A 57,671-nucleotide genomic window follows, 5' to 3' on the forward strand; every position below is an offset into this window, starting at 1 on the left:
CGGCGAGTTGACTCACCCCGACACCGCTATCGCTTGTCGACCCTCCTATGTTTGCTGTTAGAATATAAGCAAATAGATTTGTATTCGAAAGTGAGGAGGGATGAGAGCAGATGACGACCCAAACAACCTGTTGGTATGTTGACAGAGAGAAGCTGCCTCATTCCTTTTTACCCATTGGCGCTTGAACAGAATGTAAGGAATATTGCATAGCGGTATATCCAGGATATCCAGCAGGAGAAAAGGCGAAGTTGGGTTTTCACTTTTAATAATTTATTAAAAGGAAACGATGGCAAACATTTTAAAACAGGTTGTAGGGATAGACGTAGCACAAAACGAACTAGTAGTTTCCCTTGGCAGGATGGATGAAACTGCGGAGAAAGAAGTTTATGCATTCAGGCAGTTCGCAAATAAGCCCTCCGGCTTTAAAGCGCTGGAGTCATGGGTAAAGCAAAGGGCAAACAAAGAAGTCCCGGTACGTTATGTTATGGAAGCGACAGGCGTTTACCACGAGAAACTGGCTTACCATCTATCAGGGCAAGGGCATGAGGTAAGCATATTGCTGCCGAACAAGGTGAGCAACTATATGAAGAGCCTTGACCTGAAGACCGTTACTGATAAAACGGCATCGCAGGCTATCTGCCAGTTCGGGCTGGAGAGGAAGTACGAACTATGGCAACAGCCAAAAAAGGTATACCGCGACTTAAAGCAGTTGACGCGCGAACGGGACCAAATAGTAGCAGAGCGTACAGTAAGCAAGAACCAACTGCATGCAGAGCAAGCCGAAGCTTTCCCGAATGAGAATAGCATTGCCAGGCTTGAACAGCGAATCGGGCTATGCAACATTCAGGAAAAAGAGATAAAGGTAGAGATAGCAGGATTGATAAAACAAGATAAGGAACTGGCAGCAAGGATAAAGAACGTTGCTACAGCGCCGGGAATAGGCTGGCTTACCGTGGTAATAGCAGTAGCCGAAACGAATGGGTTCGACCTGGTACGGAACAAAAAGCAATTGATAGGCTACAGTGGGTTGGATGTGGAAGAAAAGGAGTCGGGGACATCTGTAAAGAAGAAGCCTAAGATATCAAAAAAGGGGAACCGTCATTTGCGTAAAGCAATGCATATGCCTGCTTTAACAGCCATTCGTGTAGATGAACGCTTTAAAGCTATCTATGTAAGGCTGGTATCGAAACATGGGATAAAAATGAAAGCAGCAGTAGCGGTCCAAAGACGGCTATTGGAACTCGTTTATACGCTATGGGTTACCAACAAGCCTTATGATAAAAAACACGTACACCGGTCTGTTGAAAATATCAAAACCCTATAAATGGGTTAGGGCAGCCATCAATGACGGACTGCCCTAAACAGGCTGGCATAAAGCCGCCTTAATGAAACAAAATTAAAAAGAATACTTGACAGTTAACACAGAATCTCTCTGCTTCGCAAAGAGGGTGAGCTGCACGTTCTAAATCCTTCATAAAAAAATTTCTCCCACCCTCTTTTTCGCAGAAAGAGAGGGTCGGGCAGCGATAGCGACCCGGGGTGAGTTGAATTAGCCACGCGACATAGCGCACGCTTACGATTTCCAACATTCCCAGTTGTAAGCTACCTCCCAATAAGCTATTTTTAATGCGTAAACCTTATCGTTCTGCCTCGATGCAGGACCGGGTAACCCGTGTATGATAGCTAAGCATAAAGGCGAAATTCCTGTAGTGATTTTGTTGCTGCCTTTTTTGGCAGGGATAAGCATTGGGCTCTGCTACCCTACTGCTAAAGCCATTACTTTGGGCGTTTCCGCCCTAATACTTATCGCTTTATTTGTCGTATTCAATATAGCTTACCGAAGGCTCCAGCTATACAAAAATAGTTGGACAGGTAGTTTACTCATTTACGCTATCCTTTTCCTGGCGGGATGGCTGATTACCGTACAGCATAACCAACTAAACAGCAATATTCATTTCTCTAAACAATCTGCCAAATACCTGTTGGTGCATATCAATTCGGAACCGAAGGTTAAAGGCGATGTAGTACGCTTCAGTGCCGATGTGGTACAAAGCATCGATAAAGGTAAAGGCAGCCCGAGCAACGGAGCCCTACTGCTCTCTATTAAAGATGAATTAGCCGCCAACCTGTTCTACGGCGCGGAAGTGTTGATACCCGCTAAGTATGCCGAAGTTGAGCCGCCCTATAACCCCGGCGAGTTTAATTACAAGCAATATCTGGCCAATAAAAACATTTACCACCAAGCTTATTTATACACCAAACAATACCGTGTTACAAAAGGCGGATGCGGCAACCCTATAATTGCCTATGCTTTAAAAACCCGTCAAAACCTGGTTGCCAAATTGCGGGCCAATATGAGCGATACCACTGCTATTGCAGTAGCATCCACCCTGATATTGGGTTATAAGGCCGATTTGAGCAACGATGTGCTGCAAGCTTACTCTAAAACGGGAACTATCCACATCCTATCTGTATCAGGCGGGCACGTGGCCATTATTTACGGCTTGCTGGCATGGGCGCTGGGTTTGCGCAAAGGGGCATCGCGCAGCAACATTATTAAAGCAATCACCATTATTGTATTGATATGGGTTTACGCCCTGCTTACGGGCTTTTCGCCGGCCGTTAACCGTGCGGCACTTATGATTAGCATGGTTATTTGCGGGCGGACCTTTGCGAGGTATATCAACAGCCTCAATATATTAGCCTGCTCGGCATTCATCCTACTGCTTTACGATCCTTATTTACTTACCGACGTAGGCTTTCAGCTGTCATACTTTGCGGTTGTAGGACTGATAGTGTTTCAGCCGATTGTATACAACTGGCTCTATTTTAAAAATACATGGGCCGATAAAATATGGATGGCCTGCTCGGTATCTATAGCAGCGCAGGTGATCACCTTCCCGTTGAGTGCTTATTATTTCCACCAGGCGCCAGTGTACTTTTTATTGAGTAACCTGCTGATTGTTTTACCCGTTGCGGTTATTATGTATGCGGGAACGGCGCTGCTGATATTACCACAGGTGCCTTACCTTTCTAAAGCGCTGGGCTTTTTATTAGAGCATACCATTTTGTTAATGAACAAAGCGCTCGCTTTTATTGAACACGTCCCCTTTGCAAGCATTGGTAAAATATGGCTTACCCGGTGCGAGCATCTGTTGCTATATGTAATCATTATCGCTGCTTTCTACTTTATGTATAATATGCAGCGGAGGTGGTTTCTATTTGTATCGTTAAGCACTTCCCTGTTGTTTTGTATGAGTATCAGCCTGAAAAAGTTCCGGGCGGATGGCGCGCGATCTATAACGTTTTTAAACCTGCGCAAAAACACTGGCATCGTTTTCAGAAACGGCACCGAAGGTGTAGTAATTACTAATTTGGCTGATACCGATAAGGCCTTTCAATACGCTGTGCAACCCGGGTTGGATAGTATGCGGATAACCCGGTATAGCATCATCGGGCTTAATGATACGTTGCATCGTCCGTGGTTTATTAAACAACAAAACCTCGTTCAGTTTATTGATATACGGATACTGCTGTTAAACCAAATGTGGCCGCTAAAGTCTATCCCCCAGCAAATGGGTGTTAGCTATTTGTATGTTAGCAATAACGTAAGGATTGATACCCGGCAATTGAGCAAACTGGTTTTAATTGCCGACGGCAGTAATAGCGATGCCTATATTGATAAATTGAAAAACATTCCCGTAAATTGTAGGATATTGAAGCGTAACAAATCATTCAGCATCGCATCTAAACAGTAATAATTTTATTTATTATAAATATTTTGCATCTTAGTTAACCCACACACTTTAACTTAATTAAACTAAAAACATCATGAAGATGAAATTATTTACCGTTGCCATGGGCCTTGCCTTTACCGCAACTGCTTTTACCGCCAGCGCCCAAAAAGCTTATAAGCAAGGCCTTGCCATAGTGTCTATGAACGTTATGGGCCAGGCTATCGACGCAAAAAGCTACTTCACGGTAGATTCGGCTGCTTTGGAATTTGCCACCGGACCTGCTTCTATTAAGGTAATCACCGATTCAAAATCTACTTTTATGGCTTTTTTGGTTGATATACCGGTAGCATCAAGAAAAATTGCTGCGGTTGCCACCCCTGCCGAAATTGAAGAAGAGACAGGAAAATTCCCGAAACTAACTTTTGCCCCAACTACCGAAACAAAAGTTATCAACGGCTTCAACTGCAAAAAAGTAGTTGCTACCAACCCGCAGGACAACAAAACCTATGATATTTGGGTAACTAACGACATCAGCCTACCATTGGGCGCCAACAGCAAATTTTACGAAAAAGCCGGCGGCGTACCTGTACAATACTATTCGTTCCAGAACGGGCAGGCAGCACAGGTTACCTTGAAAAGCGTTACAGAGCAAGCTGTACCTAAAGGTTACTTTCGTATACCCGCCGATTTCGACCGTATTACCATGGAAGAATTTAACGCTATGCGCGGCGGCGGCGGTAACTAAACCCGGCCTGCTTTAAAGTATAAAACCCCGACGATTTAAAAATTGCCGGGGTTTTGTTTTTTGGCCAGCATTGCTGCTCATCTATTCGGTAAGTTTTTTTTCAATGCTTTTAAGTGCTTTATCCATTTCCTGCGCCGACTCATTAAAGTAGGCATAATACTTTTTTAACTCCTCGCCGCTTGGGTTTACCTCATCAACTAACACGCACAGCCCCAATATATTTGCCAAATGCCGGCGCACCTCGTGCGAGTGTATAAAGGCAAGCTCCTGTGTTTTGGTTTGGTATAATAATTTTTCGTACCTGCGCTTTTGCCTTATGCTGTAATAAAAAAGCCCGCCGGCCACCAGCCCCAGGCAAGCGGTAATAATTGCAAATATTAAAATGGTGCGTTGCTTTGAATAAATTTCGTCGCGGGCGGCGTTTATTTCCTCTACTCTGTCTATCCGTATTTGCGAAACTACATCAACTATTTGCCCCATTTTTTTGCGCGAGGCCTCAGATTCTTCGGCCGCCATTCTGTTGTATTTGTTAGCCGCAGCATAATCGTCTCCGTCTTCCAATATTTGCGATAACAGTTTATAGGAATTTATCCTGAGCTCTGATGTTTCCAGTTTGGGGTTTGCCACCATTGCGCCTAACAAATTCGTAGCCGAATCGAGCTTGCCTAACCTATAATAACATTGCGCCAGGTAAAATTTATCGTTGTTTTTATAATATTCGCCCCGGGTTGCCAACAGGCCTTTTATGATCGGCACGGCCTGCTGCGGGCGGTTATGGAGTATCAGGCTAAAGTATTTAAGCCGCGTCAAAGCGTTTTGTTCGTCAAAATTACGCTTGTATAAGGTGTTAAATTTGCCCAGGTAAATATCCAACGAATCTTTATTGCCGAGCTTAAAAAATATTTCGGCTTTGTTTACCGCTACAAATGCCGGCGACCGGGTGTCAGCCTTATTACTTTTGCTGTAGGCATCCACCTCGTCGAGGTATTTCAGCGCCTGTTCATACAATTGTAGGTGCATGTAAATATCCGAAAGGCCAATATCGGTAATTACCTGTAGCTGCGGTTTATTCATCATGCCCGCTAAACGGCGGGTTTCCCGATAATGCAGTATGGCATCGAGGCTGTTACCCGTATCTGTTTCAACATAGGCCAGGTTGAGGTGGAAATAATACAGAAAAAACAGGTTATCGGCCTTTGTGGCGTGCTCAATTCCTTTTAACAGCAACTGCCGGGCTTCGTTGTAATGCGACTCGCGCCGGTTAACCAAGGCTCCGGCCAACGAAACATACATTTCACCATGCTCTATCTGATACTTGGCAAGCGTATCAGTTAAGGCGGGTAGCTTTCCGTCAAAAGCGTTGCTGCCTAAGTACCGCGCATAAATTAGCGATACAGCACGGCTCTCCATGTCGCTAGCTTTATCGTGCAATATGGCAGATAAGGTATCCGAGCTCGCTCCCCCGGTTGAAGCCATCGCAATAGCCGACAAACGCGGTAGCAACAAAAGCGGCAAGGCAAAAAGCAACAGCAAAAAAAGTAACTTAACTATCCTGGGCATTATACATTGCTAAAGCCAAACCATTACGGGCATAGAGGCTGTTGTTCATTAATGGGCAGACTACACCCATAAATATAACATTAGTTTTCAGAAAATTAAGAAAATGTGGCTTTTAGAATAAAAATAGCAGTTATGCCCGACGGCAATTTACAAGTACTCAGAGCGGGAATTGAACTTGTTAGTACTTCTCGCCAGCTGGTTCTAAATTGCACCAAAGAAAAGCAGCTTTATCTGCATATCTGAGATCCGCACACCTGCACATCCGCAACCTACCCCACTTCCACAGCCAAATTATCTACCCATTTGGCAAACAATGCGCTTTCCATTTCTACTGCTTTTTGGGCGTGTACCTCCCAATCGGGCGAGAACTGTTTTAGCTGGTTCATCATTTCTTCCAGATGGCCTTCTTCTTCCAGGATGATAGACTTTACATTCACTTTGCTTTGCACATCATCCAATGCATTTTGGTAGATGGGGTAAAGCTCGTCGGCGCGTACTTCAATGGCATAGGTAACCAGCAGGTAGGCGGCAAAGCGTAATTCGCGCCCGGTGAGGTTCATGCCGTATTTAAGGTAGCGGCACACATCAATATCCAACTGGTTAAGATAGTATTTGCTTTCGGCAGGGGCCAGCAAAAATTCGGGTGCGTAAGTTGGGCACTCTATACCGGTTTTTTCTATCTGGCGTTTCAGGTAGAAAGCGTGGCGATGCTCTTCTGCAGCGTGCTTTATTACAATGTAAGTTACGTTAACCGGGTCTTCGCCGGCAGATATTTTGCGCGCGCCGGTGTTTTCCATCAGCGATAGCGTGTTAAGCCAGCGGGCGTGTAAGCGGTTTTTGGCTATAATTTTAGGTAGAATGGTAGTAAGTTCCATAGTTAAATTTCATCGAGCGCCTGGCCGATGCTTTGGTAAATGTAATCGAGCTCCGCATTGGTAATACAATACGGCGGTAAAATGTAAATAATGTTGCCAAGGGGGCGCATAATTATCCCCTTGTTTAAAAAATAATGGTAAAGCGTATCGCGCAGGCCGCTTAAATACGATGTGCTGCTGCCTGTTTCCCACTCCATTGCCAATATGGTACCCGTTTGGCGTGTGCTTTTTATTTTAGGGTGGGCTTTAATGCTTTCGGCAAAGGCGGTGTGCTTTTCGGCTATCCTATCAATGTTTTGTTGGGTATCGGGGTGTACAAAAAGATCCATACTCGCTAATGCCGCGGCACAAGCTACGGGATTGGCCGTGTACGAATGCCCGTGGAAAAGCGTCTTCATTTTATCGGCAGAGAGGAAGGCATCGTATATCTGCTGTGTGCAGGTAGTAAGCCCGAGCGCCATAGTACCGCCTGTAATGCCTTTAGAAAAGCACATAATATCGGGCTGCACATCTACATATTCGCAGGCAAAGTTTTTGCCCGTGCGGCCAAAGCCTGTAAAAACCTCATCGTCTATCAGCAAAATGCCTTCCGCGCGGCAATGCGCCATCAACTCGTTCAGGTACTTCGCATCATACATAATCATCCCCGCAGATCCCTGAACTAAAGGCTCGAAGATAAAGCAGGACAACTCAGACTTCAAACTCGAGACTTTCGACTTAAGGCTTTCCATATTCTCCGCATTCGGCAGGTCTATAAACTCCACCTCGAACAACAGGCTATCAAACGCAGCCGTAAATACGCTCCGCCCGCTTACCGACATGGCACCAAAGGTATCGCCGTGGTAAGCATTATTAAATGCCAGTATTTTGGTGCGTTGTTCGCCTTTGTTGTGCCAGTATTGCAGGCACATTTTTATCGCTGCTTCTACTGCTGTAGACCCATCATCGGTATAAAAGGCTTTTTTTTGGTTAGATGGTAGTATGGCCAGCAGGCGTTCGGCCAATTGAACCGCCCTTTCGTGGGTGAAGCCCGCAAAAATAGCGTGCTCCAGTTGGTACAATTGCTCGCTTACCTTTTGGGCGATATACGGATGCGCGTGCCCATGGATATTTACCCACCAGCTCGATACCGCATCAATATATTTTGTGCCATCTTCCGAGTACAGGCAAGCGCCTTCACCACGAACGATGGGCACGGGTGGCTGCGCGGTTTGCATTTGGGTATAGGGGTGCCATATAACGGCAAGGTCGCGTTCTACTAAGCTCATAGGCTTTGCATTAAAAGTTTAGTAACGTGTTGGTCGATGGGGAAAGTACAGGTATCGGCCGTTAAATCTGCTATTTTTACCCAGCGGAACGATTGCAGCAGTTCGCCCTCGCCATCAAAATCAAAAACTTCGGTTTTAAATACGAGGTTTAGCGGGGTTACGTTTTTCACGATGTAGTAAACACTGATGATCTGCGAATCGTTAAAAGCCGATTTCACAAAAAAATCGGTAGTGTAAAAATGGCTCAGCACTTCTACCTCCACATTGCATTCTTCTACAAATTCACGCTTCAGCCCCTCTATCAATCCTTCGCCGTACTCTAATCCGCCGCCGGGGTATTTGGTAAATTGCATACCGTACTCCTGCTCGTCGCTTATCAGTACTTCGTTATTATCGTTTATCAGCAGCCCGTAAACGCGTACGTTAAAAAATTGCTTACTGTTCATAGTGTTTCTTATTTCGCATCACCATCTCCATGGTCCATTCAATTTCCTCGGTTTTCGCTTCCGATCTGATGGGACAATTGGGCATGCCGCAGTAGTGGCAGCAGTTGGGCAGGCATGGGTCGGTATGTATAAATAGTTCGGTTTTGATGCCGGCCTCGCGGTTTATCAGGCGTTCTACCAGTTTCACTTCCTCGTGCACCTTATTCAGGTCGAAGTAATTGGGCAGGGTAAGGTGGCAATCGATGTGCAGTTCGTTACCGTATTTCTGCGCGCGCAGGTTGTGTATATCTATCCACTCGTAGCGGCGTTTTTCGCCCAGCAGCTTCACCACATCGCTTACAATATTAAAATCGGTTTCGTCCATTAGCCCGGCTACCGACCGGCGTATGAGTTTGTAAGCCGTATATATGATATAAAGCCCTACCATAATAGATAGCGCACTATCCAGCCAGAGTATATTGGTAAAATGTATAAGCAGCAAGCCAATCACCAGCCCGCTACTGGTAACGGTATCGGTAAGCAGGTGATGCCCGTCGGCCTCGATAGTCATGGAAGGGAGCGATTTGCCCTTGCGTATCATGTAATAGCCCAGCCCTCCGTTTATAGCCCCGGTTATACCTATAATAACTGCACCGGTTAACAAATCGCGGATAACTTCGGGATTGAAGAAGCTGTAAACAGATTTCAGGATAATGATAACGCCGGCAATACCGATAAGTGCGCCTTCTAAAAATACCGAGAAAAACTCCACCTTGCCGTGCCCGTAGGGGTGGTTCTCGTCGCGCGGGAGCGATGCCAGGTAAATGCTGTAAAAAGCAAAGCTGCTGGCCACCACGTTTACAATGCTTTCGGCAGCATCGGTAAGTACAAAGTTGGAGTTTGTTAAAAAGTAAGCGGCAAATTTCATTACCATGAGTACCACCCCGGTAACAAGCGACAATAAGATGATCTGTTTTTGCTGCTTCAAAACCCTTTACTTTTTGAGGGGGCAAACTTAAACAAAATTTCGCCTTCCGTTTTTCAGAATTGTAACGATTGGGCGAGGATATGGTTCTGGTTAGATTTGTCAACTTTTTGAAAGTTGACAAATCTGAAGCTTCGATCTAAAAAAGGCAGAGAGACAGGGCTTTGAAACGATAGAAGGGAGTTAAACCTGTTTATTTCAACACCTCTGCCGACGCAAAAAAGAGATCGCTATTTTTTGTTACCAGGTTAGCGGGCACCCGGCACGATAGGGAATACATTTTACTGCCTATCAATATCATTCGTATGCTTATAGTGCCCTTGGTAGTATTTTCGGTGCCCGTCATACTATAGGTTGTATAGCTTTTCCATTCGCCTATGGTTACATTGCCAAAGGTGTAGTTTTTGGTTGCCGAAGCCAAACCAGCGCCCAGTTGGTCTGCAAATTCCTGCTTATCTTTCATTGGCGCTAAGCCGGCGGAATCTAAATTGGCTACCTGCTTAAAATCTAAAAAATTAACGATGTAGCCAACGCTATCTTTAGCTTTCAGAGTGTAGCCTTCCACACCATTCTTAGTGATTTTCTCCGGTGCCGATGGGAATTTTACTGAAAGTTTATCATCCAGTTTTTGGGTTACCCAACCCGTTTGGGCTCTGGCGGATACGGATAATGTAAGTACAAACAATAATAGGTAACAGATCTTTTTCATCTAATGAGTTATAGGTGTTTGGTCAAAAGTAACTGATTGATATGGCATATTACAGTTATTTCACCATTAGGTATCAACTATATTTAGGGTGGATTTAGTTTTGTACCTTTCTCGGCGATACCTTATGGCTAAACTATCTTTAAAATACACCGCGAATACCAAAGGTATTGTAATTTATTATGCATGGCTGATGTTCAACATCATGCTGATATCTATAAAAAAGCTATCAATTATCCAGCAACATTTCCACCAGGTTTTCACCCATACCTCCAACTTTATTATTACGGCTATTTTAATGAGCGCCGTTTCGCTGATATGGTTATTACAGGGTGCGCCTTATAAATTTGTTTTATGGCTGGGGATGGTCGCTATAGTATTAAACTTTGTGGTTGAGTTATTCATACCGGTTTTAAATACACCCGATATAATTGACGCGGTTTACGGCACAGTTGGCGTTTTGATAACATTATTAGTGATGCTACATTTCAAAACGGTGGGACTGCAGAATCGGGAACAATAATTACAAGCCCGCTACCAATAAATTAGTTGCCACTTTTACACTACATTTTTGATATTTGGCATAAGCTGCAGCCGCCCGCCCCCTCACCTGCTGTTGGCTTTCGTTGTTCAGGTAACCGGTAATGGCATCATGCAGCGTGTAAGCTTCGGGGCACATTAAGCCGGTAGTCCAAACCAAAGGGTTGGCTTTGGCGGTAGATATATAAGGTTTAAAATAACTTTTGCTGATGCAGGTCAATATAATAGCGTCGCGGGTTTTACCATCTGCGTTATGGAACTTATCCGCCAGCCGAAAATTCATCAATCCGTCGTGCCCTATGTAAGCCAACAGCTGTGCATTGCCGCCTATGCCTATCACCTTACCATCGGCATGCACAGTATCTTTTAGCTGACCCGAACAACCGAACAAAAAGTCTTCGGTAGTTTTTTCTATAGCGCGGCCATCCCAGGCATCGGCTATCAGGTATGCATTTTTGCTGCGGTGCTTAAAAACCAGCCGCTCCATTATCAAACCTTTTGTTTTGCGTTTGCTAAGCAATTGCCAATCCTTACTCTTTTTAAAATAAGTGCGCACGCCGTTATCACAACCCCAATACAAGTTGGTTTCCGGGTCCTGCCCGTTAAAAATGGCCTTGGGTACGGGTACTATGCCCTGGTATTTATTATCGCAAAGGGCAACAAATACGTGAATAACTTTGGCGGTATTGGTATAGGTGATGTTTTTGAGTTGGGATTGGGATGGTTTTGCAAGTGGGTTTTGGGCTTTTTCTTTTGGATGTTGTGAACATGTCAATAAACCAACGGAAGCAATAATGATAACAAAGGCGTTTGCAAGGCGGCGCATGAAGGTTATAATTTATAGCAATATACTCATTTTTATGTAACCCAAAACCGCGTTAGGGATAGAAGCGGAAAACCCACAGCCGCGCGGTTGCCCCGTGCGGAAATGCAAGGGCGAGGATTTGCAGCGGATAGCCCGGCCCGCAGGGAACGCCATTATTATCTTTCTTTAAAAAACTCCTTTAACTAAGCACCATTCTATTCGCAAGTTACCTCCACCTTGACAGGATCGTCAATATCTAATCTCCAAACACAACCTAACGTGCTATGTGCAATCACTTGATTTTGCTCTAAGCTGACTTTACTAAACGGATTTGAAGAGGTAAAATAAGCGATCCACACGGTATGCCAAGTGGCCAAATTTATTACGGCGATAAAGCCATCGCTGCCATAACTAACTTCGCCACAAACTACTTTTAGTGCCCTTTCACGATTTGTATAGTTACCCAAAATACCACAACCCGCCCAAAAAAGCTCGCCTTTTGCTTCAAGTTCGCTAATTGAAGTTGTAGCTGCCTTTTGCACCTCAAATTTATATAGAGGTGCCCAAGTATTACTTACTTCAAATAGCTGTATGGTAGAATCAGAAAAAATAATCCCGTCAACAACCGGACAACTTTGATGCTCTAAAAAATGCGTTATTTTTTTCACTCCGATTGTTTATCACAAAATAGAATTTCATTCAGATAAAAATAATACAATTTCACAATCCGCCAACTTTCTAAAAGTTATCAAATCTATTCCACCTACCCCGCCCCATCCCCCAATCATTTTTCTATATTTGCCGCGCAATAACACAAATAATATGAGCGCATTAAGTAACAGGATAAACAACCTGTCGGAATCCCAGACCATTAAAATGGCAAAAATGGGCCGCGAACTGGCGGCTAAAGGTGTGGATGTGATCAGCCTTAGCTTCGGCGAACCTGATTTTCATACGCCCGAGCATATTAAGGAAGCTGCTAAAACAGCTATGGATAAGAACTTTACCTACTACACCCCTGTAGCCGGTTATCCCGACCTGCGCAAGGCCGTAGTTGGCAAGCTGAAGAACGAAAACAACCTCGATTATACCGATACCCAAATTGTAGTTTCAACCGGTGCCAAACAAGCGCTTGCTAATGCTGTGCTTTCGTTAGTAAACCCGGGCGAAGAGGTTATTATCCCTACTCCTTACTGGGTATCTTACTCGGAAATTGTGAAACTGGCCGAAGGCGTTAGCGTATTTATTGATACTACCGTTGAAACCAGCTTTAAAATAACTGCCGAGCAATTGGAAGCGGCCATTACGCCAAAAACCAAATTATTCATGTTCTCGTCGCCTTGTAACCCTACCGGCAGCGTTTACAGCAAAGCTGAGTTGGAAAGCCTGGCTAAAGTATTTGAAAAACACCCCGAAATATACATCCTGAGCGATGAGATATACGAGCACATCAACTTTATAGGCGGCCACGAGTCTATAGCCCAATTCGACTACATTAAAGACCGTGTAGTGATCGTAAACGGCTGGAGCAAGGCTTTCGCCATGACCGGCTGGAGGATTGGTTACACTGCCTCTAACAGCGAAATTGCTGCTGCCTGCGATAAACTGCAAGGTCAGATCACCTCGGGTACCTGCTCTATCACCCAAAAAGCGGGGGTTGCTGCTTACACCGGTGGTTTGGAGAGCGTGCACGCCATGCGCGAGCAGTTTCAAAAACGCCGTGATATTGTTTATGCTTTGCTAAAAGAGATACCGGGCGTTGAAGTTAACCTGCCCGAAGGCGCGTTCTACTTCTTCCCTGATGTTACTTCGTTTTTCGGCAAAAGCTACAATGGCAAAACCATTACCGACTCGGACGCCCTGAGCATTTACCTGCTGGAAGAAGCTCACGTAGCCACCGTAGGCGGCGATTCGTTCGGCGATAAAAAATCTATCCGTATATCTTACGCTGCTGCTGAGGATAAACTAATAGAGGCTGTTAGAAGGATAAAAGAAGCGCTGGCGAAGTTGGCGTAAATAATAAAAAATGTCATTTCGAGCGAGCGAAGCGACGAGAAATCCTGAACGGAAAAGCATTACCGACAAGTATTACCGCTATGCTCAGCGGATAATGTAGTCGCATAAGATTTCTCCTCCCCCTTCCACACCAGCCTCCCCGCTGTTCGTCGAAATTACATGGTGGTTAAAAGAAAAACCCCGCTTTGCGAATGCAAGCGGGGTTTTTCTTTTGTTATTTGGTTCAATTACAAACCGAAGCCGTAAGCGATACGTAAACCTACAGTACCGAAGCTATTGCTTTGGCCCGAGAAGTTTTCATAACGGGCGCCTATATCCCAGCTTTGGTTAGCCCAACCTATACCCGGCGATGCCAATAATTTGGTGTTTTTACCATAAAATTCTTTGGTTTCGAAACCGGCACCAACTTCACCACTCAAATAAACGTTTTGAGATATGAAGGCTTTAATACCTGCTTTAACCGGTATCATTTGGTAGGCTGGGTAGTTAGCACCTGTGTTGCCTACCTCTTTACCAAAGAAGTTATAGAAACCTGAAGTCAGGGTTAAAGCAACGGCATCATCAACGCCATATTGTAAACGCGGGGTTATACCAATACCAATGCTCGATACATCTTTTAAAGCTCCGCCAACAGGTGCAATACCTTCTACACCGAAACCGAAACGAAGAGCGTTTTTGGGGGTTGATTGTGCGTTTGCGTTAGTTCCTAAAAATATAGCTGCTGCTGTAAAGGCTGCGGCTACTAAAGTTGTCATTTTTTTCATCGTTGTGTTTTTCTTAGTAAACAATTTTCAAATTGTGATACCTCCCCAATTACAAATACTTTGCCATTGTGCCAATTTTTAACATTGGCGTAACCTTAGCGGATGGGATTTTGGACATAAAAAAGGCTTATTAAGAAATTATTTTTTCGCCCTCAATATTGATTATCAGCTTATTTTATACACAAAATATACTTTGGCACACCCTAAAATAGCACGCACATACAGCGTATGATATTTATTAATTTTTGTGGTTGATACCATACAAAACTGTATGCTGTGGTATATACCCGGGCTGCCTGGCCATGCTTATTTTCATTTGATTTTCATGCCATGGGCGCGTTTCAGTAGCAACATTTAACAAAAAAGCCCTTCGGCTATTAACCGAAGGGCTTATGTTTATGCTAAAAACCGTTAGTGGTCCGAGTCCTCATTAGGGTCCGGCACATAGTTTTTCTCTAACTCGGCCAGTTTCTCTTTACCGTAGGCAAACTTGGTGATGATGTAAAACAGCACCGGCACTATAAATATAGCCAATGTAGTTGCGGTAAGCATACCGCCGAATACGGTGTAGCCAATAGTTTTACGCGACTCGGCACCTGCACCCGATGCAAACAGCAGCGGTAGTACGCCTAATATAAATGCCAGCGAGGTCATGATGATCGGGCGTAAACGCAGCCTTACAGCCTCGAGCGTTGCTTTTTCAAGTTCTACGCCCCTATCAACACGCTCTTTGGCAAACTCTACTATCAGGATGGCGTTCTTGGCCGCCAAACCTATCAGCGTTATTAAACCAATCTGCGCGTATACGTTATTGGTGAGCGTATCTTTAAACGACAGGAACAATATTGCCCCGAATGCACCCAGCGGCACCGCCAGCAGTACGGAGAACGGCACCGACCAGCTCTCATACAAGGCAGCCAGGAATAGGAATACGAACCCTATCGAAAGCGCGAAGATGTAAATGGTTTTTGAGCCCGATAGCAACTCCTCGCGGCTTAGGCCCGAAAACTCATAGCCGTAACCTTGCGGCAATGTTTGTGCAGCAACTTCTTGCAGAGCCTTAATTGCATCCCCGCTACTAAAGCCCGGCTTGGTAGCACCATTTATCTCCGCCGAGCGGAAAAGGTTGTAGTGCGATATCAGCGGTGCATTCTCTATCATCTTATAAGATGTAAGCGTGCTCAACGGCACCATACCGCCCGATGAATTGCGCACAAAGTACTGCCCGATATTCTGGATGTTAGTGCGGTAATTGGTATCGGCCTGGCTTACCACCCTAAAGTTTCGCCCATAGATGGTGAAGTCGTTAATGTAGGCACTACCCATGTACGTTTGCAGGGCATTGTTTACATCAGATATAGCTACACCCAGCTTTTTGGCCTTCTCCCTATCAATAGTTAACTGGTAAGCCGGCGTGTGCGCACCAAAGAACGAGAATGCACGTGCAATTTCGGGGCGTTTGTTAACAGCACCCAGGAAGTTGTTCAACACTTTCTCGAAGTTTTTGATATCGCCGCCCGCTTCGCGCTCCTGTAGTATGAACGAGAAACCGCCCGTATTACCCAAACCCGGTATGGCCGGTGGCGATATAACCACCACGTTGGCTTCTTTAAACCTCGACAGTTTTTTAGTGATGGTAGCAATAACACCCTGCAACTGGTCTTGTTTATCTTTACGGTGCTCCCATGGCTTCAACTGCACAAATATGGTAGCACTGTTAGATTTGGTAGCGAAGTTAACCGCGTTCAAACCGCCCAATGCCGCATAGTGGTTTATAGCAGGTACAGTTTTCAGCTCATCCATCATCTCGTGCAATACGGCAACTGTACGCTCGGTTGATGAGCCTTCGGGCAAATCGTAAGTAACATATATACGCCCTTCATCCTCCAGCGGAATAAAGCCTGCAGGCTTACCCCTGAACAGGAACACCGTACCTATAATAACGCATACCAATATAATGATAACGAATTTGGAATTTTTAATACCCTTATCAACCGTGTTGCGGTAGCGGCCGGTCACCCTATCGAACCATTGGTTGAATTTGAAGAAGAACTTGTTCAGCCCTGTCGACTTCTCATCTATTTTATGCGGGCGTAATAATATAGTACACAATGCCGGCGTAAGCGATAGCGCCACAAATGCCGATATCAGTACCGATATAGCAATGGTAATAGCGAACTGCTGGTAAAGGCGGCCTACTATACCCGGCACAAAACCTACCGGAACGAATACCGCTGCCAATATCAAGGCAATGGCAATTACCGGTGCCGATATATCCTTCATGGCCTGGTGCGTGGCATCCTTAGGGCTCATGCCTTTTTCGTCCATATAATGCTGCACGGCCTCAACCACCACAATGGCATCATCCACCACAATACCGATCGCCAGTACAAAACCGAATAACGTTAAGGTATTAATGGTAAAGCCCAGCGGAATAAAGAAGATGAACGTACCCACAATAGATACCGGGATAGCCAGTACCGGGATAAGGGTGGTACGCCAGTTTTGCAGGAACAAGAACACTACGATGATTACCAGCGCAAGCGCGATAACCAAAGTTTCTATCACCTCATCCAGCGATACCTTTACTACGGTAACCGATTCGAACGGCACCACAAAGTCGATATCCTGCGGGAAGGTTTTCTTCAGCTCCGTCATGGTTTTCACCACGTTATCGGCAGTCTCAATAGCGTTACTGCCGGGTGCCTGGTATATCAGCAGGTACGATGCACGCTTACCATCAACAAAGGAGTTACCGGCGTAATTAAACTTACCCAGTTCAACGCGCGCAACATCTTTAAGGTGCACCACCGAGCCTGTAACCGGCTGCGTTTTAACTACGATGTTTTCAAACTCGCTTATGGCAGTTAAACGGCCTTTTACCAGCACGCTGTACTCAAAGGTTTGGCCCTTCATTTGCGGGGTGGCACCCACTGTACCTGCGGCAACCTGCGCGTTTTGTTCCTGCAAAGCTGCAGTAACGTCGGCGGCAGTCATGTTCAGGGCGGCCAGCTTATCGGGCTTCAGCCAAACACGCATACTAAAGTCATCGGCACGGGTAAATACGTCGCCCACGCCTTTGGTACGCAAAAGCGCATCCTTTATAAATACGTTGGTATAGTTATCGGTAAAAGTAACATCGTGCGTACCTTTTGGCGAATACATGGCCACCAGCATCAGGATGCTTGGGTTACGTTTACGCACCACCAAACCAAGGCGTTGCACCTCTTGCGGCAGGGTTGGTTGGGCAATACCCACGCGGTTCTGCACATCAAGCGCAGCAATATTAATATCGGTACCTACTTCAAAGTTAACGGTCATGCTCATGGCGCCGTTACCAGTGCTGTTACTTTGCAGGTAGGTCATGCCCGGGGTACCGTTCACCTGCACCTCAACCGGCGTAGCTACAGTTTGCTCAACGGTAAGCGCATCGGCACCGGTATAGGTACCGGTTACCTGTACCGTAGGCGGGGTAATTTCGGGGTACTGCCCTATCGGCAGGCTCATTATCGATAGCACGCCCACAACTAATATCACCAATGATATTACAATGGCGGTTACGGGTCGTTTTATAAAAACATCTGCGATCATGCTGTATTTCTTTAGCTTTAGCGGGATGTAACTCCCTTATTTGCTTTAAGTATTTCTATTTTTTAGGTGCTGCACCGGCCGCAGGGGCTGCTGCACCCTGTGTTACCTTGCCACCATCGCGCAAGCGTTGGAAACCTTCGCTTATCACTTTATCGCCTTCTTTCAGGCCTTCCATTACTACGATATTGCTTTGTACACGTGGGCCCAGTTTCACTTTCACCTGGTGGCCAAGGGTGTCGCGGCGGTCTTTCACGCTCTTGTCTTCAGCGGTATCTTTCACGGTAGTATCGCGGGCCACAAATACGAAGAACTCGCCCATTTGCTCTGTAACGGCTTTATAAGGTATTTGCACGCGCTCGCCCGAGTTATCGTTAAGTACCTGTAATACGGCGCTCATGCCATCTTTCAGTACATCTTTCTCGTTGGGGAACTGTATCCTTACTTTAATACTACCTGTTTGGTTGTTCACCCCGCGGTCAATAGCGAATACCTTTCCGGTTTTATCATAAGTGGTACCGTCAGACAGGGTAAGCCTGAAGGTGGTATCGGCACTGTGCTGCTGCAGTTTGTAAAAACGCTCAATGTCCTGCTCGTTTATTACTACATCTACGCCTATCGGGTTACCCGTTGATATCGTATTTAATAAGGTAGTACCCGGCGACACTTGCGCACCCAATTTAACCTGCGATATACCAATGCGGCCGGTAAACGGCGCACGTATAGTAGCGAAGGAAAGGTCGGTAGCGGCCGAAGCTAAACCTGCTTTGGCAACAGCCAACTGTGCGTTAGCGGTTTCAAAGGTAGCAGCGGCCTGGTCTACAGTTTGGCGGGCCACAGCATCGTTCTTCAGCAGCATATTATAACGGTCGATATCTTTTTGGGCTTTTACCAGGTTTGCTTTGGCGCTAAGCACATTAGCGTTTGCCTGATCGTAAGCGGCCTGGTATTTACGGCGGTCTATCTCGTAAAGCGGTGCGCCTTTTGTAACTACATCACCTTCCTTAAAAAATATACCGGTTACATAGCCCGCCACCTGGCTGCGCAATTCCACTGCGTTAAGTGCGGTTACTATACCCTGGTATTTATCGTAATAAAGAGCTTCGGCTTTTTTAGCCTCCACAATATTAACGGGAGTGGGCGGCATGGCCGGGGCACCTCCTTTGTTGCTACCACCGCAAGCAGCAAGGCTTAAAACACCTACCGCTGCCAAAAAAGATATATATCTGTTCTTCATATGCTGTTATTGTTCGGCCGTTAAAGTGCCCAAAGCACGTTGCAGGTCTATTTTGCTTGATAAAAGTTGGAAAAGCGCGTTATAATAATTCAGTTCGGCCGTGCGCAGGTCCGACTGTGCTACAATTACATCAAGGTATACCTTAATACCTTCGCGGTATTGCAGGTCAACCACCTTATATACATCGCGCGCAAGCTGCACGTTCTCGGTAAGGGCCTGCCAGTTGGCATAGTTACTTTTGTAGGCGGCCAATGCCTGGGTGTATTCGGTACTGATGCTGTTGCGGGTGTTCTCCAGGTCCAGGTCGGTACGTTTTACCTGCAGGCGCGATTTGCTCAGGTTGGCCAACCGCTTGCCACCCGTAAAAATAGGAATGGTTAAGTTTAGCCCTACGTATGACGTTGGGAAAGATTTACTATAAAGATCGCTATAGTTATTGGCGAAATAGCCAAGGCTGTAAGAGCCTACTGCCGATAGCGACGGCAAAAAGCCCCATTTATAATAAGATACATTCAGGCTCTGCAGATTGCGGGAGGTTTCTAACAGGCGGTACTCGATACGGTTGCTGTAGTTAACCATCTCGTTAGTATCGGCCATGGCCTGCGTTTGCAGGGCAGCCGAGTCGTAAGCAAGTATAATGCGCCTCTCGGGGTTAAAGCCAATTACCTGTTTAAGGTATGATGTTTTGCTTTTGATAGCCTCAAGCGTAGCTTTTTGAGAAGCTAAGCCATTATTAAGGGCGATGGTTGCCTGCTTGTAGTCGGTTTTATCAACCACGCCCGCATCATAGCGCGATTTGGCATCCTTTAAACTACGGCGCAAACGGGCAATATCCTGGCCTAAAATATCCAGCTGGCGTTGGGATAATAATACATCGTAAAAAGCCTTGCTTACGTCGCTTGTAAGATCGATCTTGCTGCTCTCGGTATTCTGCTTATAATAAAGGCGCGAATATTTTGACGCCTTTGAAGCCAGCAATACATCATTATTTACCAATACCTGGCTGGCCGATACGCCTAATGTAGATGTGTTTTTAGCCACGGCCAGGCTTTGTGTTGACGAACCTGTGCCTGTGCCGGTACCTGTACCAGTTCCCGTACCAGTACCGGTAGTTGCACCTCCAAATAAGTTAGCGCGCTGAAAATAGTGTTGTATACTATTAGAACTGTTTACCTGCGGCAACCACGACGAAAGGCTGATGCGGATATCATCTTCATTAATGCTTTCATCAATATAGGCTTGTTTCAGTTTGGGCTGATTTTTGATAGCGTAATCAATGCTCTGTTTTAAAGTTAGCGTTGCCACCGTAGTATCGGCCGGAGTTTGCGCGAGTAGCAGGACAGGAAAAAAAAGTATTACAGTAATAATGTATAAACCGCGGAGTTTTTTCATAAAATTGTTGTGCGATACTGGAACAAACCCGATGTAGAAAGGTTCGTTTTACGTTGCGATAAATTTAGTAGGGGTTCACGAAGATGACATATTTATAAAGAATTTTAAAATTCACAACAAAAAATTTACTTAAATAAGATAATACTTATCGTTGTGGCAGTTTTTCAGGTTTTCTTTTACATTTTACAAAATTTTGGCTTTGTTTCAATAAAAATTTAATTAATTTGCCTTATGATTGTAAATTGTGCTTTATTAAGAGAATGTGAAAAAATTTACACTTTCGAAGCACGAGGTAAGATTATTCATGGTATTTTTACAGAAAATTAAAGAAGTGTTAATAAATGGTTAAAAAGTTACACGATAAGATCGCCCAGTTCCAGGATGCAAATATGATCCGGGCACAGGGACTGTATCCTTTTTTCAGGCCTATCGAAAGCGGTCAGGATACTGAAGTGATTATAAATAACAAGCGTGTTTTAATGTTTGGTTCTAACTCTTACCTGGGGCTTACTAACCATCCTAAAATTAAGGAAGCTACTAAGATAGCTATTGATAAATACGGTTCGGGTTGTGCCGGTTCGCGTTTTTTGAACGGTACGCTTGATATCCACATTGAGCTGGAACGCCGCCTTGCTAACTACGTAGGTAAAGAGGCCGCTGTATTATTCAGCACCGGTTTCCAGGTAAACCTGGGTGTATTATCGTGTATTACCGGCCGTAACGATTATTTAATATTAGATGAATACGACCACGCCTCTATCATTGATGGTAGCCGCCTGTCGTTCTCTAAAGTAATTAAATATGCGCACAACGATATGGCAGACCTCGAGCGTAAGCTGAGCATACTGCCCGAAGAAGCCGTTAAAGTTATTGTGGTTGATGGTATCTTCAGCATGGAAGGCGATATTGTTAAACTACCCGAAATTGTACAGCTTGCCGACAAATACGGCGTAAATATAATGGTTGATGATGCCCATAGCCTTGGCGTTATCGGCGTAAACGGTGCAGGTACTGCATCTCACTTTGGCTTAACTAACGAGGTGGATCTTATCATGAGCACCTTTAGCAAATCGCTTGCTTCGTTAGGCGGTTTCATTGCCAGCGATCACGAAACTATCGATTATATAAAACACCGCGCACGTTCATTAATGTTCAGCGCGAGCATGACTCCCGGTTCGGTTGCCAGCGTTATTGCTGCATTGGACATCATCGAGTCGGAACCGGAGCGTATACAAAAGCTTTGGGATAATACCAACTATGCGGTTAAATTGCTAACCGACGAAGGCTTTGATATTGGCGCTACTGAAAGCCCTATCCTGCCTATCTACATCCGCGATAACGATAAAACCTTTATGGTTACCAATTACCTGCAAAACGCCGGTATATTTGTTAACCCGGTTGTATCGCCTGCGGTACCTTCAGATGCATCTTTACTTCGCTTCTCGCTGATGGCTACACACACTTTCGAGCAGATAGACGAAGCAGTTGAAAAACTAATAGCTGCATTTAAAGAAGTGGGCGTGCCATTAAAAAAACTGGCATAATACCACGGTTGTGACAACACGACATAACACACCAAAATTATAAATAATACCACAACGCCGGTTCAATTTGCCCCCAGCATTTGAATCGGCATTTGTTTTTAAGCCCCCCTTAAAACACCATGAAAAGAATTGTTTCGGTAAGCTCTAAAAAAGAACTGGCCTCGTTTATTGATTTCCCGCACGAGTTGCATAAGAACGATCCGTATTACGTACCGGAGCTTTTTATCGCTCAGCGTGATATTTTAACTACCCACCCTTTTCACAAACATTCGTCGCTGCAAACCTTTTTGGCGTACGATGGCGATAAGATAGTGGGGCGTATTGCGGCAATCCAAAACAACAACCACAACAAATTCAACAACAGTAACGATGGCTTCTTTGGCTTTTTCGATTGCGAAAACAACCAGGAAACTGCCAACCTGCTTTTAGAAACAGCGGTTAATTGGCTTAAAGAACGAGGACTGGAAACTATTGTTGGCCCGGTAAACCCGTCAACCAACGAAACCTGCGGCCTGCTGGTAAAAGGCTTCGATAGTTCGCCCATGGTGATGATGACCTACAACCCGGAGTATTATATTACCCTGCTGGAGAACTTCGGCTTTAAAAAACAAACCGACCTGCTGGCCTGGCACTGGGATGCGCAGAACTACAACGATAAATCGTTACAGATGCTGGATAGGCTGAAAGAACGCCTTACACGCAACAGCGGCATCACTATCCGCAAAATAAACCTTAAGAAGTTTAAAGAAGAGGCCGATGCCCTGCGCGATGTATATAATAAGGCATGGGATAAAAACCTGGGCTTCTTCCCCATGACCAACGAGGAATTTGACTACACCGCCAAGGACCTGAAAATGATCCTCGACCCCGACTTTGCCTTAGTGGCCGAGCAGGATGGTAAAATAGTAGGTTTTGGCGTAGCTATACCAGATATTAACCAGATACTGAAAACCATTAAAAAAGGCCGCTTATTGCCTACAGGTATCTTTAAACTATTACTAAACAAAAGTAAAATACAGGGCATACGCATTATGTTGCTGGGCGTAATAGAGGGCTACCGTAAACTGGGTATTGAGGCTTGCTTATATGGCTCTATAATAAAAGAGTACCGCCGCAAAAACCTGAAATACGCCGAAGCCAGCTGGACTTTAGAGAAAAACGACATGGTGAACCGTGCTATTGAAGCTATTGGCGGCGAACAGTATAAAACATACAGGATATACGAAAAGAAAATATGAGGGAACGGGTTTTAATAACCGGTGCGAGTGGGTTTGTAGGGTATCATATTATAGCGGAAGCGCTTAAACACAATTTGGAGGTATACGCCGCTGTGCGCAAGGCCAGCAATACCGACCACCTGAGGCAATTCAACATCCAGTACACGCACCTGCGGTATAACGATGTAGAAGGGCTCATCAAAGAAATAAAAGAAAAACAGTACGACTATATTATACACTTGGCGGGCGTAAATAACGGCCGCTCGCAAAAGGAGTACGTAACCGTAAACACTTACTTCGCCTACAATTTGGCCAAAGCGGCCGAAGAATGCGGCGTAAAAAAGTTTATACAAATGAGCAGCCTGGCCGCTATAGGGCCTTTAAAAAGCCTTAACGGGCTGCTAACCGAAGGCACCGCCCCCGCCCCGGTTAATACCTTTGGCAAAAGCAAATTGGCAGCCGAAAAAAAGATAGCTACGCTTACAAAGCTTAACTATACCATTTTAAGGCCGGCGGCTGTTTACGGTCCGCGCGATAAAGGCTTTTTTTTATTTATTAAACAAATGGCCAAAGGGCTGGAGCCCTACGCAGGTGAAGCAGAGCAGAAACGAAGCGTGCTTTTTGCACCGGATCTGGCAGTGGCAACCATTAATGCGCTGCATGCCCCGCCACAAAGCAGCTACAATTTATCCGACGGAAATTTTTACAACCGTTACGAATTAGGCGACCTTGTTAAGGAATTATTAAAATTACGTGTATATAAAATTCATTTTCCTGTAAACTTTGTAAAAATAATTGCAGCTTTGAACGGAAAATTGAGTTCTTTGCGCGGCAAGGCAACAACGGTTAATACCGACAAAATAGCCGAGCTTACCGCGAAAAACTGGCACTGCGATATTGCCAAAGCACAAGCCGAAATTGGTTTTTACCCGCGCCACAACCTGCCGGCGGGCCTAAGCCTCACCCTTGCCTGGTATAAAGAAAATAACTGGCTTTAAGCCTTATTTTATAACAATTAAACAAACACAGTAGAGCATTGCGGCCTACGCTTAACACAATAAAACCGCAGCGCTTTATTATTGATCTTAAACAAACAGTACAAATGAAAATCGACATCAAACCCGCCACCGGGAAGCTTGGTATCTTAATTCCGGGCTTGGGTGCGGTAGCTACAACCCTTATCGCCGGCGTTGAGGCCGTAAAAAAAGGTATTTCTCAGCCTGTGGGCTCACTTACACAAATGGGAAGCATCCGTTTAGGAAAAAGAACTGAAAACCGCCATCCAAAAATTAAAGATTTTGTGCCTTTGGCCAAATTGGAAGACATTGTTTTTGGTGGTTGGGACGTATATGAAGATAACGTTTACGAAGCTGCCATGAACGCTAAAGTGTTAGAGGCATCTTTACTGAACGAAGTACGCGAGGGCCTGGAAGCGATAAAACCGATGAAAGCCGCTTTCGACAAAAACTACGCTAAAAACCTTGATGGTACACACGTAAAAACCGGTACCCGTTACGAGCTTGCACAGCAGGTTATGGAAGATATCAAAAACTTCCAGGCCGATAACGGTTTAGATCGCGTTGTATTAGTATGGTGCGGTTCTACCGAGGTTTACTTCGAAGGTTCGGAGATACACGAAACCCTTGCTGCTTTTGAGCAGGCTTTGGTTGACGACGACAAACGCATTGCCCCAAGTATGATCTACGCTTATGCAGCGTTGAAACTTGGCGTGCCTTTCGCTAACGGCGCTCCTAACTTAACTGTTGATATCCCTGCAATGATAGAGTTGGCTAAATTAACCAACACTCCTATTGCCGGTAAAGACTTTAAAACAGGCCAAACTTTAATGAAAACCGTTTTGGCTCCGGGCCTTGCTGCACGTAGCCTGGGTGTACACGGCTGGTTCTCTACCAACATTTTGGGTAACCGCGATGGTTTGGTATTGGATGATCCGGATAACTTTAAAACTAAAGAGGTTTCTAAACTTGGTGTATTGGAAGACATCCTGCGCCCTGAAGAAAACCCTGAGTTATACGGCGAGATCTTCCACAAGATCCGTATCAACTACTACCCTCCTCACGGCGATAACAAAGAAAGCTGGGATAACATCGACATTTTTGGCTGGTTAGGCTACAAAATGCAGATCAAGATCAATTTCCTTTGCCGCGACTCTATCCTGGCTGCCCCTATTGCTTTAGACCTTGCTATCTTCTGCGATATGGCTAAACGTGCCGGCATGAGCGGTATACAAGAGTGGTTATCGTTCTACCTGAAATCGCCGCAAACTGCGCCGGGCCTTCATGCAGAGAACGATATCTTCAAACAATTAATTAAGTTGGAGAACACCCTGCGTTACTTAATGGGCGAAGACCTGATCACCCACCTGGGCTTAGATTACTATGATGATATGTTTGCCGGTGCATAACCGTTAAATATCAGCCTTTAAAAACAGGCCACGCAAATTTGCGTGGCCTGTTTTTTTATTATACTTTTACACTACTGTAATTAATAAACAAAACACCCACCTCCCCCGGTTATTTGTTAATGTAGCAACTATTGGCACAGTTTTTTGCGTAAGTAGTAACAATTGCAGGGTTAAACTATCTAATTTATCCGCTTGATACAAGGGGCTAAATTTGCAGCCACGGTGCAATAGCGGGGCCATAAAGCACGCTTGCAGGCACGGCTGCTTTGGGGGAATAAGCCGTTTAATTATTGATATTTGACTTTTTGACCACAATAGTCTGTAGGGATTTTTTTTTACCTTTGGCCGTTGTAATTTGAGCAACAGTATAGTTTATAAATGATTTGTAAAGACACTTTTAAGCGTTTACTATTTATTGCATTTTTATTTGTAAGCACTACACTGGCTGCGCAAAATACAATAGTAACCGGCGTTGTTACCGATGCGGCAACAAAAAAGCCACTGTCGTTTGTTGCGGTAAGCTTCACCGGCAGTACCATTGGGGCTAACACCAAAGATGATGGCTCGTTCAGCCTGCGCTCGGCACAACCATACACCCAATTAAAAGTAACTTACCTGGGTTATAAAGAGGCAACCGTAGCTGTTACCCCCGGTAAAGAACAGGTAATAAACGTAAGGTTGTTTCCATCGGCACAGCAAATAAACGAGGTTACTATACAGGCCAAGAAGCGTACTAAGTATACTAATAAGGATAACCCTGCAGTAGAGCTTATCCGCCAGGTAATTGCTAACAAAGAGAAGAACCGCCCTGAAGCCTATAACTACGTAGAATATAAAGAATACGATAAAATGCTGTTCTCATTCAGTAACGTGAGCGAAAAACTGCCCGAGAAGAAATTCTTCCGCAAGTATAAGTTCATGTTCGAGAATAAGGATAGCACCAGCTACCCCGGCAAATCGTTACTGCCTATTTATTTGGTAGAAAAGCTACAGCAAACTTATTACCGCAAAACCCCCGAAGCTAACAAAGTAGTTGTATTGGGCGAAAAGAGCGTAAACCTGGGCCCTGCAGTGGATAACGAGGGCCTTGGCCAGTATTTTCAGCACCTGTACCCTAAGGTAGATATTTATGCCAACAGCTCATACCTGTTAGGAAGGCAGTTCTTAAGCCCGATTGCAGACGCTGCCCCCAGTTACTACAAGTTTTTTATTACCGATACCATTACGCTGGCCAACAACCAAAAGCTTATACAGCTGAGTTTTACGCCGCGCAACACCAACGATATATTGTTCGAAGGTGATATCTATATCACGCTCGATGGCAATTACGCCGTACAAAAGGCGGGCCTTACCATCAACAAAAACATCAACGTAAACTTTGTGCGCATGATGCACGTAGACCTTGATTTTGAGTTGAACCCTGATGGCCGTTACCACCTTAGCCGCAGCAATACCTATGCAGATTTTGGTATAACAGCAAAGCGTAAAAGCGGCTTATTTGGGGTGCGTACAGTTACCTACGGCAACTATATTGTTAATAAAATGCAGCCCGATGTTTTATATCAGCCGGATATAAACCTGGAGGATGATGCCGTAAAACACCGCAGCGAAGAGTTTTGGCAGCAAAACCGTTTAGATACATTAACCAAGGCAGAATCGCGCACGTACCATAATATCGATAGCCTTACCCACATGCCATCCTTCAGGCGTACGGCCGATTTGGTTACTCTGTTTTTGGCTGGTTACAAGGGCTTTGGCAAGTTTGAGGTTGGCCCGGCAAGTACCTTTTACAGCTTTAACCCTATAGAAGGCTTCAGGCTGAGGGTTGGTGGCCGTACTACAGTTGACTTTAGCAAGCGTTGGTTTTTTGAAGGCTACGCTGCATATGGTTTTAAAGATGAAAGATGGAAGTACTCTGTTGGCGGTACCTATTCGTTCAATGCCAAAAGCGTTTATAAATTTCCTCAGCATTTTATCAAGGCCAGTTTCCAACGAGACACTAAAATACCGGGCCAGGAACTGCAGTTTATACAGGAAGACAACGTGCTGTTATCTTTTAAACGAGGCACCAACGATAAATACCTGTATAACGACCAGTATAAGATCGATTATATACACGAACTGGAAAATCACCTATCGTTCACCTTTGGTGGGCGCAAGTGGGTGCAAACACCTGCTGGTTCGTTGTTCCCTTTCCAAAACGGGCCCAGCACTATGTTTAGCGACCTGACTACTACTGAGGTTTCGGCAGGGATACGCTATGCACCGGGCGAACAGTTTTATCAGGGCAAATTGTTCCGTATACCTATCATCAACCAATACCCTATCTTCTCGTTAGATTATACGCAGGGGGTTAAAGGTGCATTGGGCGGGCAATACAACTACCAAAACCTGCGTGGCCGTATAGACAAACGCTTTTACATAGCGCCGTTCGGTTTCTCGGATATATCAGCCGAGGGCGGCCGCATTTTTGGGCAGGTACCCTATCCCCTGTTAAATATTCACAGGGCCAATCAAACCTTTGCCTATGTTATCGACTCATACAACTTGATGAACTTTTTGGAGTTTGTAAGCGATAAATACGCCAGCATCAATATCGACCAGCACTTCGGTGGTTTCTTCTTCAACAAGATACCATTGTTCAAAAGGTTGAAATGGCGCGAAACGGCGTCGTTCAAGGCGCTGTATGGTGGTTTGAGCGAGAAGAATAACCCGGCTTACAGTTCATCGGTATACCAGTTCCCTACCGATGTTAATGGTAAGCCAATTACATATGCGTTAGATAGAACACCCTACATGGAGGCCAGCGTGGGCGTAGAGAATATATTCAAATTCGTGAGGGTCGACTTCGTGAAAAGGCTATCGTACTTAGACCACCCCGATATTGCGCCGTATGGCGTAAGGGTGAAGATCAAGTTCGATTTTTAATTTTTTGTTGGATTTTATTTATTTTTATTTCAGAAATGGCACAAACATCGGTACGCACAAGCTTACAGCTTGGCATATATAAGGTAATAGACCCATTTGTTAAATTGCTGATAAAGCTTGGTTTAACCCCTAACGCTGTTACCTCTATCGGCTTCATTTTAAATGTGGGCGTTGCGGCAATATTTATCATCGGCGGCGAAGACGGCGACCGCGCCAACCTTAGCTACGTAGGCTGGGCAGGCGGTTTAATTTTATTCGCCGGCCTGTTTGATATGCTCGATGGGCAGGTGGCCCGCTTGGGTAACATGAAATCGGTTTTTGGTGCCTTGTACGATTCGGTTTTAGACCGTTACAGCGAACTCATCATGTTCCTGGGTATTTGCTATTACCTAGTGGCCCACCACTACTTCCTTAGCTCGATATTTGCTTTTATAGCCTTGATAGGCTCTATGATGGTGAGCTATGTACGTGCGCGCGCCGAAGGCTTGGGTGTTGAGTGCAAAGGCGGCTTGATGCAAAGGCCCGAGCGCATTATAACCATTGCAGTATTTGCTATTGCATGCGGCATTACATCGAGCTACATCGGCGGCGATTACAAATACTGGATACCGGGCATCCGTTTCCATGTGTTCGAAACCATGTCTATCTTCACCTTCCCGATAGCTATACTGGCCGTATTAACCAATTTAACAGCATTTAAACGATTGGTAGATGCCAAAAAAGCACTATCAGAAAGCGGTAATGAATAATCGTGTTTTTGTAAGGCTGAGCGTTGGTTTATGCCTTTTGTTTTCCTTATCGGCAACGGTAAAAGCATCGGCTGACCTTAATCTATCTGCAACGGTGGCAGATTCTACAAAGAATAAAAAATCTGCCGAGCAAATGGTATTCCCGGTGCCGCCTGCCGACCCTAAAACTTTGTTTTACTTACAGCGCACCAGCAATACGGCTACCGTGATGTACGAGTTGAATATCGACAGCGATGGTAAGTTGAACGAAGAAGAGCCAATGCACGTTTATTGGATACGATACAACGAGCACGGGCAAAAGGCGGAGTTGAATTATATACAGCGCAAGTTCGCCTACGGATTGGTGCAAAAACAGCTGGGCGAAGATAAATATGATATCAGGTTTGTGTCATACAAAAAATTTCCGATGACCTTAATGAAGGCCGCTGACGGAAAATACCGTATCTTCGCAACGGTGGCGCAAAAGCAAATGGCGCTGCAAAAAGTGTTTATTAAAATAGAGGGAGGTTCTTTTTGGTTGCCAAACATTGTGTATGTGGAGATGAAAGGAACAGACCCGGCAACAGGAAAAGATATAACAGAACGGTTTAAACCTTAAGGTTTTATGGCAAAGAACTTTGTTTCCAACTCGCAGGAATCTGTGAGGATGTTTAAGAGCGACTTCTTAGAGAGCTTATCTAAAGTGTACTACTGGGTACCGCTTATTATATTCGTGCCGGTTATCGGTGTGTGCAGCTACTTTGCGTATGATAAAAACATAGGCATGCTCAACTACATCTGGCTTTTCTTTTTCGGTCTGTTCATCTGGACGCTTACCGAGTACATTATGCACCGCTTTGTATTCCACTTTGTGCCTAAGGCCAAATGGGCGCTGCGTTTGCACTTCATTTTCCACGGTGTACACCACGATTACCCGAGCGATGCTTTGCGTTTGGTAATGCCACCATCAGCAAGTATACCATTGGCTACCGGCTTTTACTTTTTGTTTAATGCCATGCTACCAACCAATTATATCTTCGGCTTTTTCCCCGGCTTTATTTTGGGTTATTTGGTATATGATATTTCGCACTACGCCATCCACCACTTTAACTTTAAAAGCGGAATTTGGCAAGCCATAAAAAAGCATCACATGCTGCACCACTACCAAGACCCTACCAAAGGTTACGGTGTAAGCTCCCCACTATGGGATAAAATATTCAATTCGGATTTTATTAAGAAACAGAATGGCTAATGCTGTTGATGACGGCATCCGTATCAATCAAAAAAGTATAAGCATTGTAACGGGGCTGTCGCTATTATATTTACTGCTCTCTATCGCTCTTTTAGGCTTTAAGTCAGATCAGCTTGTCCTTATCGGGATATTCAATGTGCTGTTTTACGCATCGGTAATCACCCGCAAGTTCATACTGGGTTTTTCGATATTTATCGTTTACTGGATAATTTTCGATTACATGAAAGCCTTCCCCAACTACCACTACAGCGAAGTGGCCATTGAGGAGCTTTACAATACCGAAAAAAGCCTGTTCGGCATAAACTACAACGGCAGCATCCTTACTCCTAACGAGTACCTATTGCTGAAGGCCAACAATACCACCGATATTTTTGCCGGCCTTTTTTACCTCTGCTGGATACCGGTGCCGCTGGGTTTTGCGGCTTACCTGTTCTTTAAAAACCGCGAGCAATTCCTGTACTTTTCGCTCACCTTTGTGGTGGTAAACCTGCTAGGTTTTGTGGTGTATTATACTTACCCTGCCGCACCGCCATGGTATATACAGGCGCACGGTTTCAACTTCCATCCGTTAACGCCGGGCAACACTGCCGGACTGGCCAGGTTCGATAAATATTTCAACGTAACCGTTTTTAAAGATATTTACTCCAAAGGCTCTAACGTGTTTGCGGCCATGCCATCGCTGCACTCTTCGTACCCGGTTATTGTGGTTTATTACGGGCTGAAAAATAAGCTGGGTTCTATCAACATCTTCTTTATTACCGTAACCGTAGGTATATGGTTTACCGCCGTATATGCAAGCCACCATTACGTGCTTGATGTTTTGGCAGGTATATTAACCGCTACGCTGGGTATTACTTTGTTCAACACCATATTGGCCAACTCTGCATGGCTAAGGCGTTCGCTGCTAAAATACGAAAAGGTTATTCAATAACTTATCGGCCAAACTTTAGGCCACCTGCTGCTAATATTTAATACTATTTATTAGAGCTTATAGCTATTGCTAAGTATTTTTTAGCCATTTTTACCCCAGTTATCAGTTGTTTCTGTAGCAAATGACCGATATTTTGAGTATACATCAACAATATGCCGCTTTTTTGTGTTTAAGGCATGTTATTTGAGCTTAAGCTAATAACAGATACCTCTGAGCGGATGAAGAAATATATTTTCCTTGCTTTTTTATTATTTGCCGGAGTGATCCAGTCACGCGCCCAGGGCAAGCTCGATAGCCTGAAGCAATCGTTACAATTGATAGAGAACGACTCGCTGAAAATGCCCCTGTACGCCCAAATTGCCGATATATACCTGCATTACGATACCGTTGCCAACAGACGCCGTAAAGTTTATTACCAAAACGAAGCGTTAAACTATACCATGCTTGCCTTACACCTTTACAGCCGCTATAGCGATTCTACAGGTTTACGCAGCAGCTTTGACGGCTTAGCCAAGGTATATACATCGCAACGCAAATACAGCGAAGCCAAATGGTTCATCCTGCAATCTAACGGTATATCACGTATTAAGAATGATGTGCCTAATATCATAACCTCGCTGCTGAAACTCTCTATGGTAAAGATGGAGATACGCGATTACAAACTGGCCATGACCGACCTGAATGAAGCGCTGAGCCTCTCCGTTAAAAACAAGCTCCCCGAAATGGAGATGGCCACCCAGCGCAACTACGCCTACCTGTATAACCGCATGGATGAGCCCGAGAAAGGTATAGCTGCCATGAAACGCGCCAACCTTATAGCCGACAATATTAAAAAGCAGGAAGCAGAAACGATGGCCGCCATTAACCGCTTTGCAGGCGATACCATTAGCACGCAAAAGATAGATTCGGCGGTGAAAAAAAAAGCGCAGATCGTAGCCAAAAAAACCGTGAAGCCGAAAGCATCCAAACAGCCTTCCAAAAAAACTTCCAAGAAAATAGTGGCCTCATTATAATTACAGCCTTTGTAATTGGCGTTGCGCTGTTATTATTACGTTATACCCGCCGCCGAAATAAGCGCTGACGTTTTGCGTTAACTAAACCATAGGGCAGAAACCTTGTCTGTTATTGGTAATGAAGAAGTATATTTTTAGCGCATTTTCTGCGATCGCCTTGTTAGCGGTTTGCGGATTCTCCTATCTGCGTGTTGGCAATAACGCCGCCTTTAAACAGGAATTCCTGCGCATTATTAATAAAACACGCACAAAGGGCTGCAACTGCGGCAGCAAATGGTATCCGCCTGCTCCCGCAATGGTTTGGAACAACAACCTGGAACAAGCCGCACAGGCCCACGCCGACGATATGTACGATCAGGATTACTTTAGCCATACCAGCAAAGACGGCCGCAGCATGAGCGACCGCATTGTATTTGCCGGCTACTTTTTTAAGGGCTGGAAAAGTTTTATGGTAGGCGAAAACATTGCCAAAGGCCAAACCAGTATTGAACAGGTAATGGCAGGCTGGTTTAAAAGCGAAGGGCATTGCCAAAACCTAATGAACCCGGCCTTAAAAGAAGTAGGTGTTGCCGAAACCAACCAAGTGTGGGTACAGGATTTTGGCGGCCGCGTACCCTTCTCGCCCGAGCAACAGAAGCTGATAAAAGAAGGTAAGTACAGGTTGATAGAGAAGGAAGTGGATAAACATTAAAGAGGAATATCGAATGATAAACTCCGAATATCCAATGATGAAGTAAAAAAGCTTACTTCATCATTGGATATTCGAAATTCGGTGTTCGATATTTTAACTATGCTTTGCCTTCGCTATTTTTTCTTTCTTCAGGCTTCGGCTTAGCACTCCCACCACCCTGCTGCTTATTCTTATCCCGGTTATCGGGCATGGGGCCGCGTTTGTAAATTACCAGTCCGTTTAAAAAATTACGCAACAGCTGGTCTTTGCAGGGTTGAAAGTTTGGGTGGTCTTCACTGCGGAAGATGGCACTCAGCTCGGTTTTGGTGGTACGGAAGTTCACCAGCGCCAATATGGCAATAATATCATCATCGCGAAGCGAAAGGGCCACGCGGAGTTTCTTCATTACATCGTTATTGCTCATATTTCCTCCTGTTTAAACTTTCTTAAATATCACCACGCCATTGTGCCCACCAAAGCCAAAGGTATTGCTTAGTGCTGCATTAACCGTTTTCTCAATGGCGGCACCGGTAACAATTTTCAGGTCTTGTGGTATCTGCGGGTCTATAGTTTGCGTATTGATGGTTGGCGGAACAACGCCATCGGTAATGGCCTTCACTGCAATAATAGCCTCTACCGCACCGGCAGCACCCAGCAAGTGGCCGGTAACCGATTTGGTGGCACTCACGTGCAGGTTATCATTGCTCGCGAAAACCGTGTGCACTGCCTTAGCTTCGCTGATATCACCTACCGGGGTTGATGTAGCATGTGCGTTCACAAAACCAATATCGCTGGTATTTAAACCGGCATCTTCCAATGCCAGTTGCATGGCACGTACGGCGCCTTTGCCTTCGGGATGGGTAGCAGTGATGTGGTAAGCGTCAGACGTCATGGCGGCGCCGCCCACCTCGCAGTAGATATGCGCACCGCGCGCTTTCGCATGTTCGTACTCTTCCAACACCAATACGCCTGCGCCCTCGCCCATCACAAAACCATCGCGCTCAATGTCGAACGGGCGCGATGCCTTGGTTGGCTCGGCATTGCGGGTCGATAATGCTTTCAACGAGTTATAACCACCTATCGAAGCCTCGGATATAGGCGCATCAGCACCACCGGTGATGATGATCTTAGCTTTACCGAATTTGATATAATTAAAGGCATCCATAATGGCAGTATTGGCGCTCGCACATGCCGAAGCAGCAGAGAAGTTTACGCCCATAAAACCATATTTTATGGAGATAAGACCTGCGGCCATATTCACCAACGTTTTTGGGATAAAGAAGGGGTTAAAGTGCGGTTCGTAACCTTTCTCGGCAAACTCTTTATACTGTTGTTCAAAAGTTTCCATACCGCCCTGTGCAGTACCAAATATTACACCAATATCAAAAGGCGACATGGCATTCACATCAAAGCCCGAATCGGCGATGGCCTGCCCTGCGGCTATCAGTGCGTATTGGCTATACAGGTCACTACGTTTTATTTCGTTCCTGTCCAGGTATTGCGCAGGGTTAAAGTCTGCTATCTGGGTAGCAAAATGCGTTTTAAATTTTTCGGCGTTAAAACGCGTAATGTTTTTTGCGGGGCTGTTACCCTCTTTAATATTATTCCAAAACTCAGCAATGTTCATCCCTGTTGCCGAGATAGTACCCATACCGGTTACAACAACTCTTTTCATTCAGTATAAATTCCGTTTAATTTACGGCAGCGCAAAAGTACTACAGTAAAACTTATTATTTTCTAAAAATTTTCACCAACCCATTATGGCCACGGCCTGCAAAAAGCCGGGCTGCAGGGGTGCATTAACCGTAACAATTTCCGCGCCGTTTATGGGGTGGGTAAAGCTCAGTTCTTGTGCATGCAGCAACATAGTCTCCATTTCCCATTTCTCTTTAAACAACTTGTTCTGCTTGTTGCAGCCATGGGTACGGTCGCCTATTATTGGGTGGAATATATGGGCAAAGTGTTTGCGCAACTGGTGCATACGCCCGGTTTGCGGTGTAGCCTCCACCAGCGAATAGCGCGATGTAGCATGCTTCCCCAGCGGTACATCCAGTTCGGCGCGTTTTAAGGTTTTAAAGCGCGTAAGCGCATCCTGCAGGGTACCGTTCTCTTTACGCAGTGGGTAATCTATCTCCATTTCGTCGGGCGCATAACCGCGTACAATGGCCAAATATTTTTTGCTGACGCGATTTTCCATAAAGGCCTGCTGCATGGCAACCTCAGACTCTTTATCCAACGCAAAAAGCAGTACGCCACCGGTCTTACGGTCGATACGGTGGGCGGGGTAAACCTTCTGCCCTATTTGGTCACGCAGTATTTGTATGGCAAATTCTTCGGCATCGGCGGCTATAGGAGAGCGGTGAACCAGCAAACCATGGGGTTTGTTGATAGCGATGAGGTGTTCGTTGCGGTATAAAATATCAAGCATTAGCTTAAGGCGAATTGAAATTGCCCGGTAATTTGATTGAGCGATACACCGCTTGCCGCTACAGCGCCGGCAGGGTCGATGCAGTAAACTTCGCTTTCGTTATAGCGCGATGCTACACTGACGTGGATATTCCCGGCATGCGGAACAAACATTTGCAGGGCAAGCTCAGGGTCGTTATTATCTTTAGAGAGATGGGCTAGCAGCAGGTGGCTCATGTAATGCGGCTTATGGTCTATAAACATTTGCAGGGCCTGGCGATTGGATAAATGACCCTTGCCACCGCGGATGCGGCGTTTTAAATGATACGGGTAACGCCCGGCCTCCAGCATGCCCTCGTCGTAATTGGCTTCGAGGAAGGCAGCGTGGCACTGTGCAAAATGGTTGATGAGATGTTCGCAGGGAGCACCAATATCCGTAAATACACCAATACGGATATCCCCATCGGTTATCATAAAGCTGTGCGGCTCTACGGCATCATGGTGCTTAGGGAAAGCATTAACAACCAGGCTGCCGATAGTAATGGCGGTATAACCAAAAAGTTCACGAAAAAGCCCGTTGGGTATGTCGCCGCAAAAATGCGCCGTGCGGCTGGTTGCATAAACCGGCAGATGGTATTTCTTTGCAAGTACACAGAGCCCGCGAATATGATCAGAGTGTTCGTGCGATATGAAAATAGCCTTCACCTTTTGCATGGATAGCCCGAGGCGCAGCATACGTTTTTCGGTTTCGCGGCAGGATATACCGGCATCAATCAGCACGGCTTCGTGCTCGTTGCCAACGTAATAGCAATTACCGTTGCTCCCCGAATTTAATGATGCTATGTATACCGGCATAACATGCAAAATAACACATTCTGCGTAAATTTTGGAAAGGGATTTTATTAACTATCGAGATAATTTCCCCAAAAAAGAATTAATTTAGTACCCCGCTTATAATGAAAAACCTAAGGGAGCAAGCCGCGTGCGTATGATAAAAAAGTTTACCAAACATTTTTTGTTATGGCTTTTTGCCTTGCCCGCGGTTAACCATGCCCTCGCACAAGCGCCTGCAATTACATATAGTAGCCCGCAAAGCTATCAGCTAAATACTCCCATCACTTTATTAAAGCCAACTAATAACGGTGGCGCTGTGCCGGTGGGCGAATACGGTGCGGTAACCACCTTTGCCGGCAGCGGCCAATATGGCTATACAGAAGGCTCCGCAACTACCGCCAGTTTTAAAATACCTGCGGGTATGGCTATTGACAAAGAGGACAACATCTATGTATCCGACTTTACCAACCATGCTATCCGCAAAATAACACCGCAGGGTGAAGTGTCATCCTTCGCAGGGAATGGCGGCGGCGGGCGCGATAATGGTACAGGCAGCCAGGCAAGTTTCTACAATCCATCGGGCCTGGCATTTGGCGCTACCGGCATATTATATGTTACCGAACAGATAGGGCACGATGTGCGGCAAATAACGCCATCGCGCGAGGTGTCCCTATTAGCAGGCAGCGGTTTTCCGGGAAAGACAGATGGCTATTACGAAAAATCAAGTTTCAACACACCTGTTGATGTTGCCATTGGGCCCGACGGCAACCTATATGTAAGCGAGGTACAGAACCGCGTTATCCGCAAAATAACACCGCAAGGCGAAGTTACCACATTTGCAGGTAACGGCATTGCCGCTGTAAGCAACGGCCCCTTATTGCAGGCAAGTTTTGGCAGCCCGCAGGGCCTGGGTTTCGATAGCAAAGGCAACTTATTTGTATGCGACGACTATAGCGGCGTTATCCGCAAAATATCTACCGACGGCATGGTTAGCACTTTTGCAGGAAACGGGCAAAACAGCTCGGTTGATGGCACAGGTACATCGGCAAGTTTTAGCAATCCCGACAATATCGCTTTTGATACCAACGATGACATGTATGTATCTGATGGTAACCTCATCCGTAAAATAACACCGCAGGGCGTGGTAACCACAATAGCCGGCAGCACACAACAGGGCTATGTGAATGCAATAGGCACGGCCGCGCGATTTTACGGTACATCGGGGTTGAGGTTTGATAGCCAAGGTAATTTATTCGTGGGCGATTTGAGCAACCACGTTATCCGGAAGATCACCTTATCGGGTTACACAATTGATAAGCCGCTGCCCGCGGGGCTGGTATTTAACAGCCAGGATGGCACCATTAGCGGCACGCCAACGGCGGCATCGCCTGCGCAGTTTTATAACATTACCGCACGAAACAAAAGCGGCAGCAGTACGGCAAAGTTAAGCATAGAGGTTAGAGGCAATACCCCCCCTGCAACACAAGCACCGCAGTTTGATTACCCTACGCCTAAAATATATGCCATCAATAAACCCATAACACCGCTGATACCAACATCAAGAGGCGGTGGTGCTGTGGAACCTAATGGGTATAGTGTTAATATAACATTGCCTCCGGGGTTAACACTTGATGCCAACACGGGTGTTATCAGCGGCACGCCAACTGCGCTATCGCCCGCTACCATTTATAAGATCACCGGAAAAAATGCAGCAGGTTCAAGCACGGCGCTTATCAATATAAAAGTAAGTGATGAGGAACTGGGGATAGCATCCCCTCCCCGGATAAATTACACAACACCGCAAACCCTATACGTACGCACAGCAGTTACGCCTATAATACCTCAGCAAACGGGCGGCCCGGTACACAGGTATTCTAACGGCTTAGTTGGCGCTTTTGCCGGCACGGGGCAATCCGGGCGTAACGATGGGCCCAGGGCAAGCGCTCAGTTTGAAAACCCGGCCAAAATAACTATCGATAAAGACGGCAACTACTACGTTACGGACTTTTCCAATTATTCCTTACGCAAAATAACGCCTGCAGGCATTGTGAGCACACTTGCCGGTGCTGCGGGGCCAGGATATGTAAATGGTGCGTTTGGCACATCGCAGTTGCAAAGCCCGCGCGGTGTGGTTACTGATAAGGCCGGCAACATATATGTGGCCGACGGTTTCTCTATCCGTAAAATTACTCCTGCAGGCGTAACCTCTACCCTTGCAGGCAGCGGTGTTGCCGGCAATGCCGATGGCGCACCTAATAGCGCCCGCTTTAACGGCGTGGTAAGCCTTGCTATTGATGAGGCGGATAATATTTATGCTGTAGATAACGGCAACGGCTTGATCAGGAAAATTACACCCGCCGGGCAGGTAACTACGTTGACCGGAAATGTAACCCGTGCCAATATTGACGGGCAGGGCCGCAATGCCTCGTTTACCAACCCGCAGGAGATCATCTACAGTAATGGTAGTTTTTACATAGCCGACCAAGTTGCCATACGGAAGCTTAGCCCCGATGGCATGGTTACTACCATTGCTGGCAACGGCAGGCCGGGCGTGCTTAACGGCCCCGCCTTGCAAGGCGGCTTTGGCAATGCAAGTTCTATCGCTATAAATTCGCTTGGTGACATGTATATTTTAGATACCGGCAACAACGCCCCAAACGAAGGCAGCGCTATTTTAAGGCTGATTGATAAAGATAACAACCTATCTACCCTAAGCCTGATGAATGCAAGCGGTACACAAGCCTACCTTAGCCTTCCCAACGGAATATCTTTTGACAAAGATGGCCTGATGTATGTACCCGGCGGCGAAAATGTGATCAACACCTTATCGTTTGATAGGTATACTATAGATAAAGCATTGCCACCAGGATTAGTATTCGACAAAGGGACAGGCGAAATAACCGGTACGCCGACCGCAATATTTCCCGAAACTACTTATACTGTTACAGCCTACAACAGCGGAGGCTACGCCAGCACTCAAATTACTTTAAAGGTTTTACCCAACGAAGCTAAAGTATCAAGCGTAATTACCTTCCCGGAGTTTGCAGCTAACCCGGTTTGGGATGCTAATTTCAACATCGACCCAAAGGTTACCAGCAATCAAAACGAAACCCCTATAGTACTTACAAGCAGCAATACAGCGGTAGTTACCATTAACCCCGATAATACACTACACATACTTAGCGCGGGGCAGGCCATCATTACCGCCAACCAAACCGGTAACGATTATTATCTGCCTGCAACAGAAGTTTCGCACACCATTACCATAAGCAAAACCGACCCTATAGTTAGCTTTGCCCCCATCGGCACTAAAAGCGCCTGCGATGCTGATTTCAGCGTAGCCGGCACCAGCACTAATACCGCTACACCAATAACCTACACAAGCACCAATACCGATGTGGCGACTGTGAATGCTTCGGGTATGGTGCACATTATAAGTGCCGGGCAAACCGAAATAAAGGCTTATCAGCAGGCATCAGCTCTTTACAACGAGGTACCCGAATCATCAAGGGCGCTTATTGTAACAGCTACCAACGCGCAGGCGCCACCCACTGTTACTATTGAGGCATCGGCAACAAAAATATACGAAGGCGCACCGGTCAGCTTTACAGCCACAACTAATGAGGCTGTAAACAGCTACGCCTGGGAGGTTAATTCGGTACCGGCAGGTACCAACGTGGCAACGTTTACCAGCAATACGTTGCAAGATCAGGATGTGGTTACCTGCACGGTAACATTCAGCAATCGCTGCATACTCCCGGTTACGTCTACAGCGCCGCCTGTTACAGTGTTACCCCGCCCATTGGCCATTGTGCCCCCAAACACCTTTAGCCCAAATGCCGATGGAGTTAACGATACCTGGGCTATTCCGGCCTTACTATCGTACCCTAACTGCAACGTACGAATCTTCAACCGCAATGGCACACAGCTAATACGTTCGCAAGGTTACAGCAAGGCATGGGATGGCACCTATCAGGGTAAAAACCTGCCTGCAGGAGTGTATTATTACATTATCTCGCCCGGAGACGGACAGGCGGCAGTATCAGGGAATGTGACGATATTGAGATAGATATCTTCTCTGATAAACATTGCCATGCTTAACAAAATACCTGTTGTCATTCTGAGCGAGAGCGAAGAATCTGTTAGCCACAAAGCAATTGCCGCTACACTAGTCCGCTAATAGATGCTTCGTGCCTCAGCATGACAAAACTGGTTTCCCCTAAAATAACAAGGCCAGCTAATTGCTTAGCCGGCCTGTTTTATATTCCGTTCGGGGGAAACGGACAGGGGTGGTATGCTATTTGGTGCCTGTGCTTACCTGCATTGGGTTTACACCCGTTGACTGGCCACGCACAGGGCCATTAGCGCCCATCTTTTGCTTAAATACCTGGAATTTAGACGGCTCGCCGCTTTTGCCCCAGTAGTTGTTGCTCTCGTCGATATCAGCAGTTTCGCGCATCGGGTCGATCTTTATCGAAGCTACTTCTTTATCAAGGATGTAGAATTTGCTGCAATTCTTTTCGTTCATACGCCATATCTGCACCGGTATACGATCGGTGTAGGTGCTGCCATCAGCAAATTTAAACTCTACAATTATCGGCATTACCAAACCACCTTTGTTGCTGAAGTTTAGCTCGTAAGCATACTTAGAACCGTATTTGGCTTTGTCTTCATCGGTGAAGGCATCGGTTTCAAATATTGGAGGAGTTTGCGCTTTTATCATATTGGCAAACTTAACGGTATCAACACCAACCATACCGCGGTCGTATTTCCAGTAAAAATCTTGCGTAGCAGTGTCTTTATCTGTTTGGAAAACGATCTTCTTATCAGTACGGTTGCGTACTTTAGAGATATCCTCGAAACCGTTTACAGCAGCAGGGGCAACTTTTTGTGTACCTCCGCGCCTTGCAGGCATATTAAATTTATCTTTCAGGTCGGCTTTGCCCACTTTTACAGAGTCCAAAGAAATATCAACCGGGTCTATTCCGTAGAACCAGCCTCTCCAGAACCAATCCAGGTCTTCGCCGCTGGCATCTTCCATGGTGCGGAACAGGTCGGCAGGTGTTGGGTGTTTAAAGGCCCAGCGTTTTGCGTACTCTTTAAAGGCATAATCGAAAAGTTTGCGCCCCATAATAGTTTCGCGAAGGATGTTCAAGGCGGTAGCCGGTTTCGAATAAGCGTTAGGCCCAAAACGAACGATGTTCTCAGAGTTGGTCATGGTTGGCTCCAACTCGTTCTTTGGCAGCTTCATGTAATCAACAATGGTATAAGCAGCGCCTTTTTTGCTCGGGAATTTGTTATCCCAAAGTTCTTCGGTAAGGTATTCAACAAAAGAGTTCAAACCTTCGTCCATCCATGTCCATTGGCGTTCGTCGCTATTTACGATCATCGGGAAGAAGTTGTGGCCAACCTCGTGGATAATAACACCTATCATACCGTTTTTAGTGCTTTCGCTGTAGGTACCGTCTTTTTCGGTACGGCCGTAGTTAAAGCAGATCATCGGGTACTCCATACCGTTTGATGCCTCAACGCTCTGCGCTACCGGGTAAGGGTAGTTGATACTGAAGCTTGAGTATGACTTAATGGTATGGGCAACCAAACGGGTTGAGTAGCGGCTATACAGGTTGTAGGCTTCTTTACCGTAAAAGCTCATACACATTACGTTTTTACCCGCAACGTTTTGGCCCATAGCATCCCACACGAATTTACGTGAAGAACCCCAGGCAAAATCGCGCACGTTATTGGCCTGGAATACCCAAGTTTTTTTAGCGGTTGACGGTGCTTTTTCTGCAGCTTTAGCTTCGGCAAGGGTTACCACCTCTACCGGTACAGTTGAGGTTTTGGCTTTGTTGTAACGCGCCAGTTTAGCAGGGCTTAAAATAGTGCTGTAGTTTAAGCACTCGCCGGTAGCGCCAATTACGTGGTCGGCAGGTACGGTCATTTGTACTTTAAAGTTACCGAAGGTTAAAGCGAACTCGCCGCGGCCGGTAAACTGGTGGTTTTGCCAGCCCTGGAAATCGCTGTATACACAAAGGCGTGGGTACCACTGCGTCATGGTGAACAGGTAGTTACCATCTTCTGGGAAGTACTCGTAACCACCACGGCCACCAACGGTCATGCGGTCGGTTATTTTGTAGTTCCAATCAACATTGAATACAAATTGCTGGCCCGATTTAAGCGGCGTTGGCAATTCAACACGCATCATGGTTTTATTTATGGTGTAAGCCAATTTTTTACCGGTAGCATCGGTTATTTTGGTGATCACATCGCCATCGCCATTATCTGCTGTACCGTTACGGCCAACAGTACGGTCGATGTTTTGGGTAGTAGTTTGCTTTGGCATTGTCGAGCTGCTTTGGTAACCCGAGTTATTCAGGGTGTTGTGCTCGTTCTCGTCCAACTGCAGCCAAATGTAAGTAAGTACATCGGGCGAGTTATTGTAGTAAGTAATGGTTTCGCTGCCCGTAAGCTTCAGGTTCTTCTCATCAAGTTCGCACTTAATGTTGTAGTCGGCACGTTGCTGCCAGTACTTTACGCCCGGCGCGCCGCTTGCGGTGCGTTGCTCGTTGGGGGTGTTGAGTATAGTACCCAACTGCTCGAATTTGTTACCGTGATTGCTTCCCGGGTTGTTTTGGATATCCTGTGCAAGGGATGCTCCAACGGTGCCCATCACGAATAAGATACTTGTAAATATCCGCTTCATAAACTGTTTAGTGATTAATTGTGTTCGTTTTAAATGTTAAAAAGGAGGGCGTTCAAAGGCCATTTTAAGGGCCAATGCAAACACTCCCGAAGATATGAAAAATATCCAATCCCTACGTTTTACGCTAAGTAAATTCATGAACAGCCAGCCAACGATAAGGATTATGGCCACTACTACTATCTGCCCCACTTCCAGCCCTATATTGAAGCCGAAAAGCCCCCAGCCCACGCTCTGATCCTGCGCCAGCATAATGCGTATGCTATTGGCAAAGCCCATACCGTGTATCAAACCGAAGCCTAACGCCAGGTAATAGTTCACCCGGGCGCTGCCATTCTTTTTATCTACCCGTAAAATATTGTTGAGTGCAGTTATAAAAATAGTGCAGGGGATTAAAAACTCTACCCATTTGCTGCTGAAGCGTATCACATCTAACACACTAAGCGCCAACGTAAGGCTATGCCCTATGGTGAAAGCTGTAACTAAGATGAGTACCTGTTTAATGTTGGAGAAAGTATAAACCGCCGCCAATGCGAGGATGAAGAGCTGATGGTCGAGAGCGTCGAGGCTGATGATATGCTCCCAGCCTAAACGGAAATAAAAAAGAAGATCAGACATGCAATAAAACAGGCGTTTAAAGCGTAAATTTAGCACCTTTTTAATATTAAAATAAAACGGGGGACTGTTATGGCCGCTTTATTAGGCAAACCGCTATTATATTGTTACATTTTATTGAATAGTTTTTGGGCAACAAAACCCGCCCCGGTTGCGTTTCACCCGCTGCATGTTAGCACTACGGATGTTAGCTACAATGCCAAAGATGGGCAGATGGAAGTGATCCTCACTATATTTACCGATGATATGGAGAGCGCCCTTGCCAAACAATTCAACACCCGTACCGACCTCACCAAACCCGACCAGCACGCCGCTATGGACGAGCTGATAAAGAAATACGTATCCGCCCACCTGCAACTAAAAACCGGTGGCGCTGCCCTACCCTTGAATTATTTAGGTTACGAAATAAATAAAGAGGCGATAAACGTATACCTCGAATCGGCCAAGATAACCGCTCCCAAAAAGATTGATGCTGATGTTACGTTATTGCGCAACCTGTACGACGACCAACTGAACATTGTGCACATGACGGTGGGCGGCGTGCGCAAAAGCGGCCGGCTGGACCCGCCGGATAGGAAGATAGCGCAGGAGTTCAACTAACACGAAGTGAGTGAACGCGAATTGTACTAATTTATTCGAATTACACGAATAAAAAACCCGCCGCGCACAGCGCGGCGGGTTTGCCAAAAATGTCATTTCGAGCGACCGAAGCGACGAAAAATCTTGAACGGCTATACACTAACGCTTTGCATTACCGTAATGCATGAACGCCTGCATAGCCTGAATGCTTTGTGTCGAAGATTTCTCTTCGCCCTTCCGCGCTATCCCACCCTCTGCTCCTCAATGACATTAGTTGATAGTGGGACAGTTAAAACACTATAAACAACGAACCCCGCTCCCGCTGCTCCAGGTTACTGCTGCGGTGGCCTTTGCCCGTGGTGTCTTCCATCAACAAAACCTCGCCTTGCTGAAACTGGCGTTTCTCGCCAAGCGAGGTTTCTATCTCTACGCCGCCATCCAGTAATACTACGTATTGTTTAGCAGGTGCAGTGTGCATATCTTTATAACCGGCAGGTACTTTGCGGAACATTACCTCTTTCACAGCAACACTTTGCGAGAGGTGCCCTATCGGCCCGCCATCGGTCAATGGGTAAAACACTTCATCAAAGTGGCTTTCGCCTGCGGCATCGGCATATACACGGGTTACTTTAAACTGTTCCATATCAGTGTGCCAATATCCTGTTCCACTCGGGGTGTTTGCCCAGGTACATTTGTACATAACTGCAAAGCGGCACCAGCGTTAAATGGTGCGATTCGATGTACTCGAAAGCCTTCTTCACAATAGCCTCGGCTACGCCCCGCCCTTGCAATTCTGTAGGCACCTCCGTATGGATGAGGTAAGCCTTATCGCCTTTCATTTTATAATCGATAAAGGCGCGCTGTCCATCTACAAACAATTCAAAATTGTGGATGGCTGTATTGTTGATCAGCTTTATATCGTCGTAATTCATGTTACTTTACCTTTTTGAAGTTTAACGCGGTCAGATATGCCAACAGGCGGGCAATTAATTTGTTCATATAAAAACAGTACTGTTCGCCAGTTCAATTTCTTCCTGGCTAATGGTGTGCGGGCGGCCGTTGTAAACTTTTAAAGTAACTGCTGCATCCATGCTTTTCAAAACCTTTACGCTCTCCTCTACCCTGGTTAACGGCACATGCGGATCGGGGTTACCGGTGGTTATTAACACCGGCATACCAATAAAATCGCCTTTGTAATTATCCAAATTCAACCGCTCGCCTATCAGTCCGCCCGTGAAGGCAACTGCGCCACCGAATGGCTGGGCATGGCGGGTAATGTATTCCAGCGTTAAACATGCCCCCTGCGAAAAACCGAGGAAGTATATTTTATGCAAGGGGATACCATCCGCCAGTACTTGTTTCACGGTTTCGTCAACCATTTCCAGTGCTGAGTTTAGCGCAGGCTGATTATCAGCATCAGGGGCCATAAAACTGTAGGGATACCAGCTGTTGTTAGTGGCTTGCGGGGCGTAGATGGCAAAATCCTGCACATCCAGTTCGCGGGCAAGGCCTATGATATTAGCTGCAGTACCTCCCCTGCCGTGTAGCAGGATGAGGGCAGCTTTAGCAACGGCGGGTGCTGCACCCGCCGTTTTAATTTGTTTTGTGTGGCTATACATAATTAAACCAACGATGGCAATGATTTTTCTAAGCTCGAGCGCAACCTTTCGTGTTGTGCAGGCAATTTCAAATTCTGGCCCAATTCTTCAACCGGTTCGTCAACTGCAAAGCCGGGGTTATCGGTAGCAATTTCGAACAATACGCCTCCCGGTTCACGGAAGTAGAGCGAGTAGAAGTAGTTACGGTCTATTTTGTCGGTAATATGCAAACCTAAAGCAGCTACTTTTTGGCGGAAGTACATCAGCACTTCTTCGTTTGGCACCCTGAAGGCTACGTGGTGCACGCTGCCACCGGCCACATGCCCGGCCATTTCTCCTGCTACCTCAACCAGGTCGACAATGTTGGCGTTATCTACCGCATCGGTTACAAACCTGTAGCGGTTAACGCTTTGTTCCAATAATTTATAACCGAACACATTGGTTAAAATATCAGCAGTTGGCTGTATTTTGTTAGTGGTGATGGTAACGTTGTGGAAGCCTTTTATAGCGTTCTCGGCTTTTACTTCTTCGGTTTCCCAAGGCAAACGGTTGTCTTCGGTTTTAGATACGGTCAACTCCAGTTTCAAGCCATCAGGGTCGAGCACGGTTAAGTATTCTTCGCCAAATTTTTCAGCCACTTTGTTGTATATCACGTTGTGTTTTTCGAAACGGTTCAGCCAAAAATCAAGGCTGCCTTTTGGTACCGAATAACCGATCTCGGTAGCCTGCCTCGAGCCTCTGCGGCCGCTTCGTATGCCTTCCCAAGGGAAGAAAGTAAGGATGCTGCCGGGGGTACCGTTTTTATCGCCGTAGTATAAGTGGTATGTTTCGGGGTCATCAAAGTTCACGGTTTTTTTAACCAGGCGTTGGCCCAAAACATTGGTATAAAAGTTATGATTGCGTTTGGCATTACCGGCTATTGCAGTGATGTGGTGTATGCCGTTTATTGTATTTTCCATGATATTTGTTGTTTTAAATTGTTTGTGTTTTGTTCCTTGTTTGTTGATAACAAATGTCGGTATAAAGGCAGCAATTCAACTTAATGTAGGTTAGTGCGGAAAGTTAATGTAGATTAAGTGCTGTGGCTATTTAACCGCAAAGTGCGCAGAGAACTTGCAGCTTCATTAGCGAAAAGGGCGCAAAGATATTTTTTACGCAAAGACGCCAAGCCACAAAGTTCTATATTATCTCCTTTGCAACTTGGCGTCTTCATTTATTTATTAAATAGCATGCAAGGCTTTGTGCTCTTTGCGAAAACTTTGCGGTCTTTGCGGTTAATTCACCAACACGCCGTTCATCACAGCCTGAAATTCAAGCTCACATACGGGTACCAACCCTCCACCGAGTGGCCCGCCAGTACCTGCACTACTATGAGCGCTGCCGGCGAGAAGTAGGCACCGCCGCCTACGCCCTGGTGTATGCCGCCCTCGTTGTTGCCGTCGGCCCAAACGCGGCCGGCATCGTAAAAACCGCTCAGGCCCAATTGGCCCGGTAATATATAACCACGGATATTGGCCAGTTTAAGCCTTGCCTGCAGGTTGTTGTACAACATGTGCTTGCCCGCGAAACGGTTTTGCAGGTAGCCCAGCAGGTTGCCCTGCCCGCCCAAAAACATGCCCTGGTAAAAGGCAGGGTCGCCAACGGTGACGCCGCCACCTATACGGTCGCTTATTACCAGTGCGCCGTGTTTGGTTAATTTCTTATAAAAGGTAAACTCCGAACGTATTTGCCCGTATGCACGCGAATAACCGTTAAGCCCGTTGTAGCCGCTCAATTGTACCGTAAAATAATACCCATCAGTAGGGAACACACCGCCTTTACGCTGGTTATCAATATAGTTTACCAGCAGCCCCAGGTGCGCTTTGTCTTTGTTCACAATTAAGCTATCGTACGAGTTGATGAGCGATGGGTTGGTAATAAACCTGCCCACATTATCATCGGCACCTAAATGGTAAAATTGCAGCGACGGGCCAACGCTGATGGTTTTGAGGCTATCGATATGCCAGCGTAGTGCCGGGTCAAATTGATAGGTATCAAAACGGGTGCGGTAGAACCTGCGGTAGTTGGGGCCTTTTACCAGCGGCGTATTATTGCCGAAGCCGAAGAAGTTTAATGTATTATCAGGCGCCTGTATTTTGGCGTTCATCAACAGGTCGGCTTTGCCAATGGCGCTTATCCACTCGCCTGCATAGCGTATCCTGAAAGCATCCGAAGAGAACGAATGCGTCACCATCAGTTGCTGCATACTGGTATAAGGCAGTTTGCGGAAACCATCCTTTTTGGTGTACTGCGCACCCAACCCTAACAGAAAGCCGTCATCCACGTTGAGCGCGGCAGTTGCCAGCGGCATCCATACGTTGTAAGGGAAAGTGGGTACGAATTTAGTATTAAACGTATCGCGAGAGATGTGCTTAGTGAACAGGCTCTGGTCGTCGGCAAACTTTATGCTATCGGGATTTGCGTAAACCTTAACACTCCCGGCCGACTTAACACCGTCGTAAACCTTATTGCCTTTACCACCCACTACACGCAGGTTTATGGTAGATGAAGAATTGTTTACGATAACCCTGTCATCCCCGGCAAGGGTATAAAGCCTTATTTCGTGGGTAAATTCGGGCTTGTACACCATGTTTAGCAAGGTATCGGTAAGCTTACCGTCCTTGTTTATTTTTTGTATCAGTACGCGCATGCCTTTATCCGGCCCGTCGGTTATAGTTACCTGCTCGTTTTTATCGCTGGTGCGTATATCCACCAGGCGATTTATAAAGCGGTAGTACTCATCCATTGCCTTGGGGATATTGTTGCGGCGCTCTTTCAGTTCGGCAAGCAGTTTATCGTGCCTGATGTTGTAGGCAGCAACCGGCATTTTACGCAAGCCTGCTTCTAACACGGCATCGGTTTCGGCGGCCACGAATTCGTTGGTTATACGCATCCAGTCTTCATAAGATATCTGCGCATCCAGGTACGATTTAATGAATCTTGTTTTAAATATAGAATACTCGGGGCGGGGTATCTCGCCGCTGAAGTTATCGATAGCGGGGTTGATGAAAGGCAACGACGCAATGGTTGGGAACACGCCCTGTGCCACGTGCAGCACTTGGTCGCGGTCGCGCGGAACGCCAATGTACATTTTACCGCTGCCCTTTTGCCTGTCGAGCCAGCGCCATTGGTCTTCGTGGCGGTCCCAGTCGGCCACCAGCAGGTCGAGCAGCCGGGCGCGTAAAAAGGTTTCGCCATCAAAGTGGTTATCGTTATCGGCGATAATCTTGCCCAGGGCTTTTTCGGTATTGTCAGATTCGCCGCCCGGTTCGCGCTCTTCCAGCAAGGCAACTATATTGGCGAATTTCTTGCGGAACTTTCCGAGCGCCGGGTCATCGGCAACCACACCTATTACGGGGTTTGCATGCGGTACTTTGGCAGCTTCAGCCATTGGACCTACTATCAATGCCGAAAATGGGTGCTGGCCGCTAATGGCATCGTCCAGCCAGTCGATAGCGAACGTACCTGCAAAGTTTGGCGGGAGCAGTTTATCGGGCGATTTCTCAACGCTGCGTATCACCCACTCGCGACCCTGCTTATCTTTTAATCTTAATGATTTTGATTGGTAGCCTCCTCCCTCTTTTTCGGGAGTAAGCCCGCCGTAAACCTCGCTCAACCTTATCAACGGCAGTTTAACAGGCACAGCCCATTCTTCGCGGTAGTTTTTGCCGAAGAGCCATTTGTGGGCGCCCGTAACATCGTTATAAGATGGGTGCACTTTTACCACAACACTGTCTTTAAACTTAGGGGCGGGAAGTTCTTCAACGGCAGCTTTTTGCGCGTAGGCCGTTGTAGCAGCGGCCGTAATGGCAGATAGGATAAGTAGGTTTTTGATCATAGGTAGGGCTATTTAGTAGTATGTATAGCTGCGGCACCATGGCGCCGCAGCTTTGGTTCAGTGCTATTTGGGCTTGGTGTACTTAAACAGCAGTATGTTACCGCTGGCCAGTTCGTCGCCCTCGTTAGATATATACAGGTTGCCCTTGCTATCGAAGGCCATACCTTCGGGTTGCAAAAAGCCTTTCAGCATATAGCTGGCTTTTGGCACCCATTTATCATCGGTAACCACCAGCAGTTTATTTATGGCCGATACAATGAACCACTCGCCTGTCAGCGGGTTACGGGCCATTGCCGACGGGCGGAACTTGAATTTCTTCTTCTTTTCGCCATCGCCCATATCGGTTACCGAAACATTAAAATCGCCGGCATTGCTTATGCTGCCATCGGCCCCCAGGTTTAAAATATACCCCGAGTTATTATCGGTACTCTTATCAATATCGCATTGTTTACACAATACGTAAAGCTTTTTGCTTTGGTTATCAAAATGCATGGCCTCGTACTCGCCCTTAGGCAGCAATTTCTTGGCCTTTTGGCTTTTGATAGTCCCGGCAGTTACTTCGCTTAGCGGGAAGCTGTGAAACTCGCCATCGCTGCGGAGAATAACTGCCTGGCCGTTGCCAATGGCTACATCCTCGTAATCGCCATGTTTACCAAATTTAGCACTTTTTGTTGTACTGCTACCCGGTGCAAGGTAATAGATGTCGCCATCCTCGTCCTGTTCCGCGTATATGATATCGTCATGGCCGTTTTCAAAAGCAATGCCCGATATTTCTAATAGCTCCGTCGGCATTTTATATTCGGTTGGCGCGCTCAGGTCATACCCGGGCGGGTTCTGTGCAGCCGACTCTTCAGTCTTTTCCTCTTTCTTTTCTTTTTTGCTTTTTCCCTGCCCGCACGATACGGCCATAAGCCCTACCAGCGCAACTGAACATAGTATAGATATCTTTCTCATAGGTTATTGGTGGCTAAGCGCCTTGTTTGGTTAAATAGCGGTATATGGCTTCCTGCGAACGTACCGGCTCGCCACCCGCTTCGGGCTTTTGGTGTTCCATATGGCTATCTAATAACACGGCTTGTACATTATCGTTTAGCTGTATGCGGATTATTTCTGCGATCTGCTTTTTCAACGCCTCATCATATACCGGGAAACATACCTCTATACGGTTATGGATATTGCGGTTCATCCAATCGGCCGAGCCCATCAGTATCTCCTCGTTGCCATTATTATGGAAGATGAATACCCTCGGGTGCTCCAAAAACCTGTCGACGATGCGCCTGATGGTGATATGCTCGCTCATGCCCTTTATACCCGGCACCAAACAGCAAATACTACGCACTATAAGCTGAACTTTTACGCCCGCCTGCGATGCCTCGTACAATTTATTTATCATGCCCCGCTCCTCCAGGTTGTTCATTTTTATGATGATACCGTTTGGCAGCCCCTGTTTGGCGTTGGCTATCTCGCGCTCTATCAGCTCGAAAAAGCGGGTTTTGAGGTTGAACTGTGCTACCAATATATGCTTAAATGCGATCTGATTATCTGCGGAAGGCTTCTCGCGCCTGGCCAAAAAGATGAACAGCAGCTCTAACTCGCGCAGCAGGTTGGCGTTGGTGGTGAGCAGTATATGGTCGGTGTAAAAACGTGCGGTACCCTCGTTAAGATTACCTGTAGCCAATAAGCCTGAATACATTACTCTATCGCCTTTCTTGGTTTTCACCAAAGCTATTTTGGCGTGTACCTTTAAAGCGGTTACGCTGTAGATGATATCCACACCCGCGGACTTCATTTTCTTGGCCCATTTGATATTGTTGGCCTCATCAAAGCGTGCCTTCAATTCTACCACTACCTTTACCTTTTTGCCGTTTTTGGCGGCGCTTATCAAAGCGTTCACAATGCGCGAATCGCTGGCCACGCGGTAAAGTGTAACGCATATTTCGGTAACATCGGGATTGTTGGCGGCTTCGTTAAAAAAACGCAGGATTATATCGTACGATTGATAAGGTGTACTCACCAACAGATCTTGCCGGGCCAATAAATCAGCAAGGGGTTCTTCAACCGATACCTCGGTCAGTTTACCCGCCGGCCATTTGGGGTACGATAGTTTTTCGCCGCCAATGGGCAAGGCAAAAAAGTCTTTCAGGTTATGGTAGCGGCCGCCCTCAACCGTAGTAGGTTTATTCAGGTTGAGGTAAGCGCCAAGGCTCTCCAATATGCGCAGCGGCATATCTGCCTGGTACAAAAAGCGAGTGGCGTAACCCAGGTCGCGCTTGTTCAGTTGTTTTTCTATTTGTTCCGATAGGTCGCCGGGGTACTCGTCCTGAATATCCAGTTCGGCATCGCGGGTAATTTTAAAGCTGTAGCAGGCTTTCACCTCGGCCTTCCTGAATAGTTTATCCATGTTAAAACGGATAACATCATCAAGGAAGATAATATATTGCTTGCCATCAGCCTTGGCCGGAAAGAACCGTGGCAGGCTATCTGACGGGATGTTGAGCAACACCATTTTCTCCTTCCCGGCTTCCAGCAGTTCTACCAAAAAGTAAAGCTTATTATTCTCGGGGAAAAAGCCGTGCTTACCATCAAGCGTTAGCGGCTGCAAAAAGGCCAGTACTTCGGCCAAAAAGTAATTGCTTACCTCGTTGTGCAAAGCCGTCGGCAGCGGTTGGTTGTACAGCAGTTCTACATTTTCAGCACGCAACAGGGGTATCAGCTGCGTAGTGAGTATCTCCCCAAAGTGCCGCTGCTGGGCCAGTATCATATCCGATGCTTGCTGAAGCAAGTCTTTTTGTTCATCGCTGTCTATGTCGCTGCTCTTTTTCTGCCCTATTTTTTGCAGGGCGCGCAGCACGGGCATACGCACGCGAAAAAACTCATCGAGATTGGAGGAATAGATAGAAAGGAATTTTATCCGCTCCAATAAAGGTGCAGCTTCGTTAGCGGCCTCTTCCAGCACCCGCTGGTTAAAGCTTAGCCAACTCAGGTCGCGGTTGAAGTAATGATGCATACTTTATAGTATAGGTTTATCGGCAAAAAATGCTGAAAAAACAATGAACGCCAGTACCGACGTAATAAGGCCGAACATGAAAATATTATAGGCTATACGCAGCAGGCGGTACTTTTTACCCAGCACCACACCCTGTGCGTAAACATCTTTTATCAAACTGCCGTACAGGAAATCCCTATCGTCCATCATCTTCTCCATCCCGTAGGTGTATTCTTCTAAACTCATCTTATAAAAGTTGCCGAAGAACAGCAGGTTCACGTTTTTGGTATCTACATCCTCGCGGGTAAACACACCCTGCGGGATAGACGGGCGTGTGGCCAGTATAGAAAAGGTAATGGCCAGCAGGCTGATGGATAGCAGTATGAAGGTCGGGATGATCAAAAACTGGTTCTCGCTCAGGCGGCGCAGCACCAAACTGATGATGGCCGAGAGGATAATGGAGTTCACGGTGATCATGATGTGGGCCTTATTGTCGGCCATATCGCTCAGGCGCTGATGGTTGGCCGAGCTTATCCTGAACATGGTTTCGATGCCTTTCTTCGGCTCTTCCAGTTTCTCGTCTGTTTTGTCTTTTTTTCCTTTTTTCACGGGGGCTTCTTGTGTTATAGGGTTTGGTTCGGGCTGTACCGATGCCGCGCGTTCTGCGGCCTTAGCGTCGGATTTGGATGCCTTTTGTTTCAGTATATCAATATTGTGCTGTTTACCGGTATTGAGGAGTACCTGGCAATAATCGGTATGGTATTGATGGGCCGATAAAAAGGCAATGCTTTTTAAGCGCCATTCCTGTTTAGATATTTCTTTGTCGTGCAGGGTTTCGGTTTCCTTCCGCAGCAGTTTATCGGTATCAAAAAAATCGTCGGTACCTAAATGGTAAAGGTCGGCATCACAAATAACTTTCTCCAGCAGGCTCAGGGGCGATTGCGGCATACGCGTAGCCATAATGCAGCCTTTTATATCGGCAATATCTTCTTCATGTACGCCTATGTTCTTTAGGTAGGTTTCGGCGAGTTTGGCGCTTTCTTCTTCGTGGTTATTAATGTCCACCATATAGCCGGTATCGTGAAACCAGCCCGAGGCCACTACCACAAAGTAGTCGTGGTCGTTCACCTGGTAGTGGTTGGCAATTTCTACGGCGCGGTTCACCATATTTTCGGTGTGCTGCCTGTCGTGGTAAACCAGGCGCGGGTCGGCATGTGCTTTATAGTAGGATAACACGTACTCGTGTACCTGTTTCAACTGATCTTGGTAATTCATATAAATAGATGTTGCTTAACAACCGCAATGCAAAATTGTGTGTATTTTGAATTAGGTACAAAAACAAATTATCAGGTAATTTGCTTAAGCAATGCCCGGTTTGGCATAAATATAAATATTAAAACATAGCTGCACACCAATGGGGAATTATTTTTGCCGACGCATATTCAAGTTACTAATTGTAATACAAGTATTTACACTTTTTCATCCTTCGGTAAAATTATTTGCGCAGGAGGTGGTAGTGCCGCCGAGAGACACCGTGGCCGCCCTACCCGACCCAAAACCAAAATCGGCAGTTATAGTTCCCAAAGCTGATAATTTTATACAACGGTTCGACGACCGCACCATGATAAGCCTTGCCCTTAACCGCACCCCGCAGGTCACGCCCACTATGCGTTTCCTGTCGCGCAACCTTATGTATGGCAATATTGGCGTTCCCGCCGGCTTGTTTTTGGGTGGCGTTATCAGCAACAACCGCGAAATGCGCGAAAATGCAGGTTACATTGCCAGTAGCACAGCGATAACCTTTGTGGCTACTTACCTTATTAAAAAAATAGTAGGCCGGCCACGCCCATTTGTGCGTAACCTGAAAATAGTGCCCGTTTATATCCCCGGCGAAAGCTCATTCCCATCCGGGCATAGTTCAACAAGCTTCTCTACGGCCATGGCGCTTTCGCAGGCCTATCCTAAATGGTATGTAGTAGCACCCGCGTTTTTATGGGCCGGCGGCACGGCTTACTCGCGTATGTATTTGGGGGTACACTACCCTACCGATGTGTTTAGCGGGGCTGCATTGGGTAGTGGCACGGCAATATTGTTGAAACCCGCTTTCAAGTAGAATTAACACGAATTGAATTAACACGAATTGAATTAACACGAATTGCACGAATTAGGCCGAATTTCACAAATCTTAGTCGATACGATATGTGAAATTAGCTTCAAATTCGAAATAATTAGTGTTCACTCAATTTGCGTTCGTTAAATTCGGGGCAAATGAGCATCTACACCCTATCACTTGTACTTATCGCCGCTTTCCTCCATGCCTGGTGGAATTTGCTGGCCAAGAAGGCAAAGGGCGGTATAGCACTTACATGGCTCATGTATCTGGCTAGCAATGTGGTTTACCTGCCGGTTATTGTTTACGCATATTACACAGGCCAAGTAAGTTATTCCTGGCCATTCCTGTGGTTCTCGCTCAGCAGTGCGGCTATACATTTAGCTTACTTCAGCATTTTACAACGCGGCTACCGCAAAGCCGACCTATCGGTAGTGTACCCGCTTGCGCGTGGTGCAGGCCCTTTGTTTTCATCGGCGGCAGCTATTTTGTTCCTGCACGAACCGCTTAAACTCACTATCACACTTGGGCTGTTACTTATTATTGCCGGGGTGTTGGTTATCACCGGGCTTCGTTTCCGCAAAGGGAGTAATGCTAACATGATGCCCGGTATTATTTACGGTGTGGCTACGGGCTTCTTTATCGCCCTGTATACTGTTAATGATGTATTGGCGGTAAAATATTACGACGTATCGCCGTTAACACTAACACTGGCTACCAACCTGTTTGGCGCAGTTTTCTTACTACCCTTAATATCCAAACAAAAAACTGAGATACGCCGCGAGGTAAAGGAAAACCGCTGGCCTATAATCGGCATAGCTGTACTTAGCCCCGCTGCCTATATGCTGGTACTGGTAGCCGCGCAACATGCACCCTTAACTGTGGTTGCCCCAACGCGGGAGGTAAGCATTTTGGTTGGCGTATTTATGGGCTCGAAAGTTTTGAAGGAAGAGGATGGCATCAGGCGAATTGTGGCCAGTTTGCTCATACTTGGCGGCATTGTGCTGTTGGGTGTTGGGTAATTGGCTTGCTGTCATACCTTTGTCGTAATTCGCTCCTAATTAAGTCACAAAGAATATTTTATGGCGGCGCACGGCCGTAAAATCATTATTTTCGTATTTAATTTTCTACCACGCCCCAAAACATGCTATCAGAACCTACTTACCTGCCGGCCCGTATGGTTGCCCCCGCTATAGCGGAGCACTTTAAAAAGCATTTGTGCGAAGCGCAAGGGCTTGAAGGCGTGAGCCTGGCCACCGCGCCCGATAGCACTATTATAGAGGCAGTTATAGATATTGGTTTTTGGGCCAGCCTGCGCCGCGAAGAAGGGCATTCGCCAAAAGTGTCGCTGGCGTTGCTAAGCCCGGAACAATCTGAAAAGCCGCTTATCTTCGGCGAAAAACTAAGGCTCACTCCGCAAAACCTGATAAAACTGGCACCTGCGGTAGAGCAACCCGGTATACACCTTGGCGTTTGGCCCGATGGCGACGACCTGATGATATGGGGCACTACCCACAGCATACCCTCTATCTGTTTTGTATTGGAAGTAGTAGAGCCGGGGTTGTTGGTGATAAAACACCGCCGGGTAGATGGCTTTGGCAAATTTGTAAATATCGCCGTTTTGCAGGGCGACCAAATAAAAGTACTGGACGAGGTGACCATGGGTGTTGCCGATTGCCCCGTGCTGCTAAGGTCGCTGGCAAAAATGCCGTTGCCTACCTTCATGGGCGATTCGTTCAACATACTGGTGCAACTGGCCGCTTCTATGCGGGTGCATGGCAAAGGCGGGCTGGTGGCAGTGGTACCTGTCGGGACCGAGAAATACCGCGAATCGGTTGTGCACCCCATTAAATACCCGGTGGTGCCCAACTATAGCGCCATACCCGAATTAATGGCCCAAAGCGAAACCGAACGCAATAAACTGGAATGGCAGGAAGCGCTGCTGGAAGCTATTGACCTTATTGGCGGCTTTACAGCGGTAGATGGTGCCACCATTATCACCGAAAAATACGACCTGCTGGCCTTTGGCGCTAAACTTACCCGCGCCGAGAACAGCGCCCGGGTGGGACAAATTGTCCTGAGCGAACCTGTTGCCCAGTCAAAAGCGACAAAAATGCATCCCGCGCAAAACGGCGGCACACGGCATTTGGCGGCGGCACAGTTTGTGTACGACCAAAAGGATGCCATTGCGCTTGTTGCCTCTCAGGATGGCCAGTTTACGGTTTTTGCCTGGTCGGAAGATATGCAACTGGTGCACGCACACCGTATCGACATATTACTATTGTAACAATTAAACTTTTATACTGTCTATCGTTCTATATTTACTATGAATTTAAATGCATTGGCCGAGAGCCCCTTTCATCTGCAGATCTCTTTCCATATGCTCATTGAGCATTTTGAGGAGGTTGCCGCTACCCAAACCGGGCCGCGGGCAGAGTACGCTCGGTCGGTACTGAAAGAGATCGAGCCCTACCCCGAACTGCGGGATGGCATTACTAAAAAGGAACAGATCATTAACAACACCGAGGTGATTAGCCACCTGCTGGAGATATTGTTCCCTGAAGCTTTAACGCATAACGAAATAAAAGCGGTAAGCATACCTTACCAGGATATAC

At 46.3% G+C, this 57,671-nt stretch carries 49 protein-coding genes (1 of these 49 running past the window's edge); 23 read left to right on the forward strand and 26 right to left on the reverse strand.

The genetic code is table 11. The features are described 5' to 3' along the window. Positions 1-286: 286 nt before the first annotated feature. From BC343_RS12100 to BC343_RS12110, 3 genes are all read left to right on the forward strand, one after another. Positions 287-1,324, forward strand: a complete 1,038-nt coding sequence (locus BC343_RS12100) for an IS110 family RNA-guided transposase (protein WP_078347728.1) — start codon at positions 287-289, stop codon at positions 1,322-1,324. 352 nt (positions 1,325-1,676) lie between these two features. After that, positions 1,677-3,758, forward strand: coding sequence for a ComEC/Rec2 family competence protein (locus BC343_RS12105; RefSeq protein ID WP_078348052.1), 2,082 nt, complete (start codon positions 1,677-1,679; stop codon positions 3,756-3,758). Between the two features lie 73 nt (positions 3,759-3,831). Continuing rightward, entirely contained in the window at positions 3,832-4,482 is a 651-nt protein-coding gene (locus BC343_RS12110; RefSeq protein ID WP_078348053.1) for a hypothetical protein, read from the forward strand. Positions 4,483-4,563: 81 nt separating this feature from the next. Here the strand turns inward: BC343_RS12110 and BC343_RS12115 are convergent, their stop codons facing one another. Then, positions 4,564-5,913, reverse strand: a complete 1,350-nt coding sequence (locus tag BC343_RS12115; RefSeq protein WP_162276860.1) for a tetratricopeptide repeat protein — start codon at positions 5,911-5,913, stop codon at positions 4,564-4,566. A gap of 1 nt (position 5,914) precedes the next feature. Between BC343_RS12115 and BC343_RS31010 the strand changes: the two genes are divergently transcribed. Next, the gene (locus BC343_RS31010; RefSeq protein WP_162276861.1) at positions 5,915-6,055 is read left to right on the forward strand and encodes a hypothetical protein; all 141 of its coding nucleotides are present in this window, start codon (positions 5,915-5,917) and stop codon (positions 6,053-6,055) included. 256 nt (positions 6,056-6,311) lie between these two features. On the opposite strand, the gene BC343_RS12120 is transcribed toward BC343_RS31010, so the two are convergent. The 5 genes from BC343_RS12120 to BC343_RS12140 form a co-directional block, all read right to left on the reverse strand. Then, positions 6,312-6,917 carry a hypothetical protein gene (locus BC343_RS12120; protein ID WP_078348055.1) on the reverse strand — a complete coding sequence of 202 codons (606 nt, stop codon included), beginning with the start codon at positions 6,915-6,917 and terminating at the stop codon, positions 6,312-6,314. Positions 6,918-6,919: 2 nt separating this feature from the next. Beyond that, positions 6,920-8,185 (reverse strand): adenosylmethionine--8-amino-7-oxononanoate transaminase, encoded by a 1,266-nt coding sequence (gene bioA, locus BC343_RS12125; RefSeq protein WP_078348056.1) that lies wholly within the window; start codon positions 8,183-8,185, stop codon positions 6,920-6,922. Continuing rightward, the gene (locus BC343_RS12130; RefSeq protein ID WP_078348057.1) at positions 8,182-8,631 is read right to left on the reverse strand and encodes an NUDIX domain-containing protein; all 450 of its coding nucleotides are present in this window, start codon (positions 8,629-8,631) and stop codon (positions 8,182-8,184) included. The genes bioA and BC343_RS12130 overlap by 4 nt, the downstream gene beginning before the upstream one ends. After that, the gene (locus tag BC343_RS12135; protein ID WP_078348058.1) at positions 8,621-9,598 is read right to left on the reverse strand and encodes a cation diffusion facilitator family transporter; all 978 of its coding nucleotides are present in this window, start codon (positions 9,596-9,598) and stop codon (positions 8,621-8,623) included. Before BC343_RS12135 ends, BC343_RS12130 begins: the two co-directional genes overlap by 11 nt. 190 nt (positions 9,599-9,788) lie before the next feature. Continuing rightward, positions 9,789-10,304 carry a hypothetical protein gene (locus BC343_RS12140; protein WP_078348059.1) on the reverse strand — a complete coding sequence of 172 codons (516 nt, stop codon included), beginning with the start codon at positions 10,302-10,304 and terminating at the stop codon, positions 9,789-9,791. Positions 10,305-10,428: 124 nt separating this feature from the next. Here BC343_RS12140 and BC343_RS12145 point away from each other — a divergent pair, with 124 nt between their 5' ends. Continuing rightward, positions 10,429-10,824, forward strand: coding sequence for a hypothetical protein (locus BC343_RS12145; protein ID WP_078348060.1), 396 nt, complete (start codon positions 10,429-10,431; stop codon positions 10,822-10,824). Here the strand turns inward: BC343_RS12145 and BC343_RS12150 are convergent, their stop codons facing one another. Beyond that, positions 10,825-11,667, reverse strand: coding sequence for a hypothetical protein (locus BC343_RS12150; protein WP_202909783.1), 843 nt, complete (start codon positions 11,665-11,667; stop codon positions 10,825-10,827). Positions 11,668-11,861: 194 nt separating this feature from the next. Beyond that, complete coding sequence (locus tag BC343_RS12155; RefSeq protein ID WP_078348061.1) at positions 11,862-12,314, reverse strand: hypothetical protein; 453 nt, start codon at positions 12,312-12,314, stop codon at positions 11,862-11,864. Between the two features lie 154 nt (positions 12,315-12,468). Here BC343_RS12155 and BC343_RS12160 point away from each other — a divergent pair, with 154 nt between their 5' ends. Then, the gene (locus BC343_RS12160) at positions 12,469-13,662 is read left to right on the forward strand and encodes a pyridoxal phosphate-dependent aminotransferase (RefSeq protein ID WP_202909784.1); all 1,194 of its coding nucleotides are present in this window, start codon (positions 12,469-12,471) and stop codon (positions 13,660-13,662) included. Positions 13,663-13,889: 227 nt separating this feature from the next. Here the strand turns inward: BC343_RS12160 and BC343_RS12165 are convergent, their stop codons facing one another. The 4 genes from BC343_RS12165 to BC343_RS12180 form a co-directional block, all read right to left on the reverse strand. Continuing rightward, entirely contained in the window at positions 13,890-14,426 is a 537-nt protein-coding gene (locus BC343_RS12165; RefSeq protein ID WP_078348062.1) for a hypothetical protein, read from the reverse strand. A gap of 411 nt (positions 14,427-14,837) precedes the next feature. After that, a complete protein-coding gene (locus BC343_RS12170; RefSeq protein ID WP_078348063.1) occupies positions 14,838-18,017 on the reverse strand; it encodes an efflux RND transporter permease subunit in 3,180 nt (1,059 codons plus the stop codon). A 55-nt stretch (positions 18,018-18,072) separates the two neighbouring features. Next, positions 18,073-19,251, reverse strand: a complete 1,179-nt coding sequence (locus BC343_RS12175; protein WP_078348064.1) for an efflux RND transporter periplasmic adaptor subunit — start codon at positions 19,249-19,251, stop codon at positions 18,073-18,075. Between the two features lie 6 nt (positions 19,252-19,257). Continuing rightward, positions 19,258-20,643 carry a TolC family protein gene (locus tag BC343_RS12180; protein WP_078348065.1) on the reverse strand — a complete coding sequence of 462 codons (1,386 nt, stop codon included), beginning with the start codon at positions 20,641-20,643 and terminating at the stop codon, positions 19,258-19,260. Positions 20,644-20,984: 341 nt separating this feature from the next. Here BC343_RS12180 and spt point away from each other — a divergent pair, with 341 nt between their 5' ends. From spt to BC343_RS12235, 11 genes are all read left to right on the forward strand, one after another. After that, positions 20,985-22,187 carry a serine palmitoyltransferase gene (gene spt, locus BC343_RS12185; protein ID WP_078348066.1) on the forward strand — a complete coding sequence of 401 codons (1,203 nt, stop codon included), beginning with the start codon at positions 20,985-20,987 and terminating at the stop codon, positions 22,185-22,187. 119 nt (positions 22,188-22,306) lie between these two features. Further along, on the forward strand, positions 22,307-23,425 hold the full coding sequence (locus BC343_RS12190) for a hypothetical protein (RefSeq protein ID WP_078348067.1): 1,119 nt from the start codon (positions 22,307-22,309) through the stop codon (positions 23,423-23,425). Beyond that, complete coding sequence (locus BC343_RS12195; RefSeq protein WP_078348068.1) at positions 23,422-24,402, forward strand: NAD-dependent epimerase/dehydratase family protein; 981 nt, start codon at positions 23,422-23,424, stop codon at positions 24,400-24,402. The genes BC343_RS12190 and BC343_RS12195 overlap by 4 nt, the downstream gene beginning before the upstream one ends. 104 nt (positions 24,403-24,506) lie before the next feature. Then, a complete protein-coding gene (locus BC343_RS12200; RefSeq protein ID WP_078348128.1) occupies positions 24,507-25,829 on the forward strand; it encodes an inositol-3-phosphate synthase in 1,323 nt (440 codons plus the stop codon). 378 nt (positions 25,830-26,207) lie between these two features. After that, positions 26,208-28,757, forward strand: coding sequence for a DUF5686 and carboxypeptidase-like regulatory domain-containing protein (locus BC343_RS12205; RefSeq protein WP_078348069.1), 2,550 nt, complete (start codon positions 26,208-26,210; stop codon positions 28,755-28,757). Positions 28,758-28,792: 35 nt separating this feature from the next. Further along, complete coding sequence (locus BC343_RS12210) at positions 28,793-29,506, forward strand: CDP-alcohol phosphatidyltransferase family protein (RefSeq protein WP_078348070.1); 714 nt, start codon at positions 28,793-28,795, stop codon at positions 29,504-29,506. Further along, positions 29,499-30,104, forward strand: coding sequence for a DUF4833 domain-containing protein (locus tag BC343_RS12215; protein ID WP_238381767.1), 606 nt, complete (start codon positions 29,499-29,501; stop codon positions 30,102-30,104). Before BC343_RS12210 ends, BC343_RS12215 begins: the two co-directional genes overlap by 8 nt. Positions 30,105-30,110: 6 nt before the next feature. After that, on the forward strand, positions 30,111-30,737 hold the full coding sequence (locus tag BC343_RS12220; protein WP_078348071.1) for a sterol desaturase family protein: 627 nt from the start codon (positions 30,111-30,113) through the stop codon (positions 30,735-30,737). Next, complete coding sequence (locus BC343_RS12225) at positions 30,730-31,668, forward strand: phosphatase PAP2 family protein (protein ID WP_078348072.1); 939 nt, start codon at positions 30,730-30,732, stop codon at positions 31,666-31,668. Before BC343_RS12220 ends, BC343_RS12225 begins: the two co-directional genes overlap by 8 nt. Positions 31,669-31,886: 218 nt before the next feature. Next, positions 31,887-32,681 carry a hypothetical protein gene (locus tag BC343_RS12230; protein ID WP_143822164.1) on the forward strand — a complete coding sequence of 265 codons (795 nt, stop codon included), beginning with the start codon at positions 31,887-31,889 and terminating at the stop codon, positions 32,679-32,681. A 118-nt stretch (positions 32,682-32,799) separates the two neighbouring features. Beyond that, a complete protein-coding gene (locus BC343_RS12235) occupies positions 32,800-33,372 on the forward strand; it encodes a CAP domain-containing protein (RefSeq protein WP_078348074.1) in 573 nt (190 codons plus the stop codon). Positions 33,373-33,469: 97 nt separating this feature from the next. Here BC343_RS12235 and BC343_RS12240 read toward each other — a convergent pair whose 3' ends face one another. From BC343_RS12240 to BC343_RS12255, 4 genes are all read right to left on the reverse strand, one after another. Next, complete coding sequence (locus BC343_RS12240) at positions 33,470-33,775, reverse strand: DUF1456 family protein (protein WP_078348075.1); 306 nt, start codon at positions 33,773-33,775, stop codon at positions 33,470-33,472. Between the two features lie 12 nt (positions 33,776-33,787). Next, positions 33,788-35,026 (reverse strand): beta-ketoacyl-ACP synthase II, encoded by a 1,239-nt coding sequence (gene fabF, locus BC343_RS12245; protein WP_078348076.1) that lies wholly within the window; start codon positions 35,024-35,026, stop codon positions 33,788-33,790. 72 nt (positions 35,027-35,098) lie between these two features. Continuing rightward, positions 35,099-35,779 carry a pseudouridine synthase gene (locus BC343_RS12250; RefSeq protein WP_078348077.1) on the reverse strand — a complete coding sequence of 227 codons (681 nt, stop codon included), beginning with the start codon at positions 35,777-35,779 and terminating at the stop codon, positions 35,099-35,101. Continuing rightward, positions 35,779-36,612, reverse strand: a complete 834-nt coding sequence (locus BC343_RS12255; RefSeq protein ID WP_078348078.1) for an MBL fold metallo-hydrolase — start codon at positions 36,610-36,612, stop codon at positions 35,779-35,781. The genes BC343_RS12250 and BC343_RS12255 overlap by 1 nt, the downstream gene beginning before the upstream one ends. A 133-nt stretch (positions 36,613-36,745) precedes the next feature. Here BC343_RS12255 and BC343_RS12260 point away from each other — a divergent pair, with 133 nt between their 5' ends. Continuing rightward, positions 36,746-40,660 carry a T9SS type B sorting domain-containing protein gene (locus BC343_RS12260; RefSeq protein WP_078348079.1) on the forward strand — a complete coding sequence of 1,305 codons (3,915 nt, stop codon included), beginning with the start codon at positions 36,746-36,748 and terminating at the stop codon, positions 40,658-40,660. 228 nt (positions 40,661-40,888) lie between these two features. Here the strand turns inward: BC343_RS12260 and BC343_RS12265 are convergent, their stop codons facing one another. Then, positions 40,889-43,294: a M1 family metallopeptidase gene (locus tag BC343_RS12265; protein ID WP_078348080.1), complete on the reverse strand. Its 2,406-nt coding sequence runs from the start codon at positions 43,292-43,294 to the stop codon at positions 40,889-40,891. A gap of 36 nt (positions 43,295-43,330) precedes the next feature. After that, positions 43,331-43,909: a HupE/UreJ family protein gene (locus BC343_RS12270; RefSeq protein ID WP_078348081.1), complete on the reverse strand. Its 579-nt coding sequence runs from the start codon at positions 43,907-43,909 to the stop codon at positions 43,331-43,333. 69 nt (positions 43,910-43,978) lie between these two features. Here BC343_RS12270 and BC343_RS12275 point away from each other — a divergent pair, with 69 nt between their 5' ends. Beyond that, positions 43,979-44,506 carry a DUF6702 family protein gene (locus BC343_RS12275; RefSeq protein WP_078348082.1) on the forward strand — a complete coding sequence of 176 codons (528 nt, stop codon included), beginning with the start codon at positions 43,979-43,981 and terminating at the stop codon, positions 44,504-44,506. A 268-nt stretch (positions 44,507-44,774) separates the two neighbouring features. Here the strand turns inward: BC343_RS12275 and BC343_RS12280 are convergent, their stop codons facing one another. The 8 genes from BC343_RS12280 to BC343_RS12315 form a co-directional block, all read right to left on the reverse strand. Further along, positions 44,775-45,128, reverse strand: coding sequence for a cupin domain-containing protein (locus tag BC343_RS12280; RefSeq protein WP_078348083.1), 354 nt, complete (start codon positions 45,126-45,128; stop codon positions 44,775-44,777). 1 nt (position 45,129) lies between these two features. Beyond that, complete coding sequence (locus BC343_RS12285; protein WP_078348084.1) at positions 45,130-45,417, reverse strand: GNAT family N-acetyltransferase; 288 nt, start codon at positions 45,415-45,417, stop codon at positions 45,130-45,132. Positions 45,418-45,480: 63 nt separating this feature from the next. Next, positions 45,481-46,104, reverse strand: a complete 624-nt coding sequence (locus BC343_RS12290) for an alpha/beta hydrolase (RefSeq protein WP_078348085.1) — start codon at positions 46,102-46,104, stop codon at positions 45,481-45,483. Between the two features lie 2 nt (positions 46,105-46,106). Then, positions 46,107-47,042 carry a ring-cleaving dioxygenase gene (locus tag BC343_RS12295; protein WP_078348086.1) on the reverse strand — a complete coding sequence of 312 codons (936 nt, stop codon included), beginning with the start codon at positions 47,040-47,042 and terminating at the stop codon, positions 46,107-46,109. Between the two features lie 338 nt (positions 47,043-47,380). Beyond that, on the reverse strand, positions 47,381-49,960 hold the full coding sequence (locus BC343_RS12300; RefSeq protein WP_078348087.1) for a BamA/TamA family outer membrane protein: 2,580 nt from the start codon (positions 49,958-49,960) through the stop codon (positions 47,381-47,383). A 63-nt stretch (positions 49,961-50,023) separates the two neighbouring features. Further along, a complete protein-coding gene (locus BC343_RS12305; RefSeq protein WP_078348088.1) occupies positions 50,024-50,914 on the reverse strand; it encodes a hypothetical protein in 891 nt (296 codons plus the stop codon). 13 nt (positions 50,915-50,927) lie between these two features. Further along, positions 50,928-52,967: a polyphosphate kinase 1 gene (gene ppk1 / locus BC343_RS12310; protein ID WP_078348089.1), complete on the reverse strand. Its 2,040-nt coding sequence runs from the start codon at positions 52,965-52,967 to the stop codon at positions 50,928-50,930. A 3-nt stretch (positions 52,968-52,970) separates the two neighbouring features. Then, positions 52,971-54,221, reverse strand: a complete 1,251-nt coding sequence (locus tag BC343_RS12315; protein WP_078348090.1) for a Pycsar system effector family protein — start codon at positions 54,219-54,221, stop codon at positions 52,971-52,973. Positions 54,222-54,360: 139 nt separating this feature from the next. Here BC343_RS12315 and BC343_RS12320 point away from each other — a divergent pair, with 139 nt between their 5' ends. From BC343_RS12320 to BC343_RS12335, 4 genes are all read left to right on the forward strand, one after another. Then, positions 54,361-55,059 carry a phosphatase PAP2 family protein gene (locus BC343_RS12320; RefSeq protein ID WP_078348091.1) on the forward strand — a complete coding sequence of 233 codons (699 nt, stop codon included), beginning with the start codon at positions 54,361-54,363 and terminating at the stop codon, positions 55,057-55,059. Positions 55,060-55,214: 155 nt separating this feature from the next. Beyond that, positions 55,215-56,078, forward strand: a complete 864-nt coding sequence (locus BC343_RS12325) for an EamA family transporter (protein WP_078348092.1) — start codon at positions 55,215-55,217, stop codon at positions 56,076-56,078. 122 nt (positions 56,079-56,200) lie between these two features. Next, positions 56,201-57,343, forward strand: coding sequence for a putative sensor domain DACNV-containing protein (locus BC343_RS12330; RefSeq protein ID WP_078348093.1), 1,143 nt, complete (start codon positions 56,201-56,203; stop codon positions 57,341-57,343). A 39-nt stretch (positions 57,344-57,382) separates the two neighbouring features. Continuing rightward, on the forward strand, positions 57,383-57,671 hold the 5' end (the start) of the coding sequence (locus BC343_RS12335) for a GAF domain-containing protein (RefSeq protein WP_078348094.1). The gene runs 2,132 nt beyond the window's last position; the window shows 289 of its 2,421 coding nt (coding positions 1-289); it begins with the start codon at positions 57,383-57,385; its stop codon lies beyond the right edge, outside the window.

It is taken from the genome of Mucilaginibacter pedocola (genome assembly GCF_002013915.1).
GTDB lineage: Bacteria > Bacteroidota > Bacteroidia > Sphingobacteriales > Sphingobacteriaceae > Mucilaginibacter > Mucilaginibacter pedocola.

Coding starts and splice junctions, on each gene's coding strand:
- BC343_RS12100 (WP_078347728.1), top strand. CDS start 287: ATGGCAAACATTTTAAAACAGGTTGTAGGGATAGACGTAGCACAAAAC.
- BC343_RS12105 (WP_078348052.1), top strand. CDS start 1,677: ATGATAGCTAAGCATAAAGGCGAAATTCCTGTAGTGATTTTGTTGCTG.
- BC343_RS12110 (WP_078348053.1), top strand. CDS start 3,832: ATGAAGATGAAATTATTTACCGTTGCCATGGGCCTTGCCTTTACCGCA.
- BC343_RS31010 (WP_162276861.1), top strand. CDS start 5,915: ATGGCAGATAAGGTATCCGAGCTCGCTCCCCCGGTTGAAGCCATCGCA.
- BC343_RS12120 (WP_078348055.1), bottom strand. CDS start 6,917: ATGGAACTTACTACCATTCTACCTAAAATTATAGCCAAAAACCGCTTA.
- bioA (WP_078348056.1), bottom strand. CDS start 8,185: ATGAGCTTAGTAGAACGCGACCTTGCCGTTATATGGCACCCCTATACC.
- BC343_RS12130 (WP_078348057.1), bottom strand. CDS start 8,631: ATGAACAGTAAGCAATTTTTTAACGTACGCGTTTACGGGCTGCTGATA.
- BC343_RS12140 (WP_078348059.1), bottom strand. CDS start 10,304: ATGAAAAAGATCTGTTACCTATTATTGTTTGTACTTACATTATCCGTA.
- BC343_RS12145 (WP_078348060.1), top strand. CDS start 10,429: ATGGCTAAACTATCTTTAAAATACACCGCGAATACCAAAGGTATTGTA.
- BC343_RS12150 (WP_202909783.1), bottom strand. CDS start 11,667: ATGCGCCGCCTTGCAAACGCCTTTGTTATCATTATTGCTTCCGTTGGT.
- BC343_RS12160 (WP_202909784.1), top strand. CDS start 12,469: ATGAGCGCATTAAGTAACAGGATAAACAACCTGTCGGAATCCCAGACC.
- BC343_RS12165 (WP_078348062.1), bottom strand. CDS start 14,426: ATGAAAAAAATGACAACTTTAGTAGCCGCAGCCTTTACAGCAGCAGCT.
- BC343_RS12170 (WP_078348063.1), bottom strand. CDS start 18,017: ATGATCGCAGATGTTTTTATAAAACGACCCGTAACCGCCATTGTAATA.
- BC343_RS12175 (WP_078348064.1), bottom strand. CDS start 19,251: ATGAAGAACAGATATATATCTTTTTTGGCAGCGGTAGGTGTTTTAAGC.
- BC343_RS12180 (WP_078348065.1), bottom strand. CDS start 20,643: ATGAAAAAACTCCGCGGTTTATACATTATTACTGTAATACTTTTTTTT.
- spt (WP_078348066.1), top strand. CDS start 20,985: ATGGTTAAAAAGTTACACGATAAGATCGCCCAGTTCCAGGATGCAAAT.
- BC343_RS12190 (WP_078348067.1), top strand. CDS start 22,307: ATGAAAAGAATTGTTTCGGTAAGCTCTAAAAAAGAACTGGCCTCGTTT.
- BC343_RS12195 (WP_078348068.1), top strand. CDS start 23,422: ATGAGGGAACGGGTTTTAATAACCGGTGCGAGTGGGTTTGTAGGGTAT.
- BC343_RS12200 (WP_078348128.1), top strand. CDS start 24,507: ATGAAAATCGACATCAAACCCGCCACCGGGAAGCTTGGTATCTTAATT.
- BC343_RS12205 (WP_078348069.1), top strand. CDS start 26,208: ATGATTTGTAAAGACACTTTTAAGCGTTTACTATTTATTGCATTTTTA.
- BC343_RS12210 (WP_078348070.1), top strand. CDS start 28,793: ATGGCACAAACATCGGTACGCACAAGCTTACAGCTTGGCATATATAAG.
- BC343_RS12215 (WP_238381767.1), top strand. CDS start 29,499: ATGAATAATCGTGTTTTTGTAAGGCTGAGCGTTGGTTTATGCCTTTTG.
- BC343_RS12220 (WP_078348071.1), top strand. CDS start 30,111: ATGGCAAAGAACTTTGTTTCCAACTCGCAGGAATCTGTGAGGATGTTT.
- BC343_RS12225 (WP_078348072.1), top strand. CDS start 30,730: ATGGCTAATGCTGTTGATGACGGCATCCGTATCAATCAAAAAAGTATA.
- BC343_RS12230 (WP_143822164.1), top strand. CDS start 31,887: ATGAAGAAATATATTTTCCTTGCTTTTTTATTATTTGCCGGAGTGATC.
- BC343_RS12235 (WP_078348074.1), top strand. CDS start 32,800: ATGAAGAAGTATATTTTTAGCGCATTTTCTGCGATCGCCTTGTTAGCG.
- BC343_RS12240 (WP_078348075.1), bottom strand. CDS start 33,775: ATGAGCAATAACGATGTAATGAAGAAACTCCGCGTGGCCCTTTCGCTT.
- fabF (WP_078348076.1), bottom strand. CDS start 35,026: ATGAAAAGAGTTGTTGTAACCGGTATGGGTACTATCTCGGCAACAGGG.
- BC343_RS12250 (WP_078348077.1), bottom strand. CDS start 35,779: ATGCTTGATATTTTATACCGCAACGAACACCTCATCGCTATCAACAAA.
- BC343_RS12255 (WP_078348078.1), bottom strand. CDS start 36,612: ATGCCGGTATACATAGCATCATTAAATTCGGGGAGCAACGGTAATTGC.
- BC343_RS12260 (WP_078348079.1), top strand. CDS start 36,746: ATGATAAAAAAGTTTACCAAACATTTTTTGTTATGGCTTTTTGCCTTG.
- BC343_RS12265 (WP_078348080.1), bottom strand. CDS start 43,294: ATGAAGCGGATATTTACAAGTATCTTATTCGTGATGGGCACCGTTGGA.
- BC343_RS12270 (WP_078348081.1), bottom strand. CDS start 43,909: ATGTCTGATCTTCTTTTTTATTTCCGTTTAGGCTGGGAGCATATCATC.
- BC343_RS12275 (WP_078348082.1), top strand. CDS start 43,979: ATGGCCGCTTTATTAGGCAAACCGCTATTATATTGTTACATTTTATTG.
- BC343_RS12280 (WP_078348083.1), bottom strand. CDS start 45,128: ATGGAACAGTTTAAAGTAACCCGTGTATATGCCGATGCCGCAGGCGAA.
- BC343_RS12285 (WP_078348084.1), bottom strand. CDS start 45,417: ATGAATTACGACGATATAAAGCTGATCAACAATACAGCCATCCACAAT.
- BC343_RS12290 (WP_078348085.1), bottom strand. CDS start 46,104: ATGTATAGCCACACAAAACAAATTAAAACGGCGGGTGCAGCACCCGCC.
- BC343_RS12295 (WP_078348086.1), bottom strand. CDS start 47,042: ATGGAAAATACAATAAACGGCATACACCACATCACTGCAATAGCCGGT.
- BC343_RS12300 (WP_078348087.1), bottom strand. CDS start 49,960: ATGATCAAAAACCTACTTATCCTATCTGCCATTACGGCCGCTGCTACA.
- BC343_RS12305 (WP_078348088.1), bottom strand. CDS start 50,914: ATGAGAAAGATATCTATACTATGTTCAGTTGCGCTGGTAGGGCTTATG.
- ppk1 (WP_078348089.1), bottom strand. CDS start 52,967: ATGCATCATTACTTCAACCGCGACCTGAGTTGGCTAAGCTTTAACCAG.
- BC343_RS12315 (WP_078348090.1), bottom strand. CDS start 54,221: ATGAATTACCAAGATCAGTTGAAACAGGTACACGAGTACGTGTTATCC.
- BC343_RS12320 (WP_078348091.1), top strand. CDS start 54,361: ATGGGGAATTATTTTTGCCGACGCATATTCAAGTTACTAATTGTAATA.
- BC343_RS12325 (WP_078348092.1), top strand. CDS start 55,215: ATGAGCATCTACACCCTATCACTTGTACTTATCGCCGCTTTCCTCCAT.
- BC343_RS12330 (WP_078348093.1), top strand. CDS start 56,201: ATGCTATCAGAACCTACTTACCTGCCGGCCCGTATGGTTGCCCCCGCT.